The 48,618-nt window shown below is 70.0% G+C and carries 47 protein-coding genes and 1 pseudogene (1 of these 48 running past the window's edge); 16 read left to right on the top strand and 32 right to left on the bottom strand.

Going from position 1 to position 48,618, the window contains the following annotated elements:
- Together AOQ53_RS47175 and AOQ53_RS47170 are read right to left on the bottom strand one after the other, a co-directional pair.
- Positions 1-469 (bottom strand): IS5 family transposase (locus AOQ53_RS47175; RefSeq protein ID WP_236711968.1); only part of this gene is annotated, 469 nt, incomplete at its 3' end.
- The gene (locus tag AOQ53_RS47170) at positions 402-761 is read right to left on the bottom strand and encodes an IS5 family transposase (RefSeq protein WP_059424585.1); all 360 of its coding nucleotides are present in this window, start codon (positions 759-761) and stop codon (positions 402-404) included. The genes AOQ53_RS47170 and AOQ53_RS47175, both read right to left, overlap by 68 nt.
- A gap of 179 nt (positions 762-940) precedes the next feature.
- On the opposite strand from AOQ53_RS47170, the gene AOQ53_RS38410 reads away from it, so the two are divergent.
- Positions 941-2,377, top strand: coding sequence for a hypothetical protein (locus tag AOQ53_RS38410; RefSeq protein WP_059424583.1), 1,437 nt, complete (start codon positions 941-943; stop codon positions 2,375-2,377).
- 25 nt (positions 2,378-2,402) lie between these two features.
- On the opposite strand, the gene AOQ53_RS38405 is transcribed toward AOQ53_RS38410, so the two are convergent.
- Positions 2,403-3,242 carry a hypothetical protein gene (locus tag AOQ53_RS38405; RefSeq protein WP_059424581.1) on the bottom strand — a complete coding sequence of 280 codons (840 nt, stop codon included), beginning with the start codon at positions 3,240-3,242 and terminating at the stop codon, positions 2,403-2,405.
- Between the two features lie 39 nt (positions 3,243-3,281).
- Positions 3,282-3,542: a hypothetical protein gene (locus tag AOQ53_RS38400; protein WP_059424579.1), complete on the bottom strand. Its 261-nt coding sequence runs from the start codon at positions 3,540-3,542 to the stop codon at positions 3,282-3,284.
- Positions 3,543-3,746: 204 nt separating this feature from the next.
- On the opposite strand from AOQ53_RS38400, the gene AOQ53_RS38395 reads away from it, so the two are divergent.
- Positions 3,747-4,007, top strand: coding sequence for a WXG100 family type VII secretion target (locus AOQ53_RS38395; protein ID WP_003992186.1), 261 nt, complete (start codon positions 3,747-3,749; stop codon positions 4,005-4,007).
- Between the two features lie 127 nt (positions 4,008-4,134).
- Positions 4,135-4,698, top strand: a complete 564-nt coding sequence (locus AOQ53_RS38390) for a hypothetical protein (protein WP_148640444.1) — start codon at positions 4,135-4,137, stop codon at positions 4,696-4,698.
- Between the two features lie 104 nt (positions 4,699-4,802).
- Here the strand turns inward: AOQ53_RS38390 and AOQ53_RS38385 are convergent, their stop codons facing one another.
- Positions 4,803-9,284 (bottom strand): FtsK/SpoIIIE domain-containing protein, encoded by a 4,482-nt coding sequence (locus AOQ53_RS38385; protein WP_059425028.1) that lies wholly within the window; start codon positions 9,282-9,284, stop codon positions 4,803-4,805.
- A 98-nt stretch (positions 9,285-9,382) separates the two neighbouring features.
- The gene (locus AOQ53_RS38380) at positions 9,383-11,734 is read right to left on the bottom strand and encodes a protein kinase domain-containing protein (RefSeq protein WP_059424575.1); all 2,352 of its coding nucleotides are present in this window, start codon (positions 11,732-11,734) and stop codon (positions 9,383-9,385) included.
- A gap of 108 nt (positions 11,735-11,842) precedes the next feature.
- On the opposite strand from AOQ53_RS38380, the gene AOQ53_RS38375 reads away from it, so the two are divergent.
- On the top strand, positions 11,843-12,508 hold the full coding sequence (locus tag AOQ53_RS38375) for a hypothetical protein (protein WP_059424573.1): 666 nt from the start codon (positions 11,843-11,845) through the stop codon (positions 12,506-12,508).
- Here the strand turns inward: AOQ53_RS38375 and AOQ53_RS38370 are convergent.
- Both AOQ53_RS38370 and AOQ53_RS38365 read right to left on the bottom strand, forming a co-directional pair.
- A complete protein-coding gene (locus AOQ53_RS38370; protein ID WP_059424572.1) occupies positions 12,423-14,165 on the bottom strand; it encodes a serine/threonine-protein kinase in 1,743 nt (580 codons plus the stop codon). The genes AOQ53_RS38375 and AOQ53_RS38370 overlap by 86 nt on opposite strands.
- 90 nt (positions 14,166-14,255) lie before the next feature.
- Positions 14,256-15,104 carry a menaquinone biosynthetic enzyme MqnA/MqnD family protein gene (locus AOQ53_RS38365; protein WP_059424571.1) on the bottom strand — a complete coding sequence of 283 codons (849 nt, stop codon included), beginning with the start codon at positions 15,102-15,104 and terminating at the stop codon, positions 14,256-14,258.
- Between the two features lie 319 nt (positions 15,105-15,423).
- On the opposite strand from AOQ53_RS38365, the gene AOQ53_RS38360 reads away from it, so the two are divergent.
- The 3 genes from AOQ53_RS38360 to AOQ53_RS38350 all read left to right on the top strand — a co-directional run bounded on the left by AOQ53_RS38360 (position 15,424) and on the right by AOQ53_RS38350 (position 16,732).
- Positions 15,424-15,627: a cold-shock protein gene (locus AOQ53_RS38360; protein WP_003992177.1), complete on the top strand. Its 204-nt coding sequence runs from the start codon at positions 15,424-15,426 to the stop codon at positions 15,625-15,627.
- A gap of 127 nt (positions 15,628-15,754) precedes the next feature.
- On the top strand, positions 15,755-16,006 hold the full coding sequence (locus tag AOQ53_RS38355) for a hypothetical protein (protein ID WP_059424570.1): 252 nt from the start codon (positions 15,755-15,757) through the stop codon (positions 16,004-16,006).
- A gap of 66 nt (positions 16,007-16,072) precedes the next feature.
- A complete protein-coding gene (locus AOQ53_RS38350) occupies positions 16,073-16,732 on the top strand; it encodes a class I SAM-dependent methyltransferase (RefSeq protein ID WP_099054788.1) in 660 nt (219 codons plus the stop codon).
- Here AOQ53_RS38350 and kstD read toward each other — a convergent pair.
- The 4 genes from kstD to AOQ53_RS38330 form a co-directional block, all read right to left on the bottom strand.
- The gene (gene kstD, locus AOQ53_RS38345; RefSeq protein WP_059424567.1) at positions 16,729-18,468 is read right to left on the bottom strand and encodes a 3-oxosteroid 1-dehydrogenase; all 1,740 of its coding nucleotides are present in this window, start codon (positions 18,466-18,468) and stop codon (positions 16,729-16,731) included. The genes AOQ53_RS38350 and kstD overlap by 4 nt on opposite strands.
- 205 nt (positions 18,469-18,673) lie before the next feature.
- On the bottom strand, positions 18,674-19,765 hold the full coding sequence (locus tag AOQ53_RS38340; protein WP_059424565.1) for a sugar ABC transporter substrate-binding protein: 1,092 nt from the start codon (positions 19,763-19,765) through the stop codon (positions 18,674-18,676).
- Positions 19,766-19,900: 135 nt separating this feature from the next.
- Positions 19,901-21,784: an AMP-dependent synthetase/ligase gene (locus tag AOQ53_RS38335; RefSeq protein ID WP_059425027.1), complete on the bottom strand. Its 1,884-nt coding sequence runs from the start codon at positions 21,782-21,784 to the stop codon at positions 19,901-19,903.
- Between the two features lie 267 nt (positions 21,785-22,051).
- Positions 22,052-23,335 carry an acetyl-CoA C-acetyltransferase gene (locus AOQ53_RS38330; protein WP_059424563.1) on the bottom strand — a complete coding sequence of 428 codons (1,284 nt, stop codon included), beginning with the start codon at positions 23,333-23,335 and terminating at the stop codon, positions 22,052-22,054.
- Between the two features lie 94 nt (positions 23,336-23,429).
- Here AOQ53_RS38330 and AOQ53_RS38325 point away from each other — a divergent pair, with 94 nt between their 5' ends.
- Together AOQ53_RS38325 and AOQ53_RS38320 are read left to right on the top strand one after the other, a co-directional pair.
- Positions 23,430-24,737, top strand: coding sequence for a 3-oxoacyl-ACP reductase (locus AOQ53_RS38325; protein ID WP_059424561.1), 1,308 nt, complete (start codon positions 23,430-23,432; stop codon positions 24,735-24,737).
- Positions 24,737-25,582, top strand: coding sequence for a MaoC family dehydratase (locus AOQ53_RS38320; protein ID WP_059425026.1), 846 nt, complete (start codon positions 24,737-24,739; stop codon positions 25,580-25,582). The genes AOQ53_RS38325 and AOQ53_RS38320 overlap by 1 nt, the downstream gene beginning before the upstream one ends.
- On the opposite strand, the gene AOQ53_RS38315 is transcribed toward AOQ53_RS38320, so the two are convergent.
- The 9 genes from AOQ53_RS38315 to AOQ53_RS38280 form a co-directional block, all read right to left on the bottom strand.
- Positions 25,570-26,235 carry a TetR/AcrR family transcriptional regulator gene (locus tag AOQ53_RS38315; RefSeq protein ID WP_059424558.1) on the bottom strand — a complete coding sequence of 222 codons (666 nt, stop codon included), beginning with the start codon at positions 26,233-26,235 and terminating at the stop codon, positions 25,570-25,572. The two genes, AOQ53_RS38320 and AOQ53_RS38315, sit on opposite strands and share 13 nt — an antisense overlap.
- A 79-nt stretch (positions 26,236-26,314) precedes the next feature.
- Positions 26,315-27,616 carry a dicarboxylate/amino acid:cation symporter gene (locus tag AOQ53_RS38310; protein ID WP_059424556.1) on the bottom strand — a complete coding sequence of 434 codons (1,302 nt, stop codon included), beginning with the start codon at positions 27,614-27,616 and terminating at the stop codon, positions 26,315-26,317.
- A 64-nt stretch (positions 27,617-27,680) separates the two neighbouring features.
- On the bottom strand, positions 27,681-27,758 hold the full coding sequence (locus tag AOQ53_RS47915) for a putative leader peptide (RefSeq protein ID WP_330219385.1): 78 nt from the start codon (positions 27,756-27,758) through the stop codon (positions 27,681-27,683).
- A gap of 164 nt (positions 27,759-27,922) precedes the next feature.
- The gene (locus AOQ53_RS38305) at positions 27,923-28,228 is read right to left on the bottom strand and encodes a DUF4229 domain-containing protein (RefSeq protein WP_059425024.1); all 306 of its coding nucleotides are present in this window, start codon (positions 28,226-28,228) and stop codon (positions 27,923-27,925) included.
- Positions 28,229-28,332: 104 nt separating this feature from the next.
- Positions 28,333-28,857 carry a GNAT family N-acetyltransferase gene (locus tag AOQ53_RS38300; RefSeq protein ID WP_059424555.1) on the bottom strand — a complete coding sequence of 175 codons (525 nt, stop codon included), beginning with the start codon at positions 28,855-28,857 and terminating at the stop codon, positions 28,333-28,335.
- 16 nt (positions 28,858-28,873) lie between these two features.
- Positions 28,874-29,524 (bottom strand): UdgX family uracil-DNA binding protein, encoded by a 651-nt coding sequence (locus AOQ53_RS38295; RefSeq protein WP_059424553.1) that lies wholly within the window; start codon positions 29,522-29,524, stop codon positions 28,874-28,876.
- A 24-nt stretch (positions 29,525-29,548) separates the two neighbouring features.
- Positions 29,549-30,712, bottom strand: coding sequence for an aminofutalosine synthase MqnE (mqnE, locus tag AOQ53_RS38290; RefSeq protein WP_059424551.1), 1,164 nt, complete (start codon positions 30,710-30,712; stop codon positions 29,549-29,551).
- Positions 30,713-30,792: 80 nt separating this feature from the next.
- Entirely contained in the window at positions 30,793-31,248 is a 456-nt protein-coding gene (locus AOQ53_RS38285) for an Lrp/AsnC family transcriptional regulator (RefSeq protein WP_059424549.1), read from the bottom strand.
- An 80-nt stretch (positions 31,249-31,328) separates the two neighbouring features.
- Positions 31,329-32,015: a UbiX family flavin prenyltransferase gene (locus AOQ53_RS38280; RefSeq protein ID WP_078945699.1), complete on the bottom strand. Its 687-nt coding sequence runs from the start codon at positions 32,013-32,015 to the stop codon at positions 31,329-31,331.
- A 91-nt stretch (positions 32,016-32,106) separates the two neighbouring features.
- Here AOQ53_RS38280 and AOQ53_RS38275 point away from each other — a divergent pair, with 91 nt between their 5' ends.
- Positions 32,107-32,709, top strand: coding sequence for a rhomboid family intramembrane serine protease (locus tag AOQ53_RS38275; RefSeq protein WP_059424546.1), 603 nt, complete (start codon positions 32,107-32,109; stop codon positions 32,707-32,709).
- Positions 32,710-32,720: 11 nt separating this feature from the next.
- Here the strand turns inward: AOQ53_RS38275 and AOQ53_RS38270 are convergent, their stop codons facing one another.
- Both AOQ53_RS38270 and mqnP read right to left on the bottom strand, forming a co-directional pair.
- Positions 32,721-32,948: a hypothetical protein gene (locus AOQ53_RS38270; RefSeq protein ID WP_059424544.1), complete on the bottom strand. Its 228-nt coding sequence runs from the start codon at positions 32,946-32,948 to the stop codon at positions 32,721-32,723.
- A 14-nt stretch (positions 32,949-32,962) separates the two neighbouring features.
- A complete protein-coding gene (gene mqnP, locus AOQ53_RS38265; RefSeq protein WP_059424542.1) occupies positions 32,963-33,865 on the bottom strand; it encodes a menaquinone biosynthesis prenyltransferase MqnP in 903 nt (300 codons plus the stop codon).
- A 296-nt stretch (positions 33,866-34,161) separates the two neighbouring features.
- On the opposite strand from mqnP, the pseudogene AOQ53_RS42480 reads away from it, so the two are divergent.
- Positions 34,162-34,482, top strand: a pseudogene (locus tag AOQ53_RS42480) (zinc ribbon domain-containing protein); the annotation flags it as partial.
- A 34-nt stretch (positions 34,483-34,516) separates the two neighbouring features.
- Here the strand turns inward: AOQ53_RS42480 and AOQ53_RS38260 are convergent.
- Positions 34,517-35,968 (bottom strand): menaquinone biosynthesis decarboxylase, encoded by a 1,452-nt coding sequence (locus AOQ53_RS38260; protein ID WP_059424539.1) that lies wholly within the window; start codon positions 35,966-35,968, stop codon positions 34,517-34,519.
- 69 nt (positions 35,969-36,037) lie between these two features.
- Between AOQ53_RS38260 and AOQ53_RS38255 the strand changes: the two genes are divergently transcribed.
- Both AOQ53_RS38255 and AOQ53_RS38250 read left to right on the top strand, forming a co-directional pair.
- On the top strand, positions 36,038-36,367 hold the full coding sequence (locus tag AOQ53_RS38255) for a PLD nuclease N-terminal domain-containing protein (RefSeq protein WP_059424537.1): 330 nt from the start codon (positions 36,038-36,040) through the stop codon (positions 36,365-36,367).
- Position 36,368: 1 nt separating this feature from the next.
- Positions 36,369-37,253, top strand: a complete 885-nt coding sequence (locus AOQ53_RS38250) for a LysR family transcriptional regulator (RefSeq protein ID WP_059424535.1) — start codon at positions 36,369-36,371, stop codon at positions 37,251-37,253.
- Here the strand turns inward: AOQ53_RS38250 and AOQ53_RS38245 are convergent.
- The 3 genes from AOQ53_RS38245 to AOQ53_RS38240 all read right to left on the bottom strand — a co-directional run bounded on the left by AOQ53_RS38245 (position 37,150) and on the right by AOQ53_RS38240 (position 39,205).
- On the bottom strand, positions 37,150-38,097 hold the full coding sequence (locus tag AOQ53_RS38245; RefSeq protein ID WP_059424533.1) for a DMT family transporter: 948 nt from the start codon (positions 38,095-38,097) through the stop codon (positions 37,150-37,152). The two genes, AOQ53_RS38250 and AOQ53_RS38245, sit on opposite strands and share 104 nt — an antisense overlap.
- 87 nt (positions 38,098-38,184) lie before the next feature.
- Complete coding sequence (locus AOQ53_RS47160) at positions 38,185-38,298, bottom strand: DUF397 domain-containing protein (protein ID WP_236711967.1); 114 nt, start codon at positions 38,296-38,298, stop codon at positions 38,185-38,187.
- Positions 38,246-39,205: a helix-turn-helix domain-containing protein gene (locus AOQ53_RS38240; protein ID WP_059424531.1), complete on the bottom strand. Its 960-nt coding sequence runs from the start codon at positions 39,203-39,205 to the stop codon at positions 38,246-38,248. Before AOQ53_RS38240 ends, AOQ53_RS47160 begins: the two co-directional genes overlap by 53 nt.
- 105 nt (positions 39,206-39,310) lie before the next feature.
- Here AOQ53_RS38240 and AOQ53_RS47910 point away from each other — a divergent pair, with 105 nt between their 5' ends.
- Entirely contained in the window at positions 39,311-39,916 is a 606-nt protein-coding gene (locus AOQ53_RS47910; protein ID WP_059424530.1) for a DUF7848 domain-containing protein, read from the top strand.
- A gap of 51 nt (positions 39,917-39,967) precedes the next feature.
- Here the strand turns inward: AOQ53_RS47910 and uvrA are convergent, their stop codons facing one another.
- On the bottom strand, positions 39,968-42,472 hold the full coding sequence (uvrA, locus tag AOQ53_RS38230) for an excinuclease ABC subunit UvrA (RefSeq protein ID WP_059424527.1): 2,505 nt from the start codon (positions 42,470-42,472) through the stop codon (positions 39,968-39,970).
- 81 nt (positions 42,473-42,553) lie between these two features.
- Here uvrA and AOQ53_RS38225 point away from each other — a divergent pair, with 81 nt between their 5' ends.
- A complete protein-coding gene (locus AOQ53_RS38225) occupies positions 42,554-43,279 on the top strand; it encodes a MerR family transcriptional regulator (protein WP_059424526.1) in 726 nt (241 codons plus the stop codon).
- A 131-nt stretch (positions 43,280-43,410) separates the two neighbouring features.
- Positions 43,411-44,850 (top strand): condensation domain-containing protein, encoded by a 1,440-nt coding sequence (locus AOQ53_RS38220; RefSeq protein ID WP_059424524.1) that lies wholly within the window; start codon positions 43,411-43,413, stop codon positions 44,848-44,850.
- 16 nt (positions 44,851-44,866) lie between these two features.
- Here the strand turns inward: AOQ53_RS38220 and ccsB are convergent, their stop codons facing one another.
- The 4 genes in view from ccsB to AOQ53_RS38200 are tightly spaced (at most 3 nt apart) and all read right to left on the bottom strand, a layout consistent with a single transcriptional unit that may run on beyond the window.
- Complete coding sequence (gene ccsB, locus AOQ53_RS38215; RefSeq protein WP_059424522.1) at positions 44,867-45,946, bottom strand: c-type cytochrome biogenesis protein CcsB; 1,080 nt, start codon at positions 45,944-45,946, stop codon at positions 44,867-44,869.
- Positions 45,943-47,685, bottom strand: coding sequence for a cytochrome c biogenesis protein ResB (gene resB / locus AOQ53_RS38210; RefSeq protein ID WP_059424520.1), 1,743 nt, complete (start codon positions 47,683-47,685; stop codon positions 45,943-45,945). Before resB ends, ccsB begins: the two co-directional genes overlap by 4 nt.
- Positions 47,686-47,688: 3 nt before the next feature.
- On the bottom strand, positions 47,689-48,462 hold the full coding sequence (locus AOQ53_RS38205; RefSeq protein WP_059424518.1) for a cytochrome c biogenesis CcdA family protein: 774 nt from the start codon (positions 48,460-48,462) through the stop codon (positions 47,689-47,691).
- 1 nt (position 48,463) lies between these two features.
- Positions 48,464-48,618, bottom strand: the end of a protein-coding gene (locus AOQ53_RS38200; RefSeq protein WP_059424516.1) for a TlpA family protein disulfide reductase. The gene runs 493 nt beyond the window's last position; the window shows 155 of its 648 coding nt (coding positions 494-648); its start codon lies beyond the right edge, outside the window — the gene reads right to left on this strand; it ends in the stop codon at positions 48,464-48,466.

The raw sequence follows: 48,618 nt of genomic DNA, 5'->3' as shown, positions 1-48,618 counted from the left end.
CGAAGGCCAGGAAGTGTTCGGCCTTTCGCTCGTAACGTCGGTGCAGCCTTCGGCATCCGGCCAGCCAGAACACGGTCCTTTCGACGACCGAGCGGTGTCGGCCGAGCCGGGTGGAGGACTCGATGCCCTTGCGGGCGATGCGGTGGCGGATGCGGCGCTCGCGGAGCCATTTCCGCAGGTGGTCGTAGTCGTAGCCCTTGTCGGCGTGTAGCTTGGCCGGACGCCGGCGGCGGGGTCCGCGGCGGGAGCGGATGGGCGGGATCCCACGCACGAGCGGCTTCAGGCCGAGGCTGTCGTGCGTGTTGGCGCCGGAGATGCCCAGCGACAGCGGCAGGCCGTTTCGGTCGGTGATGAGGTGGATTTCGATCCCGGCTTGCCGCGGTCGGTCGGATTCGGTCCGGTCAGTGGCCCCCTTTTGCCGCCCGGACGCTGACGGAGTCGATCGCGCACCGCGACCAGTCCAGCTCACCCCGAGCGCCGAGTTCGTCGAGGATGACCCGGTGCAGCCGGGCCCACACCCGGTCCCGGCTCCACTGGGCGAAGCGCCGGTAAACCGTGGGCCAGGCCGGCCCGAACACCGGCGGTAACTGCCGCCAGGTGCAGCCCGAGGTGGCCACGAAGATGATTGCCGCCAGGCATTCACGGTCCCCGGCCCGTCGGCGGCCGCCGCCCTGCGGGCGCATGACCTCCGTCGGCGGAACCACACGCAGGAACAGCGTCCACAACTCGTCCGGCACCAACCGCTCCACCAGATCCGTCATGCACTGCTCAACGAGCGATCACGCCATCAGAAACGGCGTCTAAGAATGCGTTTGCATACGGTAAAGAGATGATGATCGAACGATCTCACGGGAAGCATCATCCATATCCTGGAGCAGCGACTCCACAGCCCTGACCGGCTGGTTCCGGAACACACGCTCTGGGGAAATGAAACGTGGGCATGAGGACGGTCAATCCGGACGACCTGGACCAGCTCGCGAAGCTGCTCGACGGGCGGGGCGGGGTCCAGGACGGACTGGATGAAGCATTCACCAGAGCGTCCAGGCTCGGCGTCACGAGCAAGTTGACCACGCTCAAGCCTCTGCGCAGCTGGGTCAAGGACACCGCACCGGAATTGCGCAAGCGGGCGGTCTTCGCCAGGTTGGAAAGCGGTGACCCCCAAGCCGGGCTCATGTGGGCCGGGTTCAGCCCCAAGGAGATCGAGAAGTACAAGAGGGAGGGCCTCGGTCCCGACGCTCTTCTACTGGCCAACTCCGTGGCGGCCAGCGACGATCCGAACGCCTACAGGTTCAAGCGACAGCCCGACGAGTCGCTGGCGGACTGGATCCAGCGGCTTGAGGCCCACGCCATAGCCCAGATACCCGGGCTCCAGCCGCACGAAGAGACGATCGCCTCCATGATCGGCCTGTACGGCGACTGGGGCTCCGTCACCGCGGCGACGGCCGTCGTCACCCTCCAGGGCACGTCACTGACCAAGGTGCTGCTGGGCAACTCCCTGAAGGCGGGCGCCCTTCGGACCTGGAAGACGCGGCTCGGCGTGGTCCTGCGCGGCTCCGAGAGCGGACTCATACGGTCTGCGGGCAACGGCCTGATCGAGTGGACTCCGAAGCTGCGTTCACTGAGCGCGCCGGGCAGTTGGCTGCCCGGTCAGCTCGGCTCGCTCTTCGGCCGGAGCACCACCTATCAGAACCTTTCCCGCATCCCCTTCACCAGTGGCATTCGCGGAGATTTGATCGGCCAAGGCTACAACTGGGTTCGCGCCACGCCCTTGATGAACACGCTCCGCGCCAACGGCGTCATCGACTTCCTGGTCGGCTCCGACCAGGCGGCCAGGATGTACGGCGGTTTCACGCACTCCGGCCAGGCGGTCGCCCGCGCCGGCAATGCCAGCCTGATCAAAGTGTTCACCAAGGCCGCGAACAGCCAGCGGTTCGCCAACTCCGTCACGGAAGCCACGAACGCGGCGCGAGGCGCGGGGGCCCTGCGTACCGGTCTTGGCGCCGCCGCCAAGACCGCCGGTTTCCTGCGCGGCGCCGGCATCGTGGGCGGTGTCCTGTCGACCGGCTTCAGCGCCGCCAACGTCATCTCTCAGGGCAACCCCGTCGACGCCTTCAAGAAGAAGGGCGCCGCGTACGTCGCCGACGTCGCCGAGGTCGGCTTCAACGCCTCCCTCACGGCGGCCATGGTCGCCCCGAACCCGGTCACCATCGGTCTGGCGGTGGGGACGGGCATCATCTACGGCGGAGCGAAGATCGTCCAGCACTGGGACGACATCAAGGAGGGCGCGGGCAAGGCGGCAGGCTGGGTCGGCGACAAAGCCAAGGACTTGGGGAAGAGCATCGCCAAGTCCAAGGCGAATCCGATGAACTGGTTCTGAGGCACCGTTCAGCCGGCTCGCGGTCCTACTCGTCCGCGATCAGCAGTTCTTCCTTGTCCGGCAGCAGATCCGTGATCTTCTCCCACACCTCGGCGGAGTCGGACTTCACCAGAACGAGCGCGCTGTCCGGGCCGACCTGGCCCGGCATGATGGGTTCTTCGGGCTGCTCGCGGATCCAGTAGCCGAGGGGACCACAGTCCCAGACGGCCAGGGCGCGGACCATGGTGGAGCGCTGGCCCTCGTGTTCGCCGTCCCAGGCGGTGGTGATGCGCCAGGTGGCGTTCAAGGAGACGACCGCGTCCAGGAATTGACCCAGGACCGGGTCCTTGAGCTTGGTGTCCGCCTCGATGAGTGCCTTGCGAACGAGGTCGCGGGTCGTGTCCTCTTCGGGACCAGGTTCTTCCAGTGCGACGAACGCGGCGTCCAGAGCACCCATGGTCGTCTCGATTCGCACCTCTGGAGCGCCTTCCACCGGCTTTTCCCCGCGATGCAGGTTGACCTTGCGGGCCAGTTCCCACACGAGGGTGTTCGGCTCGATGGAGACGTATTCGGACTCCTCCTCGCCCGGCCAGCCGTCGTGTGAGATCACTGCCTCCTGGCCCACGACCACACCGTGGTTGACCACGCCGTGCTCGCCTGTGATCTCCACCTGGATCATGACCATCGGGTCGGCCAGGGCGCTGAGCGGCTCTCGGAGAACCGGAGCCAGTTCTCCCTCCTCGCCGACCAGGCCGATGCGCTGGAGCTCGACCAGTGACTCCCACAGCTCCTCAGGTGGCGTCTCACCGTCCAAGAGGTGTGCGAACACAGCGATGTGGCGGTCGGCCAGCCGGAGGCGGGCTCGGGAGCTGTCGTACGAGGGCACTGGTACGGGTTCCTCTCGCCGTAGCAGGGGCAACGCCCGCTACTTCTTCTCGTCCTTCAGGTCCTTGGCGTCCTGCGCGCACTTGTGCGCTTCGTCGCGCAGCGCCTTGGCGACCGTGCCGCACGTCGTCTGCCAGCTCTTGAGCCGCCCGCGCACGTCGTCCGCGTTGGGGCCCGACCAGGTCTTCATCCCGATGGTGCTGTGCTTCTTGGCGGCATCGACAAGTGAGTCGATGTGGTCGGCCAGCGACCTCAGCTGGCTGGCCCGCTGGTTGAGTTCCTGAATGTCAGGATTTGCCATAGCAGCCTCCCCCGCTGTCCCAGGAGCCTCAGCATACTGGCGCTCCGTGCAGACCTTCGTCGTGCTCCCGGCCCAGGCCAACACCACTCGTTCACATGAAACTCCCATCTCCCAAGGCGCTGGACTGCAACTACGTCTGGTGCGGTAGCGTCCCTTGTTGCAAACGGGTAGTCCGTTTACCTACGTGACACGGGGAGGATCGCCATGGATCGCGGTGCAGATCTCACTCAGCTTCGGGAACTGTCCAAGCTCTTCGGCAAGAAGGCCACCGACCTCCAGGGCCTCATCAAGGCTCTGGAGACGGCCACCAGCCAGAGCTCGGGTTACTGGAAGGGCCCCAAGGCCGACCGCTTCCGGAACGACTGGCACGACGTGAAGCCGACGTTCGACAAGTGGGTCGACACGCTGAACGAGGCCAGCAAGTCGGCCAACACCAGCGCCGACAACATCGAGCGCGCCACCTGAGGCGAAGCCGGAACGCGCGGATGCCGCAGCCTGCCGGGGCATTCCTTCGAGGTCACAAACCTTGAACGGGGTGCCCCCGGCGGCGTTTGAGCAGAAGACAAAGCTCTGGCGCGTCCGCGTCCCTGCGATGACCATGGCCGAAAAGAAGTATCAACTCCCGCCCCATGTGGAAGAGGCACGCCGAGCGGTCGCCAGAGTGGCTGCGTGGAAGCTGCGGCCGCCCCTGCCGCAACGCCGAGTGATTCTGGGTATGCCCGGGATATTCCTGCTGTGCGTCGGGGTAACTCTCCTTCTCTGGCTTCCTCCGCATTATTTGGTGCAGGACCTGCGTTCCCGCGGGGTCGATTCCGCTGCCACGGTCGTCGATGTCGACTCGAAGCCGGAGTTCGTCAAGGTTCGCCTCTTGAGCGGCCCGAAGGCCGGTACCGAGGTCAAGCTTTCGGACTACGCCGGGATGTATCCCGACACGCATACCGACGCCGCACTGGTCGTCACGTACGACCGCGATGACCCATCCCGAATACTCACCCGTGCTTGGGTGGAAGACCCACCGGCGAATCTGCCGGCTTACGGCACCTCGGCATTGGCCGTGCTGTGCCTGGGCCTCGCCACGGCAGTGATCTGGCGTCGTCTCTGGATTCTTCGCACGTTCGGCCCAGATGAACCGCCCTCCTCGTCGGCAGGTGGCTGATAAGCCGCGTGACGAGGGCGTACGCGAGACGAAGTCCTAGCTAGTCCCGGTGTCAGGAAATCAGGAGGGGGTTCCCGCTCAGTGAGCGGGAGCCCCCTCCTGATTTACGCGTTCATCACGGCCTGAACCGGCACGAACGCCCCACCGGCCACGAACAACCCACTGCCCGCCGCCCCGCCCCCACTGTTCGCGGGCAGCCGGATGCCGAACAGTTCGCCGTCCGACGTGCTTTGCGGTGTCAGCAGCATGCCGTTGCGGGACTTGCGGGCCTCGACCGCGAAGCCCCGGTACTGACCCGACAGTGAGTCCGTAGTGCCGGCGGCGAGCAGGCCCACGCCGCCATCGGCTCCCTGACGGATGACGCCTTCCAGCGGCTCGTCCAGTGGCGCGTCGTAGAGGAGTTCGGCGTCGTCGACCACGACGACGTACGGCCGCCCGTCGAGTTGGTCCTGGAGCTCTTCCAGGTCGTCACCCGAGCTTTCCGCGTTGAGCACGCCGAGTACCCCTTCTCGGCCCTCGAGCTCCCGCAGCGGGGACCGGCGAGGTGTCACGACCACCAGGGGGGTGCCTCCTCGCAGAAGGGACTCGGCGGCGCACAGCAATGCAGTCGAACGGCCGGACTTCGGTGGGCCTGCAATGACGAAACCAGGGCCGTTCTCCTCCAAGTCGATGCCGATGGGGTGGAGTTCGTCGCCTCCCACCGCGACCAAGGCCCACAACGGCGACGGCGGCACGAAGTCCGGATCCAGAGCCATCGCCTCCGACGCCGTGATGCGCGTCGGCAGGGCGTCGACCCGCAGGGGGCGGCGGCCCGACGGGACGCGGCCGAAGCGGGTGCGTGCCTCCTCCGCGATCTCTCGGAGCGCGCGAACCTGGGCCTGGCCGGCCGGGTCCTGCGCCAGCAGACCGATCTGCGTCTCGTCCACGCCTGTGTCCGTGATGCGCAGAGCGCGCCCGGGCGGCATGTTCTTCGGAACCTCGCGGGCCTGGAGACCGGCCGTTGAATAGTCGTTCGGGTCGGCGAAGCGCATGACGAGACGGTCGGCGAAGGCCGAGGAGACGTGACCGCTCAGACCACTGCGGTCGGCCGTCATGACGACCTTCAGGCCCGCTGCGGAACCTTCACGGAAGAGGCGCTGGGCCGCTTCCAGCAACTGACCGTAGTTGTAGTTCTCGAAGGTCGACGCGAAGCCCTCCCAGCTGTCCAGGAGCAGGACCATCCAGGGCAGACGCTCCTCCGGGGACGCTCCCGCGCGCTGTTCCGCAGCGCTGGACGCGCCCTCCATCGCGAGGAGTTGCTGGCGGCGGGCGACCTCCACCTGCAAGCGCTGGATCAGCCGGCGGACCCGGTCCGGCTCGTCGCGTGTCACGACGGCGCCCACGTGCGGCAGACGCACCAGGGGCAGTAGGGCATTGGAACCGCAGTCGATGGCGTAGACGTGCACATCGTGCGGGGAGGTGTTGCGGGCCAGCGAGCCGGCGAGCGTGCGCAGTGCCGTGGAGCGGCCGGAGCGAGCGCCACCGAGCAGCAGGGTGTGCTCACCGTGCACCAGGTCCAAGGACACCGGCATGCGGGTCTGCTTCGCCGGCAGGTCGACCAGGCCGTACGGAATGGGAGCCACGTCGTCGTCAGGGGTGGTGGCCGGTGCGCCACCGTACGCGGACAGTTCGTCCAGGGTGACGGACTCCGCCAGCGGCGGAAGCCACGGGCTGCGCTGTTCGCCGAAGCGCATCCGTTCCGCACCGTCGCGCACCGCGTCCACAAGGACGGCCAGGTCGGTGACCATCGTGCCGTCGTCCTCGGCCTCTTCCCGCTTGGGCAGCGGGCGAGCGTAGGCGTTCCAGGGCAAGGGCACGAGCGTGGCCTTCGGCCCCGTCTGCCCGGTGGCCGGGCGACGGCCACCGATACGGGCCGACTGCACACCGACCAGGGACTGGGCGCCGGAACGAACGTACATACGGCCTGGCGTCGACTTCGAGATCGCGCCCGAGTCCGGTGCGTCGATGACGTCCATAGACTCGGCGGCGTCCGTCACCCGCAGCGCGATGCGGAGGTTGGTGTTGGCCCGGATGTCGGCGCTCACCACACCCGCGGGACGCTGTGTCGCGAGGATCAGATGCACGCCAAGGGAGCGGCCTCGGCGTGCGATGTCGACGAGTCCCGCGATGAAGTCGGGCAGTTCGGCGACCAGGGACGCGAACTCGTCGATGACCAGGACGAGCCGGGGCATCGGCTCCAGTTCGGGGCGGAGCTTGCGGGTGTCGTTGTAGTCCTCGATGTCCTTGGCGGCGGCGTCGAAGAGGATCCGCTCCCTGCGATGCAGCTCGGCGGCGAGCGAGGCGAGGGCTCGCTCGGTCAAGTGGGCGTCGAGGTCGCTGACCATACCGACGGTGTGCGGCAGGCGAGCGCAGTCCATGAAGGCGCTGCCGCCCTTGTAGTCGATGAGGACGTAGTTCAGGGCGTCGGGGCGATTCGCCACCGCCAGCGAGGCGATGATCGTCTGCAGGAGCTCGGACTTACCGGCACCCGTCGTACCGGCGACCAGGGCATGCGGCCCGTCGCGGCGGATGTCCAGGACGAAGACCCCGTCGGCGGCGATACCGATGGGTGCGGACGTCGTCGAACCACCCGCCTGCCAGATGCGCTCCACGTCGACGCCCGCCGGGTTGGGCATGTTCAGCAGGTTCAGCAGCCGGGCCGAGGTGGGCAGGGCGGAATCGGCGTCGTCACGGCTGACATCGCGGATGGGGGCGAGGGACCGGGCCAGCAGTTCACACCATTCGTAAGGCACCTGGTCGGCGAGGACGTCACCGACGGCCTCCAGGCCGTAACCGCGCACCCGGACGTGGTGGGCCGCGTCGGGCGACCACGCCACTACGGCCTTGCACTCCTCGGGAAGCAACCGCTCGTCCTCGTCGATGCAGAGGGCGAAGATCCCGTACTGCGGGCCCTCGGTCAGGAGTTGGGGGACACCAGGTACGCGGCGCAGCAACCGCGCCCCGTCGAGAATCAGGAGCACGTTGGCGTCCGGATACAGCTGGCCTGTCATGTTGTGCTGCTCGCGGGCCGCCTTGCGTCGGGCCAGCTCGTTCAGAAGCTCGTTGACTCGGCGGCTGATGCCCTCCGAGTCGAAGCCGACCAGAGCGACACAGTCCTGTCCCTCATCGGGGTTGGTGTGGGGCAGCCAGTGCGCCCAGTGCCACTCGGCGCCCGCAGCTGGCGTAGCGGCCAGGGACACCAGTGACAGGTCGCGGGGGCTGTGCAGCACGGCGGCCTGCACGCTCAGCCAGCGCGCGGTGGCGAGGGCGCGGGCTCGGTCCCCCGCGATGCCGACCACGCCGAGCCGGGAAAAGGGCAGGGTGACGGGGACATCCGGAAGGAGCGGCGGCTCCGGGGGCTCCTCGTCGTGCGATGTGCCGCCGCGTGCGAAAACGAGTTCCACGTCGGAGGGCAGGGCGCCGACCCCGATGCGCAGTTGCATCGCGTCCGGGTCGGTGAGACGACGCTCCCACAGACGGCGGCGGGGGCCGGTCGCGTAGAGGAGGATCTCGGCCGGGTCGGGGTTGTCCTCGCGCCGGGCGCGCTGTTCTTCCTTGCTGAGGGTGACGAGTTCGGCCTCATAGGCCGCCAGGTCCTTCTTGTACTGCTTGAGGGATGTTTTGTGCTTCTTCTTGCCCTCGCGGTTCTCACTGATCCACTGGCCCAGCATCATGAGCGGGCTCATCAGGCAGAACAGCAGCATGTAGATCTGCTTGGTGAAGAAGTACATGGCCAGCCCGAACAGCATGGGCATAAAAGCCATGATGAACTGAAAACGCGCGCGGTCTCCCTTGGTGGGGGGCACCGGCACGGCCAGCCTCCGCCGAGGCCGCAGCGGCGACAGCCGAGGGGGGCGGTTGTAGGCGAGACCGCCCTCGCTCATCGGAGCCAGGTGCGCGTCCGGCTCGGCCACCTGGTCGATCACGAGCAGCGAGTCGCCGACCCGTACGACACCGCCGAGCGGCCAAGGAGTCCCGGCCGCCACCGGGTCGTCGTTCAGCCGGATGTCGGCGCCGGCCTCCGGCGTGAGCACGACGTTGCCCTGGAGGTCGACCGTCAGCCGGAGGGCGACCGGCGGCAGCGAGGCATCCGGCAAGGGCAACGAACAGGTGGGTGCCGAACCCGCGGTGGCCGCGCCGACGCCCAGTCGGACCACCCGTCCGGAACCGGGACCACCGGCCACCCGCAGCTCGTACTGTCCTACGGGCTCGCCCTTGCGCAGCAACGGGCCTATCGAGCTGTCGACGGAGACGCGCATGCCGTCCCGTAGGACACCAGCCGCCGGTGCCGCCGGATCGCACAGCACACCGTCGGCCCACAGTGCCGGCGCTCCGGTCACCGCCGTCCCGTAGCCGGGCAGCGAAGCCAGTGAGGTGCCGGGCATGGCCACGACGTTCCCCGCCCCACCGCCATGCGGCGCGACGCTCTGCCCTACGGCCTGCGCCAGTACCTCCGCGACATCACCTGCCGTGGCGGTGTCGTCGGCGGTGACGACGACGTCCTCCGGCTCACCGCCTTCGCGTACGACCGTGACCAGCATCTGCATGGTGGTCATCCTCCCCGTCGGCCCCTGTGGCCACGTTCGTTAACTTCAGCTAACGGAGACTATGGCAGTCCCCGGCATAGCTCCCCAGCGCCCCGGCGTCAGACTGCCGGCATCGCGTATATCTCCGGCCCGTTCGTCACCAACAGCCGGTTTCCGGTGTGGGCGATCTGCCACGGGGCGCCGGAGTCCTTGTCGTCGGTCCAGGTCCAGCGCGCCTTGCCGGTCTTGGCCGCAAGGGCGATGACACCCCCCGACAGGGGTCCGGAGGCGCAGTACAGCGTCGTGCCGACCCTCACGAAGGTCTCCGGCCCGCCACGGTCCTGGTCCTCACACAGCCAGAGCCGCTTGGCGCTCTTCACGTCGACGGCCCATACGCCGCGGTCGTAGTCACTGACATAAAGCACGCCGTCGATGACGGCAGGGTTGTTGAAGCCGCGGCGCCCCTTGGGTGAGAGCGTCCACCGTGTGCTGCCTGTCTCCGCGTCGACCGCCCTGAGCTCGTCGCCGGGCAGAAAGACTAGGCCGTTAGCGACCGTCGGCTGCCAGGCCCAGTCGTCGCCGATCTTCTGGGTCCACAACTGGTCACCAGTCGCGGTGTCGCGCACGGTGAGGTTGTAGTTGGAATCCGTGTAGACGAGGTACTTGCCTGAGACGGTGCCCTGGACGTCGTAGTCCTTCGTGCCCCAGTCGCGGTGCTGCAGCCACACCTTTCTACCGGTGCTGTGACTGACCGCGGCGACGGCAGTGCGGTACTCGGTGGCGCTCGCCGCTCGGCCGTAGTCGGTCACCGTGACGTACACGTTCTTGTCGTCGATGGCGATGGTGCCCTCGATGCCGAGTTGCTTGCCGAGGCGGCTGCGCCACACCTCCTCGCCGGTTTTCACATCCCGTGCGACGAGGACTCCATCGGCGCCGCCATCAGTCAGGAACACCTTGCCGTCACGGAACAGGAGTTGGGAGCCGGGGGCGCAGACGTCAGGCTTCGACCAACGGGCCTTCCCGGTCTTCACGTCGTACGCCACCAGGGGATCACCGCTGACCAGGAGCAGGCCGTCACTGATGAGGAGCGGTACGTCCGTGGTGGTGCTGTCCTCCGCCGCCTGCTCGTGCCACAGAGGCTGGGGGGCGACTCCGGCCGGCGGGGTGGTGAAGTTCTCCTCGACGGGCTGCGCGGAACCACCGACGCCACTCGTTCCGGTCGCCGTGTCGGAGGGGTCACCGTCCTGGCCGAGCCGCCATGCGGCGGCTCCGCCCGCCACAGCCACGGCGGCGGCACCGCCGAGCGCAAGGCCGAGGACGCGGCGGCGGGAGGGAGCGGTGGAGGCAGTGGCAAGGGCTGGCGTGTTCGTCCCGTGTCCCGGGGTCTGCGCGTCACCCGGCGCTGTGGAGTAGCCGGGCATCGGGGGGCCGTAGGCAGCCGCAGGGGTGCCGCCATGTCCAGAGGCCGGCGGATACCCGTACCCCGGCGTAGGTGTGCTCGCCGACCCCGCGGTCCCACCCGCCATCGCAGGTGCGGGCCCGAAGGACGCGGCGACCGGGGCCTGAGGCTGCTGCGGTGCCTCCAAGTCCAGTATTCCGGCCGCATGCGTGGCGATCGTCGATGCCACCGCCGACGGCAGCCAGTCGCTGAGGACACCCTCGACGCCCTGTGGGGCGAGTGCCGTCACGATCTCCGCCGGCGTCGGCCGATGCGCCGGGTCCTTCGCAAGACATGCGCGCACGAGGCCCAGCAGTTGCTGCGGTACGCCCTCCAGATCGGGCTCACCGTGCACGACCTGATAGAGCAACGAGGCGTGTGAGACGGCTCCGTGACCGAACGTGCCCCTGCCGGTCGCGGCAAACGCGAGCACGGCACCCAACGAGAAGACATCACCCGCCGCACCGACATCCTTGCCGAGCGCCTGCTCCGGTGACATGTAGCCGGGTGAGCCGACCACGACTCCCGTCTGTGTCATACGGTTTCCATCCACCGCGCGCGCGATTCCGAAGTCGATGACGCGCGGGCCGTCTGCCGCCAGCAGAACGTTCGACGGCTTCAGGTCCCGGTGGATCAACCCCGCCGCGTGAACCTCCTGGAGGGCAGCGGCGAGGCCTGCGGCCAGTGCCCGCACGGTCCCCTCCGGCAACGCACCGTGCGCGGCGACCACGTCCGTGAGATCCGGACCGAGCACGTACGACGTCGCCAGCCACGGCAGCGGCGCGTCCGGGTCGGCGTCCACAACAGGGGCGGTGAAGCGGCCGGAGACTGCCTTGGCTATCTCGACCTCGTGCCGGAAGCGGTCACGGAAGTCGCCATCAGCTGCCAGGTCCGGACGTACGACCTTCACGGCGACGGTACGGCCACCGGGCGAACGGGCCAGATAGACGCGGCCCATGCCGCCGGCACCGAGTCTTCGCAGGAGACGGTAGGTGCCCAACTCCGTCGGATCGTCCGGCTGCAGCGTCTCCATTTGTGGGCCTTCCCCGTGTCACGCGTTGTGGTGTGCTGATCGCATCTGATGGTGTTCGCTATCGCAGACACAGTAGTGATCGCTTGATCAAGGTGAGAGTCAGGGGCCATGAGCGGAAGTTCGGCGAGGCCGAAGCGGAGGAAGGCGGCGGGGGCCGCGCTGCGGTACGAGCACCGGCCGGGTCGGCCGAACGCCGGTGAGGCGAAGAAGCGGGACTGGGGCTGTGCCTGGGGCTGCGTGGTGCTCCCCAGCTTCGCCCTCCTGCTGACGCCGCTGGTCCTGCTCAAGACGTACTGGGGCCACGAGCTCTGGGGCGACTTCGCCCCCGCGTGGCCCGGCGGTGCGTACGCCTTCGCCGGCACGGTCGGTGCCCTCGTGCCGCTGGTGTTCATCGCCTGGGTGTGGCCGTTGATCCTGATGGACTGGAAGAAGAGCAAGCCGCGTTCGCTGGCCTGGGCGGTCGCCTCCCTGCCCGGGCTGGCCGCGGGCTACCTGGTCGCCGGGGTGATCAGCACGACCATACGGCCCAAGCGGCGCCGCGACTGGGACTACGACTGCTACCGCGAGGGCGGCCCCTGCTGGGTGCATGTGCACTACCCGTGGCTGTGGGTCGTCGGCCTGGCCGCCACCCTCGCAGTGATCACGCTCCTCATCGGCCTGTTCGCCCGGCACGTCCGCAGGTCGTCCGCTACCGCACCCTCGACATCCGAGCCTGAGGACGACCCGAGTCCTCGCTCTCCGACCGGTACCGGAGGTCGTCGCCCACCGGCGTGAGGCGCACGGTCGTGGGGGCCGGGTTGCAGCCGCTGTGGTTGGTCTTCGCGCCGACCGACGTCGCGACGAGCTCCTTCTTCGTCACCTGCTTCAGGGTCAGTACGTCGACGCAGACGCCGCCGATCTGGTCCGTCTGGCGCAGGCGGCCCAACTCCTGGCCGACGGCGGCCCGTTCGACGGTGATCCGGAACGTGCCGAGGGGCAGCCTGCCGTCGAGGGCGCTGCCCTGGCCCTCCCAGGTGCCGAGGTAGGCGGCGGGTACCGCACCGGAAGGGGAAAAGGAAGGAGAAGGGGCGGAACTCGCGGTCGCCGCGGGTGGGGAGCCGTGGTCCGCGCCGGAGTCGCTCGTGTCGTCGTCGGAGGTCCGGTCCGGCAGCAGGTCGAAGACGAACACCGAGCCGATCGTCACGGCCGCCATCGCCCCCGCGACCGCCAGCGCCACGGTGCAGCTCAGCCTCCGCACCCGCCCGCCGTCCTCCGGCGAGGACGTGGCCGCCACGGAGACGGAGACCTTGCCGGGGCGGCGGACGGCGGGCGTGGTGGTGTTCTGCGGGTCGCCGTCCCGGGATGCGGGTACGGCGGCCGAGGGGCCCGTGGGCGCGGGCATCACCGGCGGTGGCCCGAACACGCCAACACTCGCGGCCCCGGCCGTACCCGTAGCCGATGGCCCCACTGCCTGCGCCGGACCCTCCGCCTCGGCCGCGGCCACGGACGGGCTGCTGAAACCGACCGGCCCCGACAGTCCCACGCCCTCCGAACCCGTCGCCTCCAGGTTCAGCAACTGCACGGCGCTCCGGCTGACCTGTTCCACCAGCGCCCCCGGCAGCCACCCGCCCGCCACCAGTCGGGCCGCTCCCTCGGGAGCCAGCCGCCGGGCCACCTCGGCGGGGGCGGGCCGTGCGCCCGGGTCCTTCGTCAGGCAGGCCGCCGTGAGCTCCCTCAACTGCCCGTCCAGGCCGCCGAGTTCCGGCTCCTCGTGGACGACCTTGTAGAGCAGGGCCGCCGAGGAGTCCCCGGGGAAGGGCGGTTCGCCGGTCGCCGCGTACGCCAGGACCGCTCCGAGCGAGAAGACGTCCGCGGCGCCTGTGACGCCCTTGCCGAGGATCTGCTCGGGCGACATGTAGCCGGGCGAGCCGATCGACACGCCCGTGGACGTCAGGGACGCCGTACCGTCCGTGGCCCGCGCGATCCCGAAGTCGATCAGCAGCGGCCCGTCGAGCGTGAGGAGTACGTTCGACGGCTTCACGTCCCGGTGTACCAGGCCCAGCTCGTGCACCGCCGCCAGCGCCTCGGCCAGCCCCGCCCCCAGCACCCGTACGGTGTGGGCCGGCAGCGCGCCGCCCTCGGCGACCGCGGCCGACAGCGAGGGGCCCGCCGCGTACGCCGTGGCCACCCACGGCACCCGCGCCTCCGGGTCCGCGTCCAGGACGGGCGCCGTCCAGGCGCCGCCCACCCGGCGCGCGGCCTCGACCTCGCGGCGGAACCGTGCCCGGAACTCCTCGTCCAGCGCGAAGTGCGGATGGACGATCTTCACCGCGACCGTACGGCCGCCGGCGCTGCGGCCCAGGTAGACCCGGCCCATGCCTCCGGAGCCCAGCCGGCCGAGCAGCCGGTAGGGCCCCACGACGGTGGGTTCGTCGACTTCGAGCGGCCGCATGGCGTCACCCCTCCCCCGTAGGCGCCCGCAGGCCCTCGCCGGCCCCCGTACGCGCGCTCCCAGCAGAGTAGTGCGGGAGCGCCGGCCCGCTCACGGCTGGAGCAGGTCCACCTTCACGTCCGCGGGGAAGCCGGTCGTCGGGCCGACGCGCCGGGCGAACTCGGCGACCGCCTCCAGCTGCGGGCCGCCGAAGCGGAAGTCGAGCGTCGTGAAGTACTGGGCGAGGGTCTTCTCGTCGAAGTCCTCCCAGCGGGCGGCCTGCTCGGCGACCTTGTCGACCTCCTCCAGGGAGAGGTTGCGGGAGGCGAGGAAGGCCTCGTGCACCTTGCGCGTGAGGACCGGCTCGCGCTCCAGGTAGTCGCGGCGTGCCGCCCAGACCGCGAAGACGAACGGCAGCCCCGTCCACTCCTTCCACAGCCGGCCCAGGTCGTGCACGTCCAGGCCGAAGCGCGGCCCGTCGAGCATGTTCGCGCGCAGTGCCGCGTCGCCGATGAGGACGGCCGCCTCGGCCTCCCGCATCATCAGGCTGAGGTCGGGCGGGCACGTGTAGTAGTCGGGCCGTACGCCGTAGCGCTCGGTGAGGAGCAGCTGGGCGAGGCGGACGGAGGTGCGGGAGGTCGAGCCGAGGGCCACGCGGGCGCCGTCCAGCCGGTCCAGCGGGACCTGCGAGACGATCACGCAGGACATGACCGGGCCGTCGCAGCCGACGGCGATGTCGGGGAAGGCGACCAGTTGGTCGGCGTGCTTGAGGAACTCGACCAGGGTGATCGGGGCGATGTCGAGCTCGCCCTGCACCAGCTTCTCGCTGAGCTTCTCCGGGGTGTCCTTCGTGAGCTCGAAGTCGAGGAGCGTGCCCGTTCTGGCGAGCCCCCAGTACAGGGGCAGGCAGTTCAGGAACTGGATGTGGCCGACGCGCGGCCGGGTGCGAGGATTGTCCACATCGTGAGGCTAGCCCTCTTGGCGTACGGGCCCGCGCCCGGCCCCGCGGCGGGCCGGTGACCGGCGCTCGGCGCCTTCACCGCCAGTCGGCGGGAGATGTTCAAACATTCGGGTGACGTGATCTTGACCCCTATTGCATTCCGGGGGCTGCGTGCTAGGCTCATCGCAAGTTGCAGTTTGGTTTCCCTTGCAGTACAGAGCCTGCGGAGCATGTGACCGCGGGCTCTCGTCATTCTCAGACGTATGCAGTTGTGCAGAATTCATCTTCACACTTGCTGGTTCTGGAGCAGGGCAACCCTTTTGGGCCCAAGGAGGGCTTATGGCTACCGGAACCGTGAAGTGGTTCAACGCCGAAAAGGGCTTTGGTTTCATCGCCCAGGAGGGCGGCGGCCCCGACGTCTTCGTCCACTACTCCGCGATCAACGCGAGCGGCTTCCGTTCGCTCGAGGAGAACCAGCAGGTGTCTTTCGACGTCACGCAGGGCCCGAAGGGCCCGCAGGCTGAGAACGTCACGCCGGTCTGATCAGTAGTACCCAAGGAGCCCCGCGCCGTCAGGCAGCGGGGCTCCTGCCTTTCTCCCCTTACGCCTCTCCTTACACCACGGTGAATTTCCGGCGAATTCTGCCCGTGGGGCGTGGGAGGATGCCCGGATGCGGAGAGACCCGGAGAACGACGGGGAAGGCAGCGACACCCCCACCCCCGCGGACAAGCGCCTGGCATCGGGCCTGTCCCTCGGCCTGTCCATCGGCACGGCGGTAGGACTCGTCCTCGGCCTGACCGTCTTCGACAACATCGGTCTGGGCCTGGCCCTGGGCCTCGGCCTGGGCACGGCGATCGGTGCGGGGGCCGGGCTCGGGGCGCGGCGGGCGGGCGAGGACCGCGGGGACGGGCCTACGCAGTAGGGATGGGGCGACGGGTCCTCGCGGCGCGGGCCGGCGGTGTCAGTCCCTCGCAATATGGTCGGGGCCATGACTGAAGCCGACTTCCTGACCGAGACCCGTGCCTTCTACGACGCCGTGGCGGAGGACTACGCCGTCCACTTCAGCCACCCGCCCGTGGCCATGCCGTTGGACCTGGGACTGCTGTACGGCTTCGCGGAACTCGTGGGTGAGGGGGGCGAGGTCGCCGACCTCGGGTGCGGGCCCGGGCGGGTGACGGGGTACCTGGCGTCACGGGGGCTGTCCGTGTTCGGTCTGGACCTGTCGGAGTCGATGCTCGCGATCGCCCGGCGCGAGAATCCCGGTCTGCGGTTCGAGCAGGGCTCGATGCTGGAGCTGGACCTGCCCGACGGCTCGCTCGACGGAGTCGTGTCCTGGTACTCGACCATCCACACCCCGCTCGACCGGCTGCCGGACGTGTTCGCCGAGTTCGGCCGCGTCCTGCGGCCCGGAGGGCATCTGCTCCTCGGCTTCCAGGCCGGTGACGAGCCCCGTCGCTACGAGGAGGCCTTCGGGCACCAGGTGGCGCTGGACTTCCGGCGGCGGCAGCCGGAGCGGATCGCCGCCCTGCTGGAAGCCGCCGGTTTCGTCCTGCGCTCCCGTACCGTCCGGGAGCCCGACGAGGCACTCGGGGAGCCGGTCCGCCAGGCGTGCCTGGTGGCCCGCAAGCCGCCGGAACCGATCTCCTAGCCGCCCCCCTGCAACACCCCCGCAACGTCCCTCGCCGCGATATACCCGAACGTCATCGCCGGCCCGATGGTCGAGCCCGCGCCCGCGTAGCTGTGGCCCATCACCGCCGCGCTGGCGTTGCCCGCCGCGTACAGGCCCGGGATCACCGAGCCGTCGGGGCGCAGGACGCGGGCCCGGGCATCCGTTCGCATGCCGCCCTTCGTGCCGAGGTCGCCGGGGACGATGCGGAAGGCGTAGTACGGGGGGAGCCGGAGGGGGGCCAGGCAGGGGTTCGGGAGGACCGCCGGGTCCGTGTAGTAGCGGTCGTAGGCGCTGTCGCCGCGGTGGAAGTCGGGGTCCTCGCCCCGCCGTGCCTGGGAGTTGAAGCGGTCGACCGTCGTACGCAGGGCCGTCGGCGGGACTCGGATCGACGTGGCCAGGGCGTCCAGGGTCCAGGCCCTGTGCGCGGCGCCCGAGTCGTACCAGTCGTCGGGGAGGGGCAGGGCCGGCAGGACGTCCTTGAAGAGGTACCGGTTGCGGTAGTTCTGGTCGGCGATCAGCCAGGACGGGATGGACGGGTCCGTGTCGTGGACGTCGTACATGGTGTGGACGACGTCGCCGTAGGGCGCGGCCTCGTTGACGAAGCGCCTGCCCGACCCGTTCACCAGCAGGCCGCCGGGGAGGGTGCGTTCGGCGAGGCAGAAATACGGCTGGCCCGGGACCGGGACCGCCGGGCCCCACCAGGCGTCGTCCATCAGGTCGAGCGCCGCGCCGAGCCGCTCCCCCGCCCGGATCCCGTCGCCGGTGTTCTCCTTGGCGCCGACCGTCCAGTCCGTGCCGATGGGCTGGCGCTGGTAGCGGTCGCGCATCGCCGCGTTGTGCTCGAAGCCGCCGGAGCCGACGATCACGCCCCGGCGGGCGCGGATCAGGCCGGGTGAGCCGTCGCGGGCGACCACGGCTCCGGTGACCGTGCCGTTCTCGACGTGCAGATCCGTCAAGGGCGTGTTCAGCCAGACCGGAACCCCGGCCGACCGCAGTCCCGCACGCAGGCCGGCCGCCAGCGACTGGCCCATGGTCAGCGGCTTCTCACCCCGCAGGGCCGCCGCCGTGCCCCGCGCCAGGCACTGTGCGGCCACGGCCGCCCCCTTGGCGTTCACGGCGGCCAGAGCAAGCCACTTGTAGTCCGCGCTGAAGACCACCATGCCGGCGGGAACGTCCATGTACGGCGGGTTCAGGCGGGCCAGTTCGGCGCCGAGGATCGTGCCGTCGAGCTGGTCGGGCTCGATGGAGCGGCCGTTCGCCAGGCCGCCGGGCAGTTCGGGATAGTAGTCGCTGTAGCCCTCCATCCAGCGGAAGCGCAAGGGGCTGTGGGCCATGACGTAGGAGATCGCCGCCGGGCCGTGGGTGAGGAAGGCCCGCTGCCGGTCGGCGGGGACCTCCGGGCCGACGACGGCGGCGAGGTAGGCGGCGGCCTTGGCCGGGGTGTCGGGGACGCCGGCCGCGAGGATCACCGGGTTGTTCGGGATCCAGATCCCGGCGCCGGAGCGGGCGGTCGAGCCGCCGAAGGTCGGGGCCTTCTCCACGACGACGCAGCTCAGCCCCTGCCCGGCGGCGGTCAGCGCGGCGGTCATTCCGGCCGCGCCGGAGCCGATGACGACGACGTCGTACGTGCCGAGCGGGGGTAAGTCGGCGGCGTGGGCGCCCTGGTGCACTCCGGCGGCGACCGCGAGGCCGGCCCCCGCGGCGCCGGCCAGCACTCGTCTTCGGGAAGGAGAACCGGAAAGGGAAGAAGAAGGGGAAGCAGAAGGGGAACCATGGGGACCGGCGGATGGTGCGGAGTTCATGTCAGTGGTCATGACTTCTCCAGCGCGACGGGAGACCTCGAGGGGTGGGGAGAGTCGCGCGGGCACCCCGCGAAGTCAAGAGCCAGGCATCGACGCCCTGTTCGAGGTTCCAGAGGGTCTACTCGAGGCCGATCGCCTCGCAGTCCGCCTTGTACTCGGACGTGCAGATGTCCTTGACGGTGTAGACCCCGTCCGTGATCACCGTCTCCTTGATGTTGTCCTTGGTGAGCGCGACCACCGGCACCAGCATCGCCGGGATGTCCTTCTCCGTGGGGCTGTCGACCGTCTCCTGGGTCAGCGCGGCGAACTCGATCGAGCGGCCCTGGACCTTGGCCACGGCGATCTTCGCGGCGTTCGTCGCCTCCAGCAGGAACGACTTGTACACGGACATGTACTGCTCCCCCGACACGATGCGCTGCACCGCGTCCAGGTTGGCGTCCTGTCCGGTCACCGGCGGGATCCTGGTGGCGCCCGCCTCCTTCAGTGCCTCGATGACGGCGCCCGCCATGCCGTCGTTGGCGGAGTAGACGGCGGCGATGTTGTTCAGCCCGACGGTCCGGATCGCCTTCTTCATGTTCGCCTTGGCGATCGAGGGCTTCCACTCCTTGGTGTCGTACTGCTGGACGATGTCGACCGCTCCCTGGAGCTCGCTGAGCGCGCCGTCCTTGAACCGTGCCGTGTTCGGGTCGGCGGGGTCGCCGTTCATCATGACGACCTTGCTCTTCTCGGCCTTGTCGCCGAGCTCCCCGACGATGGCGCGGCCCTGCACCTGTCCGACGAGTTCGTTGTCGTGGGAGACGTACGCGTCGATCGGCCCCTCGGCGAGCCGGTCGTAGGCGATGACCGGGATGCCGGCGTCCTTGGCCTTCTGCACGTCCGAGGCGATCTCCTTGGAGTTCAGCGCGTCCACCAGGATGACGTCGACCTTGTCGTCGATCATCTGCTGGAACTGCTCTCTCTGTCTGGACACGCTCGCCTCGGCGTTGGCGTACCTGACCTTGCCCTGGTTCTCGGTGAGGGAGGCGACCTCCTCCTTGATCAGGGGGTAGTCGAACTTCTCGAAGCGTGCCGTGTCCCGGTCGGGCAGCAGCAGGCCCACCGCGATGTCGTTGCCCTTCTTCACGCTCGTGGAGTCGTCACTCCCGCCGCCGCAGGCGGTGAGGGACAGGGCCGACACGGTGACCGCCAGCGCTATGGAGAGGGGACGCACAGCGGGCCGACGGGTGTTACGCGCTTTCACTGGTGGTGCCTTCCGATGGGGAGCATCGCGACGAGGTGGCTGAAAGCCAACGGGCAGACGCCTTGCGACGTCAAGAACCCCGTGTGAAGAGATCGCAAAGGTGCCTCACCGCGTGTACAGGCCCTCCACTTCCGCCGCGAAGGAGCGCATCACCGCCTCGCGGCGGAGCTTCATCGACGGGGTGAGGTGGCCCGCCTCCTCGGTGAAGTCCTCGGGGAGGATCGCGAAGCGGCGGATGGACTCCGGGCGGGAGACCATCTTGTTGGCCTCGTCGACGGCGCGCTGGATGACGGAGCGGAGTTCCTCGTCGTCGACGAGGAGTTTGGGCGGTACGGGGTGTTTGCCGTTCATCTGGCGCCAGTGGGTGATACCGGCCGGGTCCAGGGTGATCAGGGCCGCGACGAAGGGACGGCCGTCGCCCAGGACCATGCACTGGGAGATCAGCGGGTGGGAGCGCAGCCAGTTCTCCAGGGGGGCCGGGGCGACGCTCTTGCCGCCCGCGGTGATCAGCATTTCCTTCTTGCGGCCGGTGATCGTCAGATAGCCCTCGTCGTCCAGTTCGCCGATGTCGCCGGTGGCGAGCCAGCCGTCGGGGGCGGCGGGCACGACACCCCCGGCCTGGGGGTCCCAGTAGCCGCGCAGGACGTGGTCGCCGGCGAGGAGGATCTCGCCGTCGGCGGCGATCCGGACGCGGGTGCCGGGCAGCGGCCAGCCGACCGTGCCCAGGCGGGGCTTCAGGGGCGGGGTGACGGTCGACGCGCCCGTGGTCTCCGTCAGGCCGTAGCCCTCGAAGATCTCGATGCCGGCTCCGGCGTAGAACGCGGCGAGGCGGCGGCCCAGGGGTGAGCCGCCGCAGATGGCGTAGCGAACCCTGCCGCCCATGGCGTTGCGGATACGGCGGTAGACCAGGGGGTCGTAGAAGGCCCGGGCGGTCCTGAGGGCGCGGGAGGGGCCGGGGCCGGTGCCCGTCTGCTGGGCCTCCATCGCCTCGCCGTAGCGCTGCGCCACCGACACCGCGCGGTCGAACGACGTCACCCGGCCGGCCGCCTCGGCCTTGGCACGGGCCGAGTTGAAGACCTTCTCCAGCATGTACGGGATGGCGAGCAGACAGGTCGGCCGGAAGCTCGCCAGGTCCGGAAGCAGGTTGTCCGCCTTGATGCTCGGCGCGTGGCCCAGCCGTACGCGAGCGCGGATGCAGGCGATCGCCACCATGCGCCCGAAGACGTGGGACATGGGCAGGAACAGCAGGACCGAGGCCTCTTCGCTGGTCTTGGCCCTGAAGACGGGGTAGAGGAGCTCGATCGCGTTGTCGACCTCGGCGAAGAAGTTGCCGTGGGTGAGCGCGCAGCCCTTGGGGCGGCCCGTGGTGCCCGAGGTGTAGACGAGGGTGGCGAGGGTGTCGGGGCCCAGCATGCCGCGCCGCACCTCCACCTCCTGGTCGGAGAGGTGGGCGCCGGCTTCCGCTAGCCGTTCCACGTGGCCCTTCTCCACGACCCACATGTGCCTCAGGTCGGGCAGGCGCTCGCGCTCCGGGCCCAGTGCGGCGGCCTGCCCGGCGAACTCGGTGACCAGAGCGACGGCGCCGGAGTCCTGGAGGATCCAGCGGGTCTGGAAGACGGAGGAGGTGGGATAGACGGGGACAGTGACGAGACCGGCCGCCCAGGCCGCGAAGTCCAGGACCGTCCACGCGTAGATCGTGCGGGCCATCACGGCGATCCGGTCGCCGGGCATCAGCCCTTCGGCTATCAGCCCCTTCGCCACGGCCAGCACCTGGCCGGCGAACTGCGCCGCCGTGACGTCGCTCCAGCGCCCGTCGGCGTCCTTGCGGCTGAGCGCCACGGCGTCCGGGTGCGCGCTCGCGTTGTCGAACGGCAGGTCGGCGAGCGACCCGTGGGTCCACGGCGGCGCCAGCGGCGGTACGGACGCCTCTCGCACCGCCCCGTCGAGGCGCCGTGTCTCGGGCTCGACCAGGACCGGTCCGCCGTACATGTCACCGTAGGCGGAGGAGGGATGGGCAGTGGACACGGGCGGCTCCTGGGGCGCGCAGCGAAGGAACTGCTTGCTGCGATACGTACGTGCCTCGCACGCCGAGGCGCTCAACCGGTTGAATCCCCAGAAAGGGGTTACTGCCGGTAGGAACGGGATCGTACGGGCCTCGCGTGGCGGGTTTGTGCGGGTTCGGGGATGGTCCGGCGCCAGGCCTGTGCATTCTCGGGGATTACATGAGGGTCCTTCAGGTTCGGTGCACCGTCGCCCTCAGGCTCGCTCCAGAACCGCCGTCACCCCCTGTCCGCCCGCCGCACAGACCGAGATCAACCCGCGGGCGGGCGCGTCCCGTTCGGCGAGCAGCTTGGCCAGGGTCGCCACGATCCGGGCGCCGGTGGCGGCGAAGGGGTGGCCGGTGGCGAGGGACGAGCCCGCGACGTTCAGCCGGGCGCGGTCCACCGTGCCCAGGCCCCGCTTCTCCCAGGCGGCGAGCGTCGCCAGCACCTGGGAGGCGAAGGCCTCGTGGATCTCCACCAGGTCGAAGTCGGCCAGGCCGAGCCCGGCCCTCTCCAGCATGCGCGGAACGGCGTATGCGGGCGCCATGAGCAGCCCGTCCTCGCCGCCGGCGACGTCTCCGCCGACGAAGTCGACGGCCGCCGTCTCGTACGCGGTGAGATACGCCAGCGGCTCCAGGCCGCGCTCGCGGGCCCACTCCTCGCTCGCCAGCAGCACGGTCGCCGCCCCGTCCGTCAGCGGGGTCGAGTTCCCGGCCGTCATGGTCGGGCCGGGGTGGTCGAGGCCGAAAACCGGCTTGAGGGAGGCGAGTTTCTCCGCGGTCGAGCCGGGACGCAGGTTCTGGTCGCGGGCCAGGCCGCGGAAGGGAACCACCAGGTCCTGGAAGAAGCCTCGTTCGTACGCCGCCGCCAGCCGCTGGTGACTGGCGGCGGCCAGTTCGTCCTGCGCCTCGCGGCCGATGCCCCAGGCGCGGGCGGTGACGGCGGCGTGTTCGCCCATGGACAGGCCGGTGCGCGGCTCGGCGTTGCGCGGGATGTCGGGGACGAGGTGGCCCGGGCGCACCTTCACCAGGGCCTTCACGCGCCCGCCCAGCGACTTGGCCCGGCGGGCCTCCAGCAGGATGCGGCGCAGGGAGTCGTTGACGCCCAGGGGCGCGTCGCTCGCCGTGTCGGCGCCGCCCGCGACCGCCGACTCGGTCTGGCCGAGGGCGATCTTGTTGGCGGCGGCGATGACGGCCTGGAGTCCGGTGCCGCAGGCCTGCTGGATGTCGTAGGCGGGGGTGGCCGGGTGCAGGCGCGAGCCGAGGACCGTCTCGCGGGCCAGGTTGAAGTCGCGGCTGTGCTTGAGGACCGCGCCGGCCACGAACTCGCCGACCACGCCCGGCTCCTGGAGTCCGTACCGCTCGACCAGGCCGTCGAGGGCCGCGGTGAGCATCTGCTGGTTGGAGGCGGTGGCGTACGGGCCGTCGGAGCGGGCGAACGGGATGCGCGCTCCGCCGACGACCGCAACGCGCCGCACCGACATCTTCTGGGGGCTCATCTCGACCCGCTCCTCGTCCGTGACATACCCTTACCTACGGTAACCTTACTCCAGAGTAAGCAAATGTGAGCAGTCATCCGAGCTGGGAGTCGCCATGGCCGACCGCTATCTGAGCTTCACCGCCACCGGGCCCGGCCGCTTCCTCACCCGCCGGCTCGGCCTGCCCCAGCCCGCGGCGCTGGCCCGCTGGTCCCCCGGGCGGCCCGCCCTCGACGGCGGCCTGCTCCACCTCACCGCCGGCAGGTCCGGCCTCGATCTGGCGCCGGTCCTCGCCCGTACGGGGATCGGCCCGGCCGGCTCCGACCGGGCGGCGGCCGTCGTCCTGGACGCGAGCGGGGTGCGGGAGGTCGAGGGGCTCGCCGAGGTGCACGCGGCCCTGCACCCCGTCGTCCGGTCGGTCGCCGCGAGCGGGCGCGTGCTGGTGCTCGGCGCGCCGCTCGACCCCGCCGACCATCACCAGGCGGCCGCCCAGCAGGCCCTGGAGGGCTTCACGCGCTCCCTGGGCAAGGAGATCGGCCGGGGCAGTACCGTGAACCTGGTCCGGCTCACGGACGCACCGGCCGCGGAGTCCACTCTCCGTTTCCTGCTGTCGCCCAAGTCGGCGTATGTGAGCGGACAGGTGATCGAGGTCGGGGCGGGCGGGGAACCCTCCACGCCCGTCGACTGGGACCGCCCCCTGGCCGGCCGCACCGCCCTGGTCACCGGTGCCGCGCGCGGCATCGGCGAGGCGGTCGCCGAGACGCTCGCGAGGGACGGGGCCCGGGTCGTCGTCCTCGACGTGCCGCAGGCCGAGCAGGACGCCCGGCGCGTCGCCGACCGGCTCGGCGGCACCGCGCTGCTCCTCGACATCACGGCCGCCGACGCGGGCGCGCGCATCGCCGAGGCCCTGCCGGACGGCCTGGACCTGCTGATCCACAACGCGGGCATCACGCGGGACCGCCGACTGGTGAACATGCCCGCCGAACGCTGGATCCCGGTGCTGGAGGTGAACCTGGCGAGCGTGCTGCGCACGACGGACGCGCTGCTGAAGGCCGGGACACTGAACCGGGGCGGCCGGATCGTGGCGACCGCCTCGATCGCGGGCATCGCCGGCAACGCGGGCCAGACCAACTACGGGGCGAGCAAGGCGGGCATCGTCGGCCTGGTCCGCTCTCTCGCGCCGCGCGCGCTCGCGGAGCACGGGGTGACGGTCAACGCGGTCGCGCCGGGCTTCATCGAGACGAAGATGACGGCCGCCGTCCCGCTGTTCATCCGCGAGGCGGGCCGCCGCATGAACTCCCTGGCGCAGGGCGGTCTTCCCGTCGATGTCGCCGAGACCACCGCCTGGCTCGCGCACCCGGCCTCGGGCGCGGTCAACGGCCAGGTGGTACGCGTATGCGGCCAGAGCCTGCTGGGGGCGTGATGGCCGACGCCGCTCTCGTCCTCACCGGGTCCCCCTCCCTCGCCCCGCTCCTCGCGCGCGGTGCCCTGCTGTCCCCATTCAAACGCCCGGCCCCCGACGCGGAGTTCCCGCGCACCAGGCTCGTCCTGCCCGGCCTGCGCGTCGACCTCGCGCGGCTGGCGGCGTACGAACGGGTCTGCGGGTTCCCGACCGGGGACGACGCGCTGCCGCCGACGTATCCGCACGTGCTGGGATTCCCCCTGGCCATGCGGCTGATGAGCGGCCGGGACTTTCCGCTGCCCCTGCTGGGACTCGTCCACACGTCGATCACGATCACCCGGCACCGGACGATGCCGGCCACCGGGACGTACGAACTCACGATGTACGTCGAGGGGTTGGCACCCCACCGGCGCGGCACTCAGGCGACGGTCGTCACCGAGGTGCGGGAGGGCGGGGACGTCGTATGGGACTCGAGGAGCACGTACCTCGCCCGGCACCGCACGCGACGGCCCGCCGAGGCTCCCCGGGAAGAGGTACGGAAGCCGCTGCCGGCCGTGGCCGAGTGGCGGCTCGCCGAGGACGTCGGACGGCGGTACGCAGCGGCGTCGGGCGACCGCAACCCGATCCATCTCCACCCGCTCACCGCCCGCCTGTTCGGCTTCCCCCGGGCCATCGCCCACGGCATGTGGACCGTCGCCCGCTGCCTCGCCGCACACGGCACACCGGACTCCTGCCACGTTCGCGCGCAGTTCCGGGCGCCGGTCCTGCTGCCCGGGACGGTGACGTACACCGCGGAGGACGGCCGGTTCGAACTGCGGGGCCGACAGGACCGGATCCACCTGACGGGGGACGTCTACTCCACCTGAGTGCCCGCCTGCTCCCCCGGCGGTGACCACGGCCGCCCCGCCATGAGATCGCCCAGCCCCGCCCAGGCGAAGTTCATCATCGTGGCCGCGGCCTGGCGGGCCGTGACGCCCGGGGTGGCGTTGGCCCAGGCGGCGAGCGACTCGGCGGCACCGACCAGGGCCTCGGCGAGACCGGCGACCTCGCGTTCCGGGAGGTCGGGGTCGCGGTGGGCCTCGCGCGCCGCGGCGAGGATCAGCTGTGTCACGAACGCGACGATCTCCTCGCGCATCGCGGCGACTTCGGAGGCGAAGGGCTCGCCGTGCGTACGGGCCTGGAGGTGCAGGACAGTCCAGGCGTCCGGGTTGCGCGCGGTGTGCGCGAAGAACGCGCCGAGCCCTTCCCAGAGTTGCCGGTCGGCGGGCAGCTCGGGCCGGACACCGGCCCGGACGGCCTCGACGAGTGCCTTGGCCTCGCGGCGGATGCAGGCGGTGAAGAGGTCTTCCTTGGAGTTCAGGTACAGGTAGACCAACGGCTTGGACACGCCCGCGAGTTCGGCTATCTCGTCCATCGACGCGGCCATGTACCCCCGTTGTCCGAAGATCCGCACGGCGGCGTCCAGCATCTGCTGTTCACGGACCGCACGCGGCATCCGCTTGGTCTTCACGGCACCCATACCGCTTAGCGTACGGTCCCCCCGGCCGGCCCTCGGCCGGGAAACCGGAGGAGGGCCGGCCGGGGGGGGCGTCGGCGCGTCAGGCCGCGGCAGGGACCTGCTCGGGCCGTGCCTCGCGCGGCTCGTCCAGGGAGGAGCCGTCGGCCGTGGCGTAGGCCGTGCGGTCGAGCAGGTTCTCGCGGGCGGAGACCAGGACCGGGATCAGGGCCTGACCGGCGACGTTGGTCGCGGTGCGGATCATGTCGAGGATCGGGTCGATCGCGAGGAGCAGGCCCACGCCCTCCATCGGCAGTCCGAGGGTGGAGAGGGTGAGGGTCAGCATGACCGTCGCGCCGGTGAGACCGGCCGTGGCGGCGGAGCCGACCACCGAGACGAACGCGATCAGCAGGTAGTCGCCGACGCCCAGTTGGATGTCGAAGATCTGGGCGACGAAGATCGCGGCGAGGGCCGGGTAGATCGCGGCGCAGCCGTCCATCTTGGTCGTCGCGCCGAACGGCACCGCGAAGGACGCGTACTCCTTCGGCACGCCGAGCCGCTCGGTGACCTTCTGGGTCAGCGGCATCGTGCCCACGGACGAGCGGGAGACGAAGGCCAGCTGGATCGCGGGCCAGGCGCCCTTGAAGAACTGGACCGGGTTGACCTTGGCGACGGTCGCGAGCAGCGTCGGGTAGACGCCGAACAGCACGATCAGGCAGCCGACGTAGATGTCGGCGGTGAACGTCGCGTACTTGCCGATCAGGTCCCAGCCGTAGGTGGCGATGGCGTTGCCGATGAGGCCGACGGTGCCGAGCGGGGCGAGCCGGATGACCCACCACAGCGCCTTCTGGAGCAGCTCGAGGACGGACTCGCTGAGGGTGAGGATCGGCTGGGCCCTCTCACCGAGCTGGAGGGCGGCGATACCGGCGACGGCGGCCATGAAGACGATCTGGAGGACGTTCAGCTGGGTGAACGGCGTGATGACGTCGGTCGGCACGATGCCGGTCAGGAAGTCGATCCAGGAGCCGGTGTCCTTGGGCTTCGCACCGTCCTTGGGGGTGAGACCGGTGCCGGCGCCCGGGCTGGTGACCAGGCCGATGACCAGGCCGATGCTCACCGCGATCAACGACGTGGCCATGAACCACAGAAGGGTTCGCGAGGCCAGGCGGGCCGCGTTGTTGACCTTTCGCAGGTTGGTGATCGAGACCAGGATCGCGAAGAAGACGAGCGGGGCGACGGCGAGCTTCAGCAAGCCGATGAACGTGTCGCCGACCTTCTCCAGGGTCGTGACCAGCCAGGACAGGTCCTGGCTGCGGGCGAGCCAGCCGAGCAGCACACCCAGGACGAGACCGGCGATGATCTGGGCCCAGAAGGGCACCTTGAAGGACTTCGTGTGTGAGGACACGGAATGGCTCCGTTGAGGGACGCGTAGGGACTGACGTGGGCGACGACGGGGGGGTTGCGTTACGTCAGGGACGACAGGTAGCGGACGCGCACCGACAGAGATCCACGTGCAGGCGCGCCACGAGCGGAACGCTCAGGGGCATGGGGCGCGCGACTGCTGACTTCATGGCATCGACCTTAACACCTGAACTTTGAGGACCTCAAAGCCTGACTTTGACAGGCTGAAACGCGACCCCACCCACACATGACAAAGCGCCCCGTTTCCGAGCAAGTGCGGAAACGGGGCGCTGTACGCCTGTACGGGACCTTACGAGGCCTGGGTCTGGCCCTGCGCCCGGGAGGTGTCGTCGGCGGCGTCCTCCTGGCTGCGGTTGGCCTCCATGTTGGCCTTCATCCGGTCCACCCGCTGCGCGATCTGCACGGACGCCCGGTCCCGCTCCTTGCGCAGCACGACGAAACTGATCGGCGCGGAGAGCAGCAGGGCGAGCATGACGATCCACAGGCCGTTGCTGGAGCCGAGGCCGCGCGGGGCGAGGCCGGAGTAGACGAGGCCCCAGACGACCACGAGGCAGCCTGCGAAGATCCCGAGGCGCATCAGCGTGTAGCGGAGCATCTCAATCCACTCTTCCGGTTCGAACGGCCAGAACGCACCCAAAGGGGCACCGTCCAGTGAAGCACGCGGGGGCGTCGATCTTGCAGGGGGGTATGAGGCGGGGTTCAGGCGAGCGACAGCAGCATGATGACGTCGTCCCGGTCGTCGCCGGGTGCCACGCGGATCGCGGCGGGGATGCGGCCGACCTCCTTGTAGCCGCAGGACTCGTAGAAGCGCTCCAGGCCGATACCACCCCGGCAGGAGAGGCGGATCGCCTCGATGCCGTCGAGGCCACGGGCCGCGCCCGCGGCGGCGGCCAGCAGATCACGCCCGTAGCCCTTGCCCTGATGACGCGGGTGCACCATCACCGTGTTCAGCCACAGCCAGTGCGTCATCAGGTGGTGCGTGTTGCGGGTGAGGAACGCGGTCGCCACGACGCGCCCCTCCTCGTCGTGCCCGACGAGGAACCTGACCCGTCCCTCCGCCATCGACGCGAAGTGCTGCACCAACGAGGGACGGATGTCCTCCCGCGTCACCGGCGGCACGAAGCCGACGGCCCCGCCGGCGTTGGAGACGTCGGCCCACAGGTCGAGGATGCCGTCGCGCAGGTCGGGCGTGACGGCAGGATCGAAGGTGAAAGTAAGGGGCATGGCGTGATTGTATCTATTACGCCAGTACGCGCGCCGCCACTTTCAGGTCCGACAGCAGCCCCCGGTACGCCGCCTCCCGGTCGTCCGCCCGCAGCACCGACGACGGGTGCACCGTCGGCACCAGCCGCTCCGGCCGGCCGTGGATGTCCTCCTCCAGCACCGTGCCGCGCACCCGCGTGACCCGGAAGGAGGACCCGAGCAGCGCCTTCCCGGCGGTGGCACCCAGGACGACGATCAGCTCCGGCTCCACGACCGCGAGCTCCGCGGCCAGCCAGGGCCCGCACGCGGTCATCTCCCGCAGGGTGGGCGCCTTGTGGATCCGGCGCTTGCGCGGTTCGGCCTGGGTGAACTTGAAGTGCTTGACCGCGTTGGTGACGTAGGCCTCGGAAGGATCTATCCCCGCCTCCTCCAGCGCACGGTCCAGGAGCCGCCCGGCGGGCCCGACGAACGGCTTCCCCTGCCGGTCCTCCTGATCCCCGGGCTGCTCCCCCACGAGCATGACGCGAGCGTCCTTGTTCCCGGCCCCGAACACGGTCTGGGTGGCGTCCCGGTGCAGGGGGCACCCCCGGCACTCAGCGGCGGCCCGCCGCAGAGCGGGCAACCCGCCGCGATCCGGAACGAACGGTTCAGCGGTATAGGCGTCCTCAGGCGCCTTGGTGCCAACCATGCCCCCCGGGTACCCAGCTCAGGCTCACACCCGCATCGGCTGAGGAGACTCCCGGCGCTCCGGGTCAGGCCCCTCATACTCCCGAATGATCTCGTACCGCGTGTTGCGCTCCACCGGCCGGAAACCGGCATCGCGAATGAGATCCAGCAAGTCCTCACGGGTCAACTTGTTCGGCGTACCGAAGTTGTCCGCGTCATGCGTGATCTTGTACTCGACGACGGACCCGTCCATGTCGTCGGCCCCGTGCTGCAACGCCAGCTGCGCGGTCTGGACACCGTGCATGACCCAGAAGACCTTGACGTGCGGCACGTTGTCGAACAGCAGCCGCGACACGGCGAAGGTCTTCAGCGCCTCCGCCCCCGTCGCCATCTGCGTCCGCGCCTGAAGGCGATTGCGCACCTTGCCGTCCTGCACGTCGACGAAGTCGTGCTGGTACCGCAGCGGGATGAAGACCTGGAAACCCCCGGTCTCGTCCTGGAGCTCACGCAGCCGCAGCACATGATCCACCCGGTGCCGCGGCTCCTCGATGTGGCCGTAGAGCATCGTGCACGGGGTCTTCAGACCCTTCTCGTGCGCGAGCCGGTGGATACGGGACCAGTCCTCCCAGTGGGTGCGGTGGTCCACGATGTGCTGCCGGACCTCCCAGTCGAAGATCTCCGCACCACCGCCGGTCAGCGACTCCAGCCCCGCGTCGATCAGCTCGTCCAGGATCCCGGACGCGCTCATCCCGGAGATGGTCTCGAAGTGGTGGATCTCCGTCGCCGTGAAGGCCTTCAGCGAGACACGCGGCAGCGCGGCCTTCAACTCCCGCAGCGAGCGCGGGTAGTAACGCCACGGCAGGTTCGGGTGCAGCCCGTTGACGATGTGCAGCTCGGTGAGGTTCTCGCCCTCCATCGCCTTCGCGAGCTTGACGGCCTCCTCGATGCGCATCGTGTACGCGTCCTTCTCCCCCGGCTTGCGCTGGAAGGAGCAGTACGCGCAGGAGGCCGTGCACACGTTGGTCATGTTGAGGTGACGGTTGACGTTGAAGTGCACGACGTCGCCGTTCTTGCGCGTGCGCACCTCGTGTGCGAGGCCGCCGAGCCAGGCCAGGTCGTCCGACTCGTACAGCGCGATGCCGTCCTCACGAGTCAGCCGCTCACCGGAGCGGACCTTCTCCTCCAGCTCGCGCTTGAGCCCGACGTCCATTGCCACACCTTTCTCCGACAGCCCGACCAACCGTACTCCCCCACACTTCGGGCGGAGGGACCCCATACGGCGCTACGCGCCTACGCCTCTTCCGGCAGCTCCCCGACCCGGTTCTCCCACTTCGTGGAGAGCACGATGGTCGTACGCGTCCGGGACACGCCCTTCGTGCCGCTGAGCCGCCTGATGATCTTCTCCAGGCCGTCCACGTTCTCCGCCCGCACCTTGAGCATGTACGAGTCGTCGCCCGCGATGAACCAGCAGTCCTCGATCTCCGAGAGGTCCCGCAGCCGCTGCGCCACGTCCTCGTGGTCGGTGGCGTCGGAGAGCGAGATGCCGATCAGGGCGGTGACACCGAGGCCGAGCGAGGCGGCGTCGACGGTGGCCCGGTAGCCGGTGATGACACCGGCCGCCTCCAGCCGGTTGATGCGGTCGGTGACGCTCGGTCCCGACAGTCCGACGAGGCGTCCCAGCTCCGCGTAGGAGGCCCGGCCGTTCTCCCTCAGGGCCTGGATGAGCTGCCTGTCCACCGCGTCCATTGCGATCGAAGCCTTCCGCTGAAGTTGTCTGAAAAGTCTGTGGTTGTGATGACGTACAGATGCCGTGCAGGAGGTGTGGCTCAGCCGGCGCGGTGCGATCCGCCGCCGAGCTCACCTTGCCAACGGCGGTAGAGCCGGTGCGGCACGCCCGCCGCGTCGAGTACGCGTCCGGCGACGAAGTCCACCAGGTCCTGGATGTGCGTCGCGCCCGCGTAGAAGGCGGGTGAGGCGGGTACGACGGTCGCGCCCGTGTCGTCGAGGGTGACCAGGTGCCGCAGGGTCTGGCCGTTCAGCGGGGTCTCGCGCACGGCCACGATCAGCTTGCGTCCCTCCTTCAGGGTCACGCTCGCCGCCCGCTGCAACAGGTCCTTCGACAGCCCGAGCGCGACACCGGCCACGCTCGCGGTCGAGGCGGGCACGATCAGCATGCCCTTGGTCGGGTACGACCCCGAGGAGGGCCCGGCGGCCAGGTCGCCGGCGCTCCAGTGCCGTACGGCCTCGATGTCGACGGAGAAGGTGTCCGGCTTGCCGTCGGCGCCCCGGGACAGCCATTCCCGCAGGTCGTCCTGCCAGTGGGCGTCCCGGAAGGAGATCCCGGTCTCGTCGAGCAGGGTGAGCCGGGAGGCCCGGGACACCACGAGGTCGACGCTCTCGCCGGCGGCGAGGAGCGCCCGCAGCACGGCAGCGGCATACGGGGTGCCGGAGGCGCCGGACACCCCTACGATCCAAGGCGTACGCGGTGTCTCGCCTGGCTTGACTGGGTTCACAACACCGAGCCTATCCGGCGTCGCAGGGTGGGAACCGGCCAAGGGGGCCCGGGCGTTCCCCGGAGGGGACGAGCGAGCGCTGGGGGTCGCCATGTCGGGTGTCGGAGCGGGTTGGTCACGCGGCGACCGTGCGATGGCCGCGGGCAAGCTGATGCTGGCCTGGATCGCGCTGCTGTGGCTGCTGGAAGTGGTGGACGTACTGAGCGGCCACGCGCTGGACGGCCTCGGCGTCACCCCGCGCACCCCGTCCGAACTGGTCGACGTCGTCCCCTCGGCCTTCATCCACTTCGGCTTCGCCCATCTGGCCGCGAACACGGTGCCGCTGCTGGTCCTCGGCTTCCTCGCCGCGCTGGCGGGGCTGCGCCGTTTCCTGCTGGTCTGCGCGCTGATCGTGCTCGTCGACGGCCTGGGCGTATGGCTCATAGCCCCGGCCCACACCAACACCGCGGGCGCCTCCGGCCTGATCTTCGGCCTCTTCGGCTTCCTGCTGGTCAGCGGTTTCGTCGAGCGCCGCCCCTGGGGAGTCCTGGTCGGCATCCTGATCGCCGCGATCTGGGGCGGCTCCATCCTGGCTGGCCTCGCCCCCACCCAGACGGGCGTCAGCTGGCAGGGCCACCTGCTGGGCCTGCTGGCGGGGGTGGCGGCGGCGTTCGTCTTCCGCCGCCGGGCAGCGAGACGAGCGCTCGCGTCTTAGGAACGCGCCCCTCAGGTGCGGTGGCGTGCCTTCGGGTCCACCGGAAGCCGAGCGGTGGGGATCGTCAGCTTGCCGAGCGAGGAGTCGATGGCCGGTTCGACGATCGTCCACAGCCGCTGGACGGTCTCCCCGTCGAACGGCCTCACCGGGCTGGCCACGACGCTGCCTTCGACGATCTCCGTGCGGAAACCCGGGAACGCGTCCTCGAAGCGGGTGAGCTGGGCACGCAGGCGGTCCATGGACCGCACCGTAATCAGACGGCCAGCCCCCGAACCAGAAGATCCAGCAGCGCACACACGAACAGGGCAATGCCGATGAAGCCGTTGACGCTGAAGAACGCCCTGTTCACCCGGGACAGGTCGTGGGGGCGGACGATGCTGTGTTCATAGAGGAACGCGGCGGCGACGATCAGGAGGCCCAGCCAGAAGAAGGCGCCGGCTTCGGTGGCCAAGGCGTACCAGACGAAGAGGACCGTCGTGAGGGTGTGGCAGGCCCGGGCGGCCCAGACGGCGGCCGGGATGCCGAAGCGGGCCGGGACGGACATGACGCCGATCTCGCGGTCGGTCTCGACGTCCTGGCAGGCGTAGATCAGGTCGAAGCCACCGATCCAGACACCGACGGCGAGGCCGAGGATCACCGCGTCCCAGGACCAGGAACCCGTGACCGCCAGCCAGCCGCCGACCGGGCCCATCGCCTGCGCGAGGCCCAGTATGGCCTGCGGGAAGTTCGTGAACCGCTTGCCGTACGGGTAGACCACCATCGGGATCACCGCGATGGGCGCCAGCGCCAGGCACAGCGGGTTCAGCAGGGCGGCCGCGCCGAGGAAGACGACCAGGGCGATCAGGGCCCCCGTCCACGCGTGCCGCACCGACATCGCGCCGGTCACCAGTTCCCGGTGCGCCGTGCGCGGGTTCCTCGCGTCGATCTCCCGGTCGATGATCCGGTTGACCGCCATCGCGAAGGTGCGCAGCCCCACCATGCAGATGGTGACCAGCAGCAGCCGGCCCCAGTGGACGTTCTTGTCCCACTGGTACATCGCCGTCAGGGCGGCGATGTAGGCGAAGGGCAGCGCGAAGACCGAGTGCTCGATCATCACGAGGCGGAGGAAGGCCTTCGTGCGTCCCGGCTGCGGGATAGCGGCGGAAGCGGAACTCACTGAAAACCTCCGAAAGCTGCATCACTGTGTTTTCGATTCGCCGTCTGGCGCGACGACTGAACGCTCGCTGTCCAAGCGGTACACGATCTCGGAGTTGAGAGACCGGCGGGCGCACTTGGCCTGGGCAACCAGCCAAGCGTGGAGGTCGGCGGGGAGTCTGAGCGTGATACGCACGTCATCATTCACGCTCCGTATCGTAGTGGTATCTTAGTGTCATGACGACACCAGAGGTGGGGGAAGGCACCGGACATGCCCGATACACCTATCGGCTTCGCGTGTCGTCGACTGCCCACTCGGCGCTTACCGCCATGGCGCGCAAGGCCGCCGATGCGGCGATCGGCGCCACCAAGCAGGCGCTGCTGGAGATGGGCCGCAAACACGGGCGGGACGTCCGCCTGGTGCATCCCACGCACACCACCATGGACTGCGCAACGTGCGGAGCGAGAACCAAGCACGCACTTCCTCTTTCGGAACGTACCTACACCTGCACCGCCTGCGGAGCCGCATCCCCAAGGGACAAGAACTCCGCCCGCGTGATGCTCGCCCGGGCTGGTCTGAACCCGGCTGGTATCGAGGGCATAAGACCTTCGGGAGCGCCGCTCCCGGAGGCGGCCTGAGCCAGGAATCCCTTCCTCCTCAGGGAGGGAGCAGTCAAAGGCCGTACTCCTTCCAGCGGCGGTCCACCTTCGCCGCGGTCTCCGGATCGGACTCCACCATGTCGGGCCAGCCGCCGTCGCGCGTGTAGCCCTCCTCGGGCCACTTCTTCGTCGCGTCGATACCGGCCTTGCCGCCCCAGAACTGCTGGTAGGAGGCGTGGTCGAGGTGGTCGACCGGCCCCTCGACGATGCTCAGATCGCGGGCGTAGTCCGTGTTGCCGAGCGCCCGCCAGGCGACCTCGTGCAGGTCGTGCACATCGCAGTCGGAGTCGACGACCACGATCAGCTTGGTCAGCGACATCATGTGCGCGCCCCAGATGGCGTGCATGACCTTCTGCGCGTGCTTGGGGTACTTCTTGTCGATCGAGACGATCGCGCAGTTGTGGAAACCGCCCGCCTCCGGCAGGTGGTAGTCCACGATGTCCGGCACGATGATCTTCAGTAGCGGCAGGAAGAAGCGTTCCGTCGCACGGCCGAGCGGTCCGTCCTCCGTCGGGGGCCTGCCTACGACGATCGACTGAAGCAGCGGCCGCTTCCGCATCGTCACGCAGTCGATCTTCAGGGCGGGGAAGGGCTCCTGCGGGGTGTAGAAGCCGGTGTGGTCACCGAAGGGGCCCTCGGGCAGCATCTCGCCCGGCTCCAGCCAGCCCTCGATGACGACCTCCGCCTGCGCCGGCACCTGGAGCGGCACGGTCTTGCAGTCGACCATCTCGATCCGCTTGCCCGCCAGGAACCCGGCGAACAGGTACTCGTCGATGTCCCCGGGCAGCGGCGCGGTGGAGGCGTACGTGACGGCGGGCGGACACCCGAAGGCGATCGCGACCGGCAGCCGCTCCCCGCGCCGGGCCGCCACCTGGTAGTGGTTGCGGCTGTCCTTGTGGATCTGCCAGTGCATGCCGATCGTGCGCTTGTCGTGGCGCTGGAGGCGGTACAGCCCGAGGTTGCGGATGCCCGTCTCCGGGTCCTTGGTGTGCGTGAGCCCCAGGTTGAAGAAGGAGCCGCCGTCCTTCGGCCACGTGAACAGGGCGGGCAGCTGCTCCAGGTCCACGTCGTCCCCGGTCAGGACGACCTCCTGCACCGGCCCGTCCTTCACCTTCTTCGGCGGCACGTGCGTCATCGCGCCGAGCTTCCCGAAGGCCTCGCGCACGCCGACGAACCCGTGCGGCAGCTCGGGCTTCAGCAGTCCGCCGATCCGCTCCGAGATCTCGGCGTACGACTTCAGGCCCAGCGCCTTCAGCAGGCGCCGGTCCGTGCCGTACACGTTCATCGCGAGCGGCATGCTCGACCCGCGCACGTTCTCGAAGAGCAGCGCGGGACCGCCGGCCTTCTGCACCCGGTCGACGATCTCCCCGACCTCCAGATACGGGTCCACCTCGGCCTTGATGCGCTTGAGGTCGCCCTCGCGGTCCAGAGCCCTGAGCAGGGAGCGAAGATCGTCGTAAGCCATGCGGTCCAGTATCCCCGAGCGGCTACCCTGGCCCTGAACCGCCCACCCGCTTTCGCTGAGAGGCCGCTCATGCTCCGGGTACTGATGTTCCTCGTGCCGCTGGCGTTGAGCGTGTACGCGTTCATCGACTGCATCAGCACGAAGGACGACGACATCCGTCACATGCCCAAGCCGCTGTGGGCGATCCTCGTGCTGCTGTTCCCGCTGGTGGGCTCGATCTCCTGGCTCATCGCGGGCAAGAAGCGCAGCCCGGCCGCCGAGGGCTGGTCCGGGGTCCGCGGTGGCGGTCGGCCGGGGCAGTGGGTCGCGCCCGACGACAACCCCGATTTCCTGAAGTCCCTCGGCGACGACGACAAGCCCGGCGGCGAGGACGACAAGAAGAAGCGGGACGAGCCCTGACGTGGAACTGCGGCTGCTCGTCACCTTCGAGAAGGTCGCCACGCTGCTGAGCTTCACCCGGGCCGCGGCCGAGCTGACGTACGCGCAGTCCAGTGTGACCAGTCAGATCCGCGCTCTGGAGGCCGCGCTCGGCGCCGAGTTGTTCGACCGGCTCGGCAGCCGCATCCGGCTGACGGAGGCGGGTGAGCGGCTGCTGCCCTACGCGCGGCGGATCATCGAGCTGAGCGAGGAGGCACGGGCGGCGGTGGCGGACGCCGAGGAACCGGCGGGGTCGCTCACGGTCGGCACGATGGAGTCGTTGACGTCCTACCGCCTGCCGCCGCTGCTGGAGCTGTTCCACCACCGCTATCCGAAAGTGCGGCTCGCGCTGCGGACGACCATCGGCGACGAGACCCGGCAGGCGCTGCGGCGGGGGACGTACGACCTCGGCTTCCTGATGGAGGCGGAGACCGAGCACGTGGGCCTGGACAGCGAGGTGCTGGCCGTCGAGCCGCTGGCACTGGTGGCGGCACCCGGCCATCCGCTCGCCGGTTCGACGGTGACACTCCCGGACCTGGTACGGCAGTCCCTGCTGGCCACCGAGCCCGGCTGCGCCTACCGCGACCTGTTCGAGCGGGAGCTCAACACCCTCGCCGAGTCCGTGCAGTTCATGGAGTTCGGCACGATCGAGGCGACCAAACGCGCGGCGGCGGCCGGCCTCGGGATCTCGCTGCTGCCCGAGGTGACGGTCGCCGCCGAACTCGCGGAGGGGGCACTCGTACGGCTGGACTGGGAGCCGTCGTTCACACTTCGGACGCAACTGGCGTGGCGGGCCGGGAAGCGGCTTCCGGCGCACGCGCGGCTGTTCGTGGAGCAGACGCGGAAACTCGTGGCCGAGCGAGGGTGATCCGCAGGCTCGCCAGCACGATCAGCGGGACACCGAGAGTCTGGACGAGTCCGATGTGGTGGCCGTACACCGCCCAGTCCATGACCATGGCGATCGCCGGGTAGACGAAGGCGAGGACGGCGATCTTCGAGGTCGGCAGCTTGGCGTAGGCGGCGTACATCAGGACGTACATCAGGCCCGTGTGGATCACGCCGAGCCCGATCAGCCAGCCCCAGTCCGCGCCGGTGCCGCGCATCGCGCCGAAGTCGGCGAAGGGGAGCAGGAGCGGGATGCCGACGACGACCTGGACCAGGGCGATCAGGTGCGGGCGTACGCCGGTGACGCGCTTGGTGACCAGGGTGGACAGGCCGTACAGCAGCGCGGCGAGCAAGGCCTGACCGACGCCGAGGAGATACCCGCCGCCGCTCGTGAAGTCGCCGGGCGTCACCCCGGAGACCAGGATCAGCCCCACGAAGGCGACGGCGATCCAGCCGACCTTGGCGGCGGTCAGCCGCTCACGGAACAGCAGCGCACCGAGCAGCACCACGTAGAACGGCTGCGTGTGGTAGACGACGGTGGCGACCGAGATCGAGGTGTTCTCGTACGACTCGAACAGGAACACCCAGTTGAAGACGATGAACACGCCGCCCAGGACGGCGAGGCCGAGGCTGCGCGGCGTGAAGCCGTGGCCCCGCAGCCAGCCCCGCGCGACGACGTAGGCGCCGAGAGCGAGCGCGCCGAACAGGACGCGGAAGAAGACGACGTTGAACGGCGAGGCGCCCGACTCGACGACGAAGACGCCGAGCGTGCCGGACAGCACCATGGCGGCGGTGAGTTGGGCGGTGCCCTTGAGATCCGAGGTCATGCCGAAGACGCTACGGAGAGCCTGACCCGGGGGTCCACGCGCCAGTGGGGCGTCCTGCCGATGGGGTCATCGGCGCGGCCGATGGGGTCAGCGCAGACCCGAGGTGAACGCGTCCCATGCGGCCCGGGTGACGAGCAGGATCGGGCCGTCAGGGGTTTTGCTGTCGCGGATGGGGACGGTGTCGGGGAAACCGGGGGCTATTTCCACGCAGTTGCCGCCGTTGTCGTCGCTGCGGCTGCTCTTGATCCAGTGCGCCGCGCAGAGCTCGTAGCGGTCCATGATGCTCGTACCCCTCCATCGCGTCGCTGATCAGAGCGGCGGATTCGCGGGCTGACAGGATGTCGGCCCTGAGCACATCATAGGTCTGGGAATGCCGCTGGTAGACGGCCGGATCGTTGTTGAAGTGGCCACGGTCCAGGGACTCCGAGTACACCCATCGCTCGTCAGCCAGTTCGATCAGCGACATGGATCCTCGGGGCCGAACGAGCCCGAAGGCGTCTGAGGGAGCCACCTGGATACGGATGTTGCGGCGCTGCCCGACCGCCAGCAGGTGCGCGCACTGCTCGCGCATGATCTCCGGGCTGCCCACCCCGTTGCGCAGGCAGCTCTCGTCGAGGATGACGACGTACAGCGGACCGCCGTCGGCCAGGAAGCGTTGCTGTCGGCTCAGACGAGCCCGGACGCGTGAGTCCACCTCCTCGGCGTCCGCACCACGGCGGCTGAACAGCGCACGCGCGTAGTCCGCTGTCTGCAACAACCCCGGAACCACTCGCTCCTGGTACTCCCGCAGGGCGACAGCCACCTCGTCCATCTCAGCCCGCCGCCGGAACCAGTCGGGATGCTCCACCTGCGGATACCAGTCGATCCGCCCCCACAACCGCAGCAACACCCCACCCGTGTCAAGAAGTTCGTCGCACTTCTTCGCGAAACTCTCCTGCGGAACCCTCGTGCCCGCCTCCACCCGCGCCACGTGCGAGCGGTCGCACGGGATCTGCCTCGCCAAACCCTCCTGCGTGAGCAGCGCCGCCTCGCGGAAATGCCGCAGCACCTCCCCGAACACGGCGGCCGTACTCGCCCCCGACTCCGCCCCGCCGTTCCGTCGGCTCACGGCTGCCCCCTCCGTGACAGTGCACCGGTGTCACACGCCAAGCATTGATCCGGACCGTTCCCCTGCGCGACGCTCGGTACACCCAGAGTTACGGAGGTGCGCGGAATGGAACCGGGAACGCTCGTCTATGACCCTGCGACTCGCAAGGTCGGCGAGTACCAGGACAACACCGGCCCCTATGTGATGCTGCGCCCGGTCGGCGGCGGCCGGGAGTGGCAGGCGGATCCGGCGCGGATCCGGGTGGCGACCCGGGAAGAACGGCTCAGTGCGGGCGTACGCGCGGCCAACGACCGTTCCAGGGAAGGGCTGTCGGCCGATCCGAGCCGACCCCCCGTACCTGTGCCCGGGTGCGCGACGTGTGAGGAACTCGCCGTCCGCAGGGACAAGGCGCGGGCCGCGTTCGACGGGAGTGCCGTGACGGACGCGAACGTGCTGCTGCGCCAGCACCGGCGCAAGGAGCACGGCGGGGAACCGGCGGGGCGCCGGATCTTCCGGTACGTCCCGTACTCGATCGTGCAGGACGCGTCGGCCCTTCCGGAGTACCAGGCGTACTGCGTCTCGGGAGAGGACGAGGACTGCGGGGCGAGTTCCGGCCCGCGCCCGTCCCCGGCCGAGGTGGAGGAGTGGCAGCGCAGGCACACGCAGGAGACCCGGCACCTGCGCTACCGCCGCAGCTTCGCCGACTACGCGGTGCTGGAGAGGCAGGGCTGACGGGGCACGACGCCGCCGAGGAAACGGGCGATCCCGAGAGCGCGGCGCAGGTCACCCAGCCAGAAACCCACCTGTCCGAGACGCCCGCACGGCCGCCACCTCCTCAGGGGTCCCCTCGGCCACCACCCGGCCCCCGGCGGCCCCGCCGACCGGCCCGAGGTCGATCAGCCAGTCCGACGCCCGCATGACGTCGACGTTGTGCTCGATGGTGATGACGGAGTGCCCCGCGTCCACCAGCCGCTGGAGCACGTCCAGCAGCCGCGCGGAGTCCGCCGCGTGCAGGCCGGTCGTCGGCTCGTCGAGGACGTAGAGCGTGCGGTCGGCCGTGCGGCGGCCCAGTTCCTTCGCCAGCTTCAGGCGCTGTGCCTCACCCCCGGACAGGGTCGGCGCGGACTGCCCCAGCGGGAGGTAGCCGAGGCCTACGTCCGCCATCCGCCGCAGCCGACCGGCCACGGCGGGCACGTCCCGGAACACCCCGAGCGCCTCGTCGACCGTCGCCTCCAGCACCTCCGCGATGTCGTACCCCTGGTACCGCACCGCCAGCACCTCCGGCCGGAAGCGGCGGCCCCGGCATCCCGGGCAGCGCACCTCCACGGCCGGGAGGAAGTGCATGCGTACCGTGAGCACGCCCGCGCCCTCGCAGCGCTCACAGCGTCCGCCCGGCACGTTGAAGGAGAACCGGCCCGCTGTCAGGCGTCCTTCGCTGCTCGCGGCGAAGACCTCCCGGATCGGCGTGAAGACGTCCGAGTACGTCGCCGCGTTGGAGCGCGGGACGCGGCTGATCGGCTGTTGGTCGATGAGGACGGCCTTGGACAGGTGCTCCCAGCCGTCGATGCCGTCGTGTTCGGCCGGGAGTTCCCCCGCCCCGTGGAAGTGCCGGCGGGCGGCCCGGCCCAGGATGTCCAGCAGCAGCGTCGACTTGCCCGAGCCGGACGGGCCCGTGACCGTCACCAGGCGGTTCAGCGGGATCCGTACGGTCACGTCCTTGAGGTTGTGGGCCCGGGCTCCGCGGATCACGACCGCCCTGCCGCTGTCGCCGCGTCCACGCGACTCGGGCGCGGGCAGCCGGCCCGACAGATACGCGCCGGTCACCGATGTCTCGGCCCGGGCCACCTCCTGAGGCGTCCCGGCCGCCACGATCCGTCCGCCGTCCCGGCCCGCCCCCGGGCCGACGTCCACCACGTGGTCCGCCGCCCGCAGCACGTCCAGGTCGTGCTCGACGACCAGCACGGTGTTGCCCAGGTCGCGCAGGCGGCGCAGGACGCCGATCAGGCGGGCGGTGTCCGAGGGGTGCAGGCCGATGGTCGGCTCGTCGAGGACGTAGAGCACGCCGGTCAGACCGGAGCCGAGCAGGGCGGCCAGCCGCAGCCGCTGGGTCTCCCCGGCGGAGAGGCTCGGTGTGGACTGCTCCAGGCTGAGGTAGCCGACTCCGACGTCCACCAGGCGCCGTACCCGCTCCTCCAGGTCGGCGACGACCGGCTCCACGAGCAGCCACTCGTCCCCGGCCGACCGCTCCTTCAGGCCGGCCAGCCAGCCGTCGAGCTCGATGAGAGGCAGTCGTGCCGCCTCGACGATCGTCAGTCCGTGCACGGTCACCGCCCGGCTCTCCGGCCGCAGCCGGGTGCCCTCGCACTGGCCGCAGGGCTGCTTCACCAGGCCCTGTTTCTCGGCCCGTTCGCGGTACTCGGGGTCGTCGGCGCGCTCGGTGTAGCGCCGCAGCAGGGCCGTGGCGACCCCTTCGAAACGGCCGGACGACACGGACGTCGGCGGGTCGGCCGCCGGGAAGTGCCGCCTGAACTCGGGGCTTTCGACGCCGTGGACAAGCAAGTCCCTCTGCGGCTCCTCCAGTTCGTCGACCGGGCGGTCCGCGTCGAAGGTGAGGCCGTAGTGGCGGGCGGCGGCCCGCAGCACGGTGAGGTTCCACTCGGTGAGCTTCGGGTTCCAGCCCCGTACCGCGCCCTGGGCCAGTGCGCGGGAGCCGTCGACCAGGCGCCGGACGTCGGGCCGGATCACCTCACCGAGGCCGGTGCAGGACGGGCAGGCGCCCGCGGGCTTGTTGAAGGAGAAGGAGCCCATCACCAGCTCGGGCACGGGAGTGCCGCAGTGCGGGCAGGGGATCTGCTCGCCCTCGGCGTCCTCGTCGGCCGTGGTGCCGGCCTCCGCCTCGTCGGCGTACGACGGCGGGATGCTCTTGCCGCAGCCGGGGCAGGGGCGGGTCCCGATCCGCGACCACAGCAGCCGCAGGTACGTGAACACCTCGGTGACCGTGCCGACCGTGGAACGCGGGCTGCGGTTGGTGAGGTGCTGGTCCACGCTGATGGACGGGGACAGGCCGCTGATCGAGTCGACGGCGGGTTTGCTGACGAAGCCGGTGACCATGCCCAGCGACTCCAGGTACTGCCGCTGGCCCTCCCGGTGGAGGGTGTCGAAGGCGAGCGTGGACTTGCCGGAGCCGGACAGGCCGGTCAGGACGACCAGCCTGTTCTTCGGGAGGGAGAGGGAGACGTTCCTGAGGTTGTGGAGGCGGGCGCCGGTGACCCGGATGCTGTTGTCCATTCCTTCAAGTCTTCCATTGAAGTGCGGTTTTGAGACTTTTCCGCCAACAGCGCTGGTTTCCCTGCCGTAACCTTCAAATCGATGAGCAACGAACGCCGTCTCCGTCCCGTCGACCTCGCCCGGCTGGCCGGTGTCTCGACGCAGCAGATCCGCAACTACGAGGACGCCGGTGTGCTCCCGCCCGCCGCGCGGACCGCGTCCGGTTACCGCGTCTTCGGGGACGCGCACCGCGGCGCGCTCCTGGCGTACCGGACCCTGATGCGGGGGTACGGGCCGGTGAAGGCGACGGAGATCATGCGGTCCCTGCACGCCGGGGACGTCCCGGGCGCGCTCGCGCTGGTCGACGCCGCGCACGCCGCCCTGCACGAGGAGCGGGTCTCCCTGCGGGCCGCGAGCGAGGCCCTGGAGGTGCTGGCGGAGGAACCGCCCGCCCCGCTCCCGCGGTCCGGCGGGCTGCGCATCGGGGAGGTGGCCGCGCTGCTGGGCGTACGGACGTCCGCGCTGCGGGTGTGGGAGGGGGCCGGGCTGCTCACGCCGGGGCGCGAGCGCGGCACGGGGTACCGGGTCTACGAACCCGCCGATGTGCGCGACGCCCGGCTCGTGCACACGCTGCGCCGCAGTCACTACCTCTTCGACCAGATCCGTCCGGTGCTGGAGGGGCTGCGCCGGGAGGGCAGCAGCGACGCGCTGCGGGCGGCGATCGCCGCGCGCGGGGAGGCGCTGACGGCTCGCACGAGGGTCATGGTCGAGGGCGCGGGCGCCCTCCACGCCTACCTGGACCGGCTCGCCGCGACCGGCGTCAACTGAGCACACCGTCCAGGCCGCGTATCGCCGTTCGAGAGGCCATCCGTTCCGTTGAAATCCGGCGACACCCCGTGTGGTCGGTAGCCGCCTCGGCATTGTCTTGATCGTTCTACCCCCTGCGAACGGAGACGCCCGTGCGAATTACTGACATCCAGCGCTGCGCGGTCCGGCCTGGACGACTCGTCGAATGGACGCTCAGTCCGGCGACCGTCGCGACGGCGGAGGGCCTGCCGGAGGACTCCAGGCCGCCGGCGTACATCCAGGAGGCGCACCTGCGGACGGCCCGGTCCGTGCGCGAGGACGGGCTGTTCGTCCCGACCTGGATCGGCGCGGCCTTCGACCTCCCGGGCCGGGCCGACCTCGACGCGCTGGGCGAGGCGCTTCGCGGCTGGACGCTGCGGCACGAGACACTGCGCAGCGGCTTCCGCTGGACGGGCGGCCAGGGCGGTTCAGGCGGCTCGGGCGGTTCGGCCGACGAGCTCCGCCGGTTCACGCTCGACGCCGACGCGGTGTCCCTGCACCGCGAGGATGTCGGTGAGTTCACCGACGCGGCGGCCCTGGCCGGGCACCTCCAGGACCGCTTCGACACCACGGCCGACGCGCTGCGCTGGCCCAACCTCATCTACACGGCGGTCGTCCGGGACGACAGCACCAGCGTCTACATGGCCTTCGACCACAGCAACGTCGACGCGTTCTCCCTCTACCGCATCCCGGCCGAGATCCACGAGCTGTACGCCGGTCACGTCACCGGCCGCCTCCCAGAGCAGCCCCCGGTCGGCAGCTACGTCGACTTCTGCGAGGCCGAGCGGGCGGACGCGGACCGGATCGACGCGGACCACGAGATCGTCGCCCGCTGGCGGGAGTTCATCCACCGCTGCGACGGGCAGCTGCCGAGCTTCCCCGTCGACCTCGGACTGGATCCCGGGGGCGGGCTGCCGGCCCAGAAGCTCATGCGCGAGATGCTGGTGAACGCGGACGCCGCCGCCGCGTTCGAGGCGTACTGCCGCCCCTACGGCGGTTCCCTGGTCGGGCTGCTGGCGGCCACGGCCCTGATCGTCCACGAGATCGGCGGTGAGCCCGTCTACCGGACGGTCGTGCCCTTCCACACCCGGGCGAAGTCCGCGTTCTCGGACTCGGTGGGCTGGTACGTCGGCGGCGCGCCGATCGAGGTGCCCGTCGCTCAGGCGCCCGATTTCCCCGCCGCGCTGAAGACCGTACGCGCCGCGCTGCACGCCACCCGGCCGCTGGCCCGCATGCCGCTGGCCCGGGTGCTGCGGCTGCTCGGCGCGGACTTCCGGCCGACGTCCCCCGACATGTACTCCATCGTGTCGTTCGCCGACGCCCGGGGCATCCCCGAGTCCACGAGCTGGACCGAGCACAACGCCTACGCCCTGATCAGGGTGTCGTACGGTGACCAGGTCTGCGCCTGGGTCACCCGGCTCCACGAGGGCCTGTGGTTCGCGGCCCGCTACCCGGACACCGATGTCGCACACAAGAACCTGCGGCTGTACACCGACCGGCTGCGCGACATCATCGTCTCGGTCGCGGACCGCGCTCCGCTTCCCCGGCGGTGAGGTGCCCCGGTGGGGCCTACACGCCCGCGTAGGAGTGCTTGCCGGAGACGAAGATGTTCACGCCGTAGTAGTTGAACAGCCAGCAGCCGAAGGCGATCAGGGCCAGGTAGGCGGCCTTGCGGCCCTTCCAGCCGGCGGTGGCGCGGGCGTGCAGGTAGCAGGCGTAGGCGACCCAGGTGATGAAGGACCAGGTCTCCTTCGGGTCCCAGCCCCAGTAGCGGCCCCAGGCGTCACCGGCCCAGATGGCGCCCGCGATGATCGTGAACGTCCACAGCGGGAAGACGGCCGCGTTGACGCGGTAGGAGAACTTGTCGAGGGAGGCGGAGGAGGGCAGCCGCTCCAGGACGGACGTCGCGAAGGTGCCGGGCGTGCCGCCGCTCGCGAGCTTGTTCTCGTAGGAGTCCTTGAAGAGGTACAGGATCGTGCCGACCGCGCCGACGTAGAAGACCGCGCCGCAGAAGATCGCCGTGGAGACGTGGATGTACAGCCAGTACGAGTGCAGGGCCGGGACCAGCTGGTCGCTGGCGGTGTAGAGGACCGTGACCGCGAGGCCCAGGTCCAGCAGGACCGAGGTGATCAGGAACAGGCCGAGCCAGCGCACGTTCTTCTTCAGCGCCAGCAGCCCGAGGTACACGCCGACGGCGACCGTGGAGAACGTGATGTTGAACTCGTACATGTTGCCCCACGGCGCCCGCTCCACCGAGGCCGCGCGGGCGACGACGCCGCCCAGCTCGATCAGGAAGGCGAGCACGGTGAGGGAGATGGCGATGCGGCCGTACAGGTCGCCCTGTTCGTCACCGCCGTGCGCCCCGGGCCCGTCCGGCACGTCCCGCTGACCGGTCGCGGCCCGCACGGTGACCTTCGGCCGCTCCAGGACGGCGGTGCCGCCCGCCGTGTTCACGGTGACGGCGGGCGCCTTCTTCGCCTCCGGCTCCCTGGTGAGCGCGGCGGCGGTCCGGGCGACCTTGCTGCGGCTGCCGAAGAGCCATTCGGCGATGTACGCGAAGAACGCCAGGGTGTAGACGGCCATCGCGGAGTAGATCAGCACATTGCTGATGTTCGCGAGGTTTTCGTTGGTGGCGGCGGCGAGAGTCACTTCTCAGCCCCTTCGGCAGGTACGGGGGTTTCGGTACCCGGCTCCTGGTCGGTGTCGGGGGAATCTGCGGGGTCGTCCGGGCCGGGCGCGGCCGGTGTCTGGTCGTAGAGGATCCCGGCGAGGTCGCCGAGCTCCTCGGGGACCTTGGCGGACTCGCTGCGGCCGAGACCGGCCATCTCCACGACGGTGACGCCGTCGGCGCCCTTGACCGCGCGCACCCAGACGCGGCGGCGCTGGATGAACAGGGAGGCGGCGAGGCCGCCGATGGCCACGAGGGCCCCGGCGAGGGCCCAGCCGCCGCCGGGCTCCTGGACGACCTGGAAGCCGGCCCACTCCTTGACGTCCTTGCCGAAGGTGACCGAACCGGCGCCGTTCGGGAGCTTCATGGTCTCGCCGGGCCGCAGCAGCTTCTTGAACAGCTTGCCCTTGGAGTCCTTGAACTCCTTCATGTTGGTCTTGTCCATCTGGTACACGCTCTGCGGGATGCCGGAGTCGGCCCCCAGGTCGCCGTGGTAGGCGGACAGCGCGAGCACCGGGGAGTCCAGCGCGGGGAACTGCGACAGCATCGTGCCGCTGGCGGCGCCGCCGAAGCTCGGCACGAAGAACGCGTTGAAGCCGAGCTGTTCCTTCTTGCCCTCGGGGTTGCGGTAGCCGTCGAGGACCTTGACGACGCCGGAGGAGGTGACGTTGGCGTCGAGCGGCAGCAGCGGTACGGCGTCGTCGTAGACGATGTTGCCCTTGCCGTCGCGGACGGTGATGACCGGGGCGTAGCCGTGGCTGACCAGGTAGACCTTGGCGTCGCCGATCTCCAGCGGGTGGTTGACCCTGACGGTGGTCTTCTCGTCCTTGCCGTAGGGGCCCGCACTGTAGGTCAGGTCGGCCTTGTAGACGCGCGGGGTGCCCTTGTTGGGGCCGGTGCGCTCGTAGGCGCCGGTGAACTTCTTCAGGTTGAAGCTGAACGGCACCAGGTCGTCGGAGGTGAAGAGGCTGCCGGACTTGAAGTCGTCGTACTGGGTGAGGGTGTTGGAGAAGCCGTCGCCCTCGACGACCAGCTTGTTGCCCTCGGACTTGTACAGCTGGCCCCAGGCGAAGGCGATCAGCAGCACGATGAGGGCGATGTGGAAGGCCAGGTTGCCCACTTCGCGCAGGTAGCCCTTCTCGGCGGCGACGGCGTCACCGGCGAGGTGGGCGCGGAAGCGGCGCTTCTTCAGCAGGGCCAGGGCGGCGCTGTGGATCTGCTCGGGTTCGGCCGTGGTGCGCCAGGTGGTGTGGGCGGGCAGCCGGTTCAGCCGGCTGGGCGCGCGCGGCGGGCGGCCGCGCAGCTGGCCCACGAACTGCCAGGTGCGGGGGATGATGCAGCCGATGAGGGAGATGAACAGCAGGATGTAGATCGCGGAGAACCACACCGAGCTGTAGACGTGGAACAGGCCGAGCTTGTCGTAGACGTCCCCGAGGGTGGGGTGCGCCTTGCGGAAGTCGGCGACCTTCGTCTCGTCGCTGCCGGTCTGCGGGATGAGCGAGCCGGGGATCGCGCCGAGGGAGAGCAGCAGGAGCAGCAGCAGCGCGACCCGCATGGAGGTCAGCTGACGCCAGAACCAGCGGGCCCAGCCGATGACGCCCAGGGAGGGCAGGTTGGGCGCATCCTCCGTGGGGGCGGTGGACAGCTGGGAGCCGGCGTCGCCCAGCTCCTGGTTCTCGGCGGCGGTCGGGGCCGGGTCGGAGGCGGTGGTCTTGCTCATCGATCAGATCCCCACAGTGAAGCCGTCGGACCAGACCTGCATCTCCTGCACGATGCGGTCCCACGCGCCGGTCAGCAGCAGCAGACCGGTCACGATCATCATGGTGCCGCCGATCCGCATCACCCAGACGTAGTGGCGCTTGATCCACCCGAAGGCGCCGAGGGCCTTGCGGAAGGCGACCGCGGCGAGCACGAACGGCACGCCCAGGCCCAGACAGTACGCGACGGTGAGGGCGGCACCGCGTCCGGCGCTCCCCTGGTCTGAGGAGAGGGCCAGCACGGAGGCGAGGGTGGGGCCGATGCAGGGCGTCCAGCCGATCCCGAACAGCGCTCCGAGCAGGGGCGCACCGAGCAGCCCGGCCACCGGCTTCCGGTGGAACCGGAACTCGCGCTGGGTGAACCAGGGCATCAGGCCCATGAAGAAGACGCCCATGAGGATCATGAGCACGCCGAGCACCTGGGACAGGACGTCCTTGTGCTCCTGGAGCGTGTTGCCGAAGTAACCGAACAGCGCCCCGGAGGAGACGAACACGGCGGTGAAGCCGAGCACGAACAGGGAGGCGCCCGCGACCATCCGGCCGCGCCGCGCCTCGGCGAGGTCGGTGCCGGCGACCCCGGTGACGTAGGACAGATAGCCGGGCACGAGCGGCAGCACGCAGGGCGAGAAGAAGGAGACGAGTCCCCCGAGCAGTGCGATGGGCAGGGCCACCAGCAGGGCGCCGTTGAGCACCGTGCCGTTGGGGTCCGCGACCGCGGCGAGCGTGGTGACTGCGCTCACGTCACTTCTCCGCGACGACCGGCTTGAGCATCTTCAGCAGCCGTTCCTCGCTGAGCGCGGACAGCGAGCGGGCCGCGATCTTCCCGTCCCGGTCGAGGACGAGCGTGGAGGGGACCGTCTGCGGGTTGAGCGTGCCCTTCTCGAAGCGGAGCATCA

The organism is Streptomyces azureus, assembly GCF_001270025.1.
GTDB classification, from domain to species: Bacteria; Actinomycetota; Actinomycetes; order Streptomycetales; family Streptomycetaceae; genus Streptomyces; species Streptomyces azureus.
The sequence above is the reverse complement of the archived record's forward strand: the minus strand, read 5'-3'. Positions and strand labels throughout refer to the sequence as shown.

What these genes read in the sequence shown, in the direction of transcription:
- AOQ53_RS38400 (WP_059424579.1), bottom strand. Translation starts at nt 3,542, where the DNA reads ATGGCAAATCCTGACATTCAGGAACTCAACCAGCGGGCCAGCCAGCTG.
- AOQ53_RS38225 (WP_059424526.1), top strand. Translation starts at nt 42,554, where the DNA reads ATGAGCAACGAACGCCGTCTCCGTCCCGTCGACCTCGCCCGGCTGGCC.
- AOQ53_RS38385 (WP_059425028.1), bottom strand. Translation starts at nt 9,284, where the DNA reads ATGCAGATGCTGGTCACGGTCGTACGCGAAGGCGGTGAGCCGGAGGAC.
- AOQ53_RS47910 (WP_059424530.1), top strand. Translation starts at nt 39,311, where the DNA reads ATGGAACCGGGAACGCTCGTCTATGACCCTGCGACTCGCAAGGTCGGC.
- AOQ53_RS38350 (WP_099054788.1), top strand. Translation starts at nt 16,073, where the DNA reads ATGACTGAAGCCGACTTCCTGACCGAGACCCGTGCCTTCTACGACGCC.
- AOQ53_RS38335 (WP_059425027.1), bottom strand. Translation starts at nt 21,784, where the DNA reads ATGTACGGCGGACCGGTCCTGGTCGAGCCCGAGACACGGCGCCTCGAC.
- AOQ53_RS38330 (WP_059424563.1), bottom strand. Translation starts at nt 23,335, where the DNA reads ATGAGCCCCCAGAAGATGTCGGTGCGGCGCGTTGCGGTCGTCGGCGGA.
- AOQ53_RS38370 (WP_059424572.1), bottom strand. Translation starts at nt 14,165, where the DNA reads ATGCGGCCGCTCGAAGTCGACGAACCCACCGTCGTGGGGCCCTACCGG.
- resB (WP_059424520.1), bottom strand. Translation starts at nt 47,685, where the DNA reads ATGAGCAAGACCACCGCCTCCGACCCGGCCCCGACCGCCGCCGAGAAC.
- AOQ53_RS38270 (WP_059424544.1), bottom strand. Translation starts at nt 32,948, where the DNA reads ATGGACCGCCTGCGTGCCCAGCTCACCCGCTTCGAGGACGCGTTCCCG.
- AOQ53_RS38260 (WP_059424539.1), bottom strand. Translation starts at nt 35,968, where the DNA reads ATGGCTTACGACGATCTTCGCTCCCTGCTCAGGGCTCTGGACCGCGAG.
- AOQ53_RS38300 (WP_059424555.1), bottom strand. Translation starts at nt 28,857, where the DNA reads ATGCCCCTTACTTTCACCTTCGATCCTGCCGTCACGCCCGACCTGCGC.
- AOQ53_RS38320 (WP_059425026.1), top strand. Translation starts at nt 24,737, where the DNA reads ATGGCCGACGCCGCTCTCGTCCTCACCGGGTCCCCCTCCCTCGCCCCG.
- AOQ53_RS38245 (WP_059424533.1), bottom strand. Translation starts at nt 38,097, where the DNA reads ATGACCTCGGATCTCAAGGGCACCGCCCAACTCACCGCCGCCATGGTG.
- AOQ53_RS38375 (WP_059424573.1), top strand. Translation starts at nt 11,843, where the DNA reads ATGAGCGGAAGTTCGGCGAGGCCGAAGCGGAGGAAGGCGGCGGGGGCC.
- mqnE (WP_059424551.1), bottom strand. Translation starts at nt 30,712, where the DNA reads ATGGACGTCGGGCTCAAGCGCGAGCTGGAGGAGAAGGTCCGCTCCGGT.
- AOQ53_RS38390 (WP_148640444.1), top strand. Translation starts at nt 4,135, where the DNA reads ATGACCATGGCCGAAAAGAAGTATCAACTCCCGCCCCATGTGGAAGAG.
- AOQ53_RS38395 (WP_003992186.1), top strand. Translation starts at nt 3,747, where the DNA reads ATGGATCGCGGTGCAGATCTCACTCAGCTTCGGGAACTGTCCAAGCTC.
- AOQ53_RS38295 (WP_059424553.1), bottom strand. Translation starts at nt 29,524, where the DNA reads ATGGTTGGCACCAAGGCGCCTGAGGACGCCTATACCGCTGAACCGTTC.
- AOQ53_RS38255 (WP_059424537.1), top strand. Translation starts at nt 36,038, where the DNA reads ATGCTCCGGGTACTGATGTTCCTCGTGCCGCTGGCGTTGAGCGTGTAC.
- AOQ53_RS38315 (WP_059424558.1), bottom strand. Translation starts at nt 26,235, where the DNA reads ATGGGTGCCGTGAAGACCAAGCGGATGCCGCGTGCGGTCCGTGAACAG.
- uvrA (WP_059424527.1), bottom strand. Translation starts at nt 42,472, where the DNA reads ATGGACAACAGCATCCGGGTCACCGGCGCCCGCCTCCACAACCTCAGG.
- AOQ53_RS38275 (WP_059424546.1), top strand. Translation starts at nt 32,107, where the DNA reads ATGTCGGGTGTCGGAGCGGGTTGGTCACGCGGCGACCGTGCGATGGCC.
- AOQ53_RS38380 (WP_059424575.1), bottom strand. Translation starts at nt 11,734, where the DNA reads ATGGAGACGCTGCAGCCGGACGATCCGACGGAGTTGGGCACCTACCGT.
- AOQ53_RS38305 (WP_059425024.1), bottom strand. Translation starts at nt 28,228, where the DNA reads ATGCTCCGCTACACGCTGATGCGCCTCGGGATCTTCGCAGGCTGCCTC.
- AOQ53_RS38285 (WP_059424549.1), bottom strand. Translation starts at nt 31,248, where the DNA reads ATGGACGCGGTGGACAGGCAGCTCATCCAGGCCCTGAGGGAGAACGGC.
- AOQ53_RS38410 (WP_059424583.1), top strand. Translation starts at nt 941, where the DNA reads ATGAGGACGGTCAATCCGGACGACCTGGACCAGCTCGCGAAGCTGCTC.
- AOQ53_RS47915 (WP_330219385.1), bottom strand. Translation starts at nt 27,758, where the DNA reads ATGCCCCTGAGCGTTCCGCTCGTGGCGCGCCTGCACGTGGATCTCTGT.
- AOQ53_RS38355 (WP_059424570.1), top strand. Translation starts at nt 15,755, where the DNA reads ATGCGGAGAGACCCGGAGAACGACGGGGAAGGCAGCGACACCCCCACC.
- AOQ53_RS38325 (WP_059424561.1), top strand. Translation starts at nt 23,430, where the DNA reads ATGGCCGACCGCTATCTGAGCTTCACCGCCACCGGGCCCGGCCGCTTC.
- AOQ53_RS38360 (WP_003992177.1), top strand. Translation starts at nt 15,424, where the DNA reads ATGGCTACCGGAACCGTGAAGTGGTTCAACGCCGAAAAGGGCTTTGGT.
- AOQ53_RS47170 (WP_059424585.1), bottom strand. Translation starts at nt 761, where the DNA reads ATGACGGATCTGGTGGAGCGGTTGGTGCCGGACGAGTTGTGGACGCTG.